Below are 57,671 nucleotides of genomic sequence, written 5' to 3'. Positions count from 1 at the left end.
TTGTTTTGAGCAACAAGATCTTCGTTAACTTGCTTTAATTTTAAATAAGAAACCCCTTCATCAATCCCTCCTGAAACCCAAGAGTTGAAAGCCGCAGTTTGACCTGCAAGCCAAGATTGCTGCATGGCGTTTTTAGAGAATATCAAAATGAGAGCAATAATTTGCAGGAAAATAAAGAATACAAAAAGAGCATTCTTAGAAAATAATCTCAGCAAAAATCCCATTCAAATAAAAAGTCGTAAAAAGTTAAAATTATTTAATTAAGAAATTGAATTTATCCATATTCTTAAGCGCAATACCCGTTCCGCGAACAACAGCTCTCAAAGGATCTTCTGCCACAAAAACCGGAAGACCTGTTTTCTTGTGTAATCTGTCTGCAAGACCTCTCAACAAAGCACCACCACCTGCAAGATAAATACCTGTTTTGTAAATATCTGCAGCCAATTCCGGCGGCGTAAGAGAAAGGGTTTCCATTACAGAATCTTCAATTCTGATAATTGATTTATCCAAAGCACGAGCAATTTCTTTATACCCAACCATAATTTCTTTTGGCTTTCCGGTAATCAAATCTCTACCCTGTACCGGGATATCATCAATATCTACATCTAAATCTTCAACTGCAGAACCTACTTCAATTTTCACTCTTTCAGCAGTTCTTTCTCCGATGTATAAATTATGATGTGTTCTTAAGAAATAAGCAATATCATTGGTGAATACGTCACCTGCAATTTTTACAGATTTATCACAAACAATACCTCCCAAAGCAACAACAGCGATTTCGGTAGTACCACCACCTATGTCGATAATCATATTACCTTCTGGTTTTTGTACATCAATACCAACTCCTATTGCAGCAGCCATTGGCTCATAAATCAAGCGTACTTCTTTTGCGTTTACTTTCTGAGCAGAATCTCTTACCGCTCTTTTTTCAACTTCTGTAATTCCTGAAGGAATACAAATCACAATTCTTAAAGCAGGCTGAATAAATCTCCCTTTGATCCCAGGAATTTTTTTGATAAATTCTTTGATCATGTGCTCTGAGGCATGAAAATCTGCAATAACTCCATCTTTCAAAGGACGGATGGTTTTTATATCTTCATGAGTTTTACCCTGCATATGTTTTGCCTGTTCCCCAACAGCAATCGGCTTTCCTGAAGAACGTTCTATTGCAACAATAGAAGGCTGATCGATAACAATTTTATTATTATGGATGATAAGCGTGTTGGCAGTTCCAAGGTCTATCGCAATTTCTTGCGTAAACATATCGAATAAACTCATAATTTTCTCCTTGATTTAAGTTTACAAAGATATAAATTATACAATAGTAACGATTACAAAGTTTTATATAATTTGGTTAAAATTTTATTAAAATTGAATTTTTTTCTTAATTAATTGTTTTTGTAAGTTTTAAGAAAAACTATAAAATGTTAGGTAATTAATTTATAGCTTTTTACGATAATTATCATACAAACAATCAGAGAATCTTTAAGTAAAATTTGCTTAAATTTGCGACTGCTTATGATACAGTATTCCAATATACATCAAACGTCAAATTTTGCCGTATTATCCATCAGTTTCGAAAAGGCCGATGTAGAAACAAGGGGCAAATTTGCTTTTTTTGATGACAATATTAAAAACTTCGTTACCCGAATTCACGATGAGAATTTAGGGGATGCATTTGTGGTTTCCACATGCAACAGAACCGAGATCTACACCACCTCACCAAACTATCTTTTGGTTGCCGAAGAATATTGCAAATCTATTGGTGTAAATTTTTCAGATTTTTTACGTTTTGCAAATATCTTTACAAAAGAAGAGGCATTGCAGCATCTATTCCGAGTATCAGCAGGACTGGAAAGTCAGATCATCGGTGATTTTGAAATTATCGGACAGATCAAAAAAGCATACGCCCGTTTTAAAAAAGAAAGACAGAATTCAAATCCTTTTTTGGAGAGGTCGATTAATTCTGCAATTCAGATTTCTAAAAGAATAAAAAACGAAACCGGAATTTCAAACGGAGCCGCTTCTGTATCATACGCGGCTGTACATTATATTTTAAACAATCAGAAAAGAATTACCGAAAAGAACATTCTTCTTCTCGGAGTTGGTGAAATCGGTCAGAATACGGTTGAAAATTTAGTAAAACATGTTTATCAGCCTAAAATAAAAATTGCCAATCGTACTCAGGAAAAAGCAGCAAAAATTTCTGAAAAATACAATATTCCCAATATTGATTATAATGATTTTGAAAAGGAATTAGAAAACACCGACATTTTAATTGTTGCAACGGGAGCAAAAAAACCGATCATCAATAAATCTCATTTAAAAAACGGAAAAGAAATTTTGATTATTGATCTTTCTATTCCTCATAATGTTGATAAAAATGTTTCGGAACTCGATAATGTTACTTTGATCGATGTTGATGAACTTTCAAAACAAATTCAGGAAACTATTCAACAAAGAGAAAAAGAGATCCCGAAAGCCGAGGTTATCATTAAAGAAATGACCAAAGATTTTCTGGAATGGGAAAAAAAGAGAAAACTTGCTCCGAATATTCATCATTTCAAAGCAGTGTTGAAAAACATGGAGCGCAACGAAATGCACAATTTTTACAGAAAAAATAAGTATATCAATATCAACGACATGGAGCTTTCTGAGAAGATGATTCAGAAAATAACCAACCGTTTTGCAAAATATATCATCGACAACCCTTTAAAAGCGGAGGAAATTAGTAAATTAATGCACGAAATTTTAGTCGAACAACCCAATAACGAATTCAATGAAAAGCATTAGAATAGGAACCCGAAATTCTGCACTTGCACTTTGGCAGGCTAGAGAAGTTGCAAGGCATTTGCAAAACCTTAATTACCTTACCGAGATTGTCCCGATTGTTTCTTCAGGCGACAAAAATCTTAATCAACCTCTTTATTCTTTAGGAATTACAGGAGTTTTTACAAGAGATTTAGACATCGCATTGCTGAATGACGAAATTGATATTGCCGTGCACTCTCTAAAAGATGTACCTACAAAATTACCCGAAAATATAGAAATTGTCGCTTATCTTGAAAGAGATCATCCGCAAGATGTTTTAATTAAAAGAAAATCGGCAATTGATAAAGAATTTCACGAACTTAAATTGGCGACAAGCAGTTTAAGAAGAAGGGCTTTTTGGTCTAAAAATTATCCTGACACAGAATTTTTTGACATCAGAGGAAATATTCAGACCAGACTTCAGAAGCTGGAAGAACAAGATTTTGATGCGACCATTTTATCTTTAGCCGGAATTAAAAGAATGAAGATGGATATCGATTACGAATTTATTCCATTCATGATTCCTGCACCTTCACAAGGCGTGGTTGCAGTTGCCGGACATTCGGACAAAAAAGAAATCAACGATATTCTGAAACAGATTAGTCATAAACAGACCCAAATCTGTGTAGAAATTGAAAGAAATTTCCTGAGCACTCTTGAAGGAGGCTGTACTGCACCTATTGGAGCTTTTGCCGAAAAAATTGAAAACCAGATCAGGTTCAAAGCCGCTCTTTGCTCTTTGGACGGGAAAAATTATATCGCCACCGACGAAAGTTTTGAATATAATGAAGAAGAAAATTTTGGTGAAAAATTTGCCAATATTGTTTTAGAAAACGGAGGTAAAGAATTGATGGCTGAAATTAAAACTCAGCTTTAAGATTTTAGGTTTTAGGTTTTAGGTTTTAGGTAAAATTAAGATTTTCTGAATCTTAACATTTCTTTATGCTTAAAGAATCTTCATGTTTAAAATTAATTTTTGAACTTTACAAAACTGTTTTTCAATTTTAATTTTAAACTGATGAAAAAGTACTTTTCAATATTTATTTTTCTGTTTTTTGTTTTTATTGCTAATGCTCAAAACCAATTTGCGCAAAAATTATCTGACGCAGCTTTAAGCTTAACGAAAGATAAAGTAACTTACGATCCGGCTTATTTTACGCTGAAATACCCCAATGGAGATGTTCCGGCTGATAAAGGAGTTTGTACAGATGTAGTGATCAGAGCGTATAGAAAATTAGGTATTGATCTTCAAAAGGAAGTACATGAAGACATGAAGAAGAATTTTTCTAAATATCCTAAAAACTGGGGTTTAAAAAGACCCGATACCAATATTGATCACCGAAGAGTTCCAAATTTGAGAGTTTTCTTTGCAAAATTTGGTAAATCAAAAGCTATAGATACAAATCCTGCTTCTTACGTTCCCGGAGATATTGTAACATGGCTTCTTCCCGGGAATTTAACACATATCGGAATTGTGGTCAACAAAAAATCGGCAGACGGAAAAAGATATTTAATTGTACATAACATCGGTGCAGGACAGGTTATTGAAGATTGCCTGTTTAAATTTACAATTACCGGACATTACCAATATTCAAAATAATATAAGATGAGAAAAGTAGTTTTCATTTTGTTTTTATTTATTTTAAATTTGAGTTCTGCACAAAATTCAAGTTTAAAAATCGTCAATAAACCGATCAGTTATTCTGCGGAAAGAATTCAATTAAGTTTAGAATATTTAAAAGAACATCACGGTTTAACTCAAAAAACGCCGACGATTGTTCCGAAAATGATTGTTTTGCATTATACAGCCGGAGGAACAGTAGAAAGTAACCACAAATACTTCAACAAAACCCACCTAGAAAGTGCAAGAAATACTTTAAAAAAACAAAGCACCTTAAATGTTTCTTCTCAGTTTATCATAGACCGCGACGGAACTATTTATCAATTGATGGAACCAACTCAATTTGCAAGACACACGATTGGTTTAAATTATTGCGCCATCGGAGTTGAAAATATCGGAAGCAAGAAACAACCGCTTACCGAAAAACAAGTTGAAGCCAACGCAGAATTGGTGAGATATTTAACCAAAAAATATAAAATAGAATATCTTATTGGCCATTCAGAATACGGAATTTTCAGAAATTCTAAATTATGGAAAGAATCTGATCCCAATTATTTCACAGGAAAAGAAGATCCAGGAAAAGACTTCATGACAAAAGTAAGAAAGCAAGTCGCAGATTTATATTTAAAAGACAAACCTTAATGAACATTTTATTTACCAAAAACATCGATCCTAAATACATTTCTGAAAAACTGAGAAATCATATTTCGGTAGATTGTATTGAGGTAATAAAAACAAGATCGATTTCGGTAGAACGTTTTGACCTGAAAGACCGATCGCTTATTTTCACAAGCTCCAACGGTGTAAAATCTTTTTTTGAAAACAGATTTCAGCCTAATGAAGATTTCACTGCAAAAAACTATAACAAAATCTATTGTGTAGGCGAAAAAACCAAAAGAGAGCTTCGTAAAAACGGTTTCGGAACCTTTAAGGTTTTAAAAAATGCTGAAACATTATCTCAGTTTATCACTGAAAACTGTGTCCACGAAAAATTCATTCATTTTTGTGGAAATTTAGCATTGGATGTTTTAGACAAAGAACTTCCACTGCAGAATATTTCGTACAAAAAAGTGACTGTTTATGAGACCGAAGCACTTAATCCTGTGATACATGAAAAATATCATGCAATAGTTTTTTTTAGCCCGAGTGGAGTTCGTAGTTTTGCGAAAAATAATTCTTTAGAAAATGTCATTCTATTTTCAATAGGAGAAACCACTTCTAAAGAGATAAGAAAACATACAAAATCTGAGATTTTTACAAGTACAGAAAATACTTTATTAAACATATTGTCGGTCATAAAAAATAGATTAGAGAAAGATTTTTTATAACCTATCAACTAAAAGCCGTCAATTATCAATTAAAATTATGATTAAAAACGACCTATATTTAAAAGCACTTCGTGGTGAAACTGTAGAAAGACCACCGGTTTGGATGATGAGACAGGCAGGACGATATTTACCTGAATTTATCGCACTTCGCGACAAGTACGACTTCTTCACAAGATGTCAGACTCCGGAACTGGCTTCTGAAATTACAGTTCAGCCGATAAGAAGATATCCTTTGGATGCTGCGATTTTATTTTCTGATATTTTGGTGGTTCCTCAAGCAATGGGGATTGATTTTAAAATGAAGGAAAATGTAGGTCCGTGGTTAGATAATCCAATCAGAACCATGGAAGATGTGCAGAATGTAATTGTTCCCGATGTGAATGATACTTTAGGATACGTTTTTGACGCCATAGAATTAACTTTACTTAAATTAGACAACGATATTCCATTGATTGGTTTTGCGGGTTCTCCGTGGACGATCCTTTGCTATTGCGTAGAAGGTAAAGGAAGCAAGGCTTTTGATATTGCTAAATCTTTCTGTTTCCAACAACCGGAAGCAGCACATTTGTTACTTCAGAAAATTACAGACACTACGATCGCTTATCTGAAAAGAAAAGTTGAAAAAGGAGTTTCTGCCGTTCAGGTTTTCGATTCTTGGGGCGGAATGCTTTCTCCGGCAGATTACCAGGAATTTTCTTGGAAATACATCAACCAGATTGTTGAAGCTTTAAGCCCATTAACACACGTTGTCGTTTTCGGAAAAGGATGCTGGTTTGCTTTGGAAGAAATGACAATGGCTCCGGTTTCAGCTTTAGGAGTTGACTGGACGATCAAACCTGAATTTGCAAGAACTTTGACCAATCACACGATGACGCTTCAGGGGAATTTTGATCCTGCAAGACTTCATTCTACACCTGAAACCATCAAGAAAATGGTGAATGAAATGATCAACCGTTTCGGAAAAGACCGATATATTGCCAATTTAGGACACGGAATTTTACCAAATATTCCTTTGGAAAATGCGGAAGCGTTTATCAGAGCTGTTGTAGATTGGAAGCCAAATAATTAAATTTTATTCCCACAGATCTTCACGGATTGACACAGATTTTCAATACGTTTCTCATTCCAGAGAAATCTAAATTGAGCTTTAAAAATTACGCAAATACATTGTCGAGATTCCTACGGAATGACAAACTTTATGTAATTTATTATAAATAAAATCCCTTTCAAAAATAACCTTGAAAGGGATTTTTCTATGAAGAAAAAAATTAGCCGTTAATTGAGTTCTGTGATGAAATCTTCTTTCGATTTTCTCACTTTGGTAAGGTTTACCAACCAGTCATTTTCAGTATCTCTGTAACCGATCGGCAAAAGAAGAACGCTTCTTAAACCTTTTTCCTTTAAATTTAAAATTTCGTCTACTGCTTCAGGTGAAAACCCTTCCATTGGCGTAGAATCTACCTCTTCGAAAGCCGCCGCTATAATCGCTGCTCCAAAAGAAATATAAGCCTGTTTTGCTGCGTGTGTGAAGTTTTCTTCAGCCGGTCTCGGGGGATACGTTGCCAAGATCTGTTGTCTGTAATTTTCCCAGCCTTCGTTTTTAAAACCTCTTACATCATTGGTGAGATCAAACATTTTGTTGATTCTTTCTTCGGTATAATTATCCCAAGCTGCAAATACCAAAAGATGCGAGCAATCTGTGATCTGTGGCTGATTCCAAGCGTGAGGTTTGATTTGCTCTTTAATTTCCTGATTGCTGATTACAATAATCTCAAAAGGCTGCAAACCGCTCGAAGTAGGCGCTAATCTTGCCGCCTCTAATATTTTATCTAGTTTTTCCTGTGGCACTTTTTGCCCGTTCATTGCTTTTGTAGCAAATCTCCAGTTTAATTTATCTAATAATTCCATACATTGAATAAAATTTTACCGGACAAAATTAGTATAAACAAACCTAAGAAAACTGATAAAAAGCTAATTTGAACAATTGTTAAAATCTATAATGTAACAAGATTCATTACAGAATGTTTTTAGAATGAGAAATTGCTGTTTTTTAAATTGAAATTAATTTAAATACTGTAAAATATTTTTCTTTTCGAGTTTGAATTCTTTTCCCGATTCGTTTTCAATTGTAATTTCAGAACTGTTATCAATCAACTTTTTAACCTCACAAAATTTTTCAGCATTGATTTTTGAAACATCAATATTATTTACCTTAATAATCTTATCCACCAAATTTAATTCTGACAACTGAGGAATTTTTAGTTTATTAACGATAACCAAATGGTTTTCTACAGGAGAAAAAGCAACTCCAAAGCTATTATATTCTGGGGTTTTGCCTGTTAGATTGAGAATGATTTTTTTGTTGATGAAATCTAAATCGATGAGAAAATTTTCCATAAATCTTGTTCCTACCAAATTTCGGGAATCTGAACTCGTGTCAACAATCTGATTCCCCAAAACTTTATTATCAACCTCAACTTCCATCATATCAAGCGGTCTATCGCCTTTACTAATGCTGATTAACGATTGTGATAAAAGTCCTTCAAAAACCAAGAAATTTTTGTCTTTTACTAATTGATAAGATTTTGAATCAATTGAAAAACCAGAACCCGCTCCTGTATCGAAAAACACATTGAAATTTTGCTTTCTTATATTGACACTGATTTTAGGAACATGAGTGAAATTTTCTTCGGAAAATGGGATTGATACCGATTCGGTAGAACTTTCCGTTACTTTATCTGAAACAATAATTGTTTTAAGTTTAAAATCGATTCGCCAAACTTTATTATTCATCATATTTGCTCCGAAAATTCCACTGATTTTCTTGCACGCACGAGAATCCATCCAACTAATATCTGCAAATGAAAAGTCTATATTTTTAAATTTCAGATCATCAATTTTCAACTCGTTGGTTGAGAAAAGATCCATCTTTGATGTAGAATTATTGGCATCTGTAGCTTCAAATACAACATTGCTCTTCTTTTCATTCAACGAACCTTTTAGTTCAGAAGAAACAATCGTTAAAGCACCGGTATCAAATATGAAGTTATGTTTCTTATTTTTAATGTCAACATTGATGATTATTTTTCCATCAATATATTCAAAAGGAATTGTTGTTGCACTAAAAAACAAAGGAAACAACAATAGTGCAAAAGCATAAAAAATCTTGTATTTCATCATACTAAAAAAATAAAGACTGCTTCAAAGAAACAGTCTGTTAAGTTATTAAGAAAGCATTCTTTTTGCTTTTTTCACACCTTCCACAAGCAAATCGATTTCATTAAATGTATTGTACACCGCAAAACTTGCTCTTACGGTTCCGGCAATATTAAAGAAATCCATGATCGGTTGCGTACAATGATGTCCGGTTCTTACTGCAACTCCCATTTTATCGAGAATCATTCCTACATCCGAAGAAATACCAATTCCTTCTAAGTTAAATGAAACAACGCCAGTTCTGTGCGCTTTTTCGCCATATACTTTTAAGTCCTCAATCTCTAAAAGTTGTTTTTGGGCATATTCCAGCAAAGCATTTTCGTGGTTTTGAATATTCTCCTGCCCTACTTTTTTAATGAAATCTATAGCCGCTCCTAAAGCAATATTTCCGCCAACATTTGGTGTTCCGGCTTCATATTTAAAAGGTAAACCTGCATACGTTGTTGCATCGAAAGAACATACTGCAATCATTTCACCTCCACCGTGGAAAGGCGGCAAATCTTCAAGAATTTCCTGTTTTCCGTACAATATTCCCGTTCCCATCGGAGCATACATTTTATGCCCTGAAAACACAAAGAAATCGCAGTCTAATTTCTGTACATCAATTGTAAAATGAGGAGCCGACTGAGCACCATCAATCACGATGTAAGCATCAGAATTGGCTCTTGTTTTAGCAATAATTTCTTCAACAGGATTTACAATTCCCAAAGCATTGGAAACCTGATTAACAGATACTACTTTTGTTTTTTCGCTTAAAAATTCGTCTAAATAATCCAATTGAAGAATTCCGTTTTCATCGATTGGGATGACGCGAAGTTTCGCCCCCGTTCTTTCGCAAAGCAATTGCCAAGGAACGATATTCGAATGATGCTCAAGATAAGAAACGATAATCTCGTCATCTTTTTTTAGCTTCTGAGTTAAAATATAAGAGATAAGATTTAAACCCTCGGTTGTTCCTTTGGTAAAAATAACTTCAAAATCATGTTTAGCATTAATAAATTTCTGGATTTTTCTTCTTGAAAGCTCCATTTCTTCGGTTGCTAATTGGCTCAATGTATGAATTCCACGATGTACATTAGCATTGAGCTCTGTATAATACTGATTCCAAACCTCAAGTACTGAGTTGGGCTTTTGAGACGTTGCTGCATTATCTAAATAAACCAATGGTTTACCGTTCACCTCCTGATTTAATATAGAAAACTGACTTCTGATTTCCTGAATGTCAAACATTTATTACAATTTTAATTAAAAAGTTCTTTATTTAGAACGCATCAAATTTACGATTTTTTATCTAAAAGTCTGCCAGATTAATAGAGTGATCGTTTTAATCTAAAAACAAAAAAACCTGCCAAAATTGACAGGTTCTTTTATATTTCGAAAAAGAAATTTCTTATTCTGCAGAAGCTTCAGCTGCTTCTGGAGCTGCAACTTCTTCAGTTGCAACTTCTTCTTCATCATCATCGTCATCCTGAGATGCACCTCCTTTAGCTGCATTTCTAGACATTTTAACAGCTACAACAACTGCATTATCTGGATGCATGAAAGAATAACCTTCAGTCTTAATAGATCCTACATAAAGTTTGTTACCAATTTTAAGCGAAGTAATATCTACAACGATCTCATCTGGAAGATTTGCAGGAATAGCTTTTACTTTCAATTTTCTGAAAGTCTGACGTAGAACACCACCAGCTACAACACCTTTAGAACGACCTGTAATTCTTACCGGAACTTCCATAATAACCGGCTTATCGTCAGATAATCTGTAGAAGTCGATGTGAATAATTTTGTCTGTAATTGGGTGGAACTGAATATCTTGAAGAACTGCAGGAATTACCTGTCCGTCAACTTCAATAGATACCGTGTGTGCTTCAGGAGTATATACCAAACCTTTGAATGCTCTCTCTTCTGCAGAGAAATTCAATGGCTCACCACCTCCGTAAACAACACAAGGAACTAATTCAGCATCACGTAAAGCTTTTGTAGACTTTTTGCCCACGCTTTCTCTTTTTGTACCTTGAATTGTAATAGATTTCATTTATAAAAATTTAAAAAAATTGTTTCGATTTAAATTGCATTCAGTTAATTATCAATTAGATAACAAACTTACTGCTAATAGATTGATGCTCGTGCACCATCTTCATAACATCTGCAAATAATGGGGCGCAAGATAGCACTTTTATTTTAGATGACAAACCATTTTTCACAGGAATTGAGTCAGTTACAATAACTTCTAATAATTGTGAGTTCTCAATATTGTCATAAGCCTTTCCTGAAAGCACTCCGTGAGTCGCCATTGCTCTTACAGATTTCGCTCCTTTTTCCATCAAGATATCAGCAGCTTTGCAAAGTGTTCCTGCAGTATCAATCATGTCATCAATAAGGATAACGTTTTTACCTTCTACATCCCCGATAAGGAACATTTCTTCTACAACGTTTGCTTTTTTTCTTTCTTTATAGGCAATTACTACATCCGCACCAAGGTGACCTGCATAGTTTTTCGCTCTTTTTGCACCACCCATATCCGGAGAGGCAATAGTAAGATTATCAAGTTCAAGATTTTTGATGTAATCTACAAAGATGGTAGAAGCATACAAATGATCCACAGGAATTTCAAAAAACCCTTGAATCTGATCTGCGTGTAAATCCATCGTCATTACTCTGGTTGCCCCTGCAGCAGTTAAAAGATTTGCCACCAATTTAGCACCAATTGGCGCTCTTGGCTTGTCTTTTCTGTCTTGTCTTGCAAGCCCAAAGTACGGAAGCACTACGGTAATACTTTTTGCAGAAGCTCTTTTTGCTGCATCAATCATTAGAAGCAATTCTAAAAGATTGTCTGCCGGCGGAAACGTAGATCCGATTAGGAAAACTCTTCCTCCTCTTACAGATTCGTCTAAAACAGGTTCAAATTCTCCGTCGCTAAACTCTTGAAAGTTGATTTTTCCTAATTCTTTCCCATAATGCTGGGCAATTTTTTCTGCAAGATCTTTACTCGTTCTTGTAGAAAATAGATAACTTAACTGATCGGCCATTTTTACTTTTTAAAAGATTTTGCAAATTTAAAAAAAAACCACAAGAATCAATCCTGTGGTTTCTATTATTTATTTTTATCTCCGATTAAGGAAATGTAACTCCTGAATATTTATTAGGATCTACCTGTGGTAAAGTCGATCTGTATTTTTTATTAATTGACTTAATAAATTCATTCGCAACCACAGCATACCCTCTTCCTGTAAGGTGAACTCCATCTAAAGAGAATGTACCTCCGGTAACAAAAGTAGCCGTATATCTCACTCCATTCCAAGAAATTCCTGATTTAGAATTTAATTCAATCATTTTAGCATTCATATCAACAAAAGCTAAACCTTTAGAATCTGCCAAAGATCTGATTGTAGTATTATACGCAGTTGTAGCAGTTAGAACTTTTGCTGCTTCAGCTTCTGTAAGAACCAATTTATCTTCCAAAGGAACAGAAGTACCTCCACCCGCTTGAGGAGTAAGCACTGCACTTGCAGTTAATAAAATATAGTCTTTTGAAGTTGTTTGTCTATATTTTGGTAAACCAGGAACGGTAGTCAAATCTTTATCGGAAATAACAGCTCCGTTAGCAACAGCTCCCGCAGTAAACTTGATCAATCTTTTCTGATATTCTGCATCATTGATTGCACCTAAAGATTTAGCCTGCGCTAAACCTGCATTATAAGTAGCATAAGCCGTATTCAACTGAGAAACCTGTGTATCTGTAAGATTGGTAAGAGGCATTGCCGGAACTCTTGTGAAAAATGGCACGCTGGTTACATTAGGAATATTCGCAACTACCCCTTTTCTTGTAGTTCCAGTAGGGAAAACTGTATTGATTAAAGCTGTATAAGTATTGGTAAATCCTACCCCCGCAGCTCCGTCAACCGGAGTAATAGGATTGGTTCCGTCACCACCTGTAGTTGCATATCCTAAAACATCATTATTTCCAATCCATAAAGAAACAAATGTAGGATTCTGAGCTAATGCATCACCAACAACAGATGCCGTCGTAGAAGAAGCAAACCTTACGAAATAAGGATTTGCAAGTCCTAAAGAAAGACCTGCCGCATTACCATAACCTGGAGCCAATAAGTGAGCAACTTTTGCACCCGGAACTCCCATATTTTGGTAAGGGCCTCCCGCTGCAACATTATCTAAAGCTGCTGCAGGAGCATTTGCAACCGGACTTAATGCGCCATTAACCATTTTAAGCTCAAGCTTACCCGGAAAACCTGGCAAATTTGTAAAACCACCAACATTATTTGGCATAAGAGGTTGTTTAAATTCTCCTCCTCCGGCAAGTTTCATTTGTCCAGCAATCATGCTTGGGAAAGATTCTGCTTGTCCGCCAGAATATAATGTACCGTCTCTGTATCCTGAAGTTAGAGAGTTTCCTAAAGAAATAAATTTAGAGAAATCTGCTTCACCTTTCGTTACAACGATGTCTTCTACGTCAGTATCAAAATCTGTATTACAGCTTACTGTAAAAAGAAGTGCCGAAACAGCTATTGTAGATATTATTATTTTTTTCATAATTTAAAATTAAAAAGCATTATAAGATAAACCTAGACCAAAATAGAATGCTTTAGCCTTTGCCTGACCATAGAAACCTAAGTAATTATTTTTCACATCTCTGCTTTGTGGCATTGCATAACCACCTGCAACATCAACACCGAATTTATTAAGTTTGAAACCTAAACCTCCTGTTAACACAAAAGAGTCAAAAGATGGTGTTTCCGGAATGAAGTTTTCATCAGAATAAGGAGATTCATCGTAATAAGCACCTAAACGACCATAAATCATATTAGTAAATGCATACTGAGTTCCCAATCTTACTGTTTTAGAATTTTTAAAGTTCTTTGGAGCAACCAATATTGTAGGATCTGCCTGATTTCCGATTGGTGCATTAGCAAAATCTAAAGTTAGCTTGCTGTATCTTTCCCAACCATGGTAGTTGAAATCTGCAGAAATTTGCCATTTTGGAGTAACTCTATACGTTAAACCAATTGTATATTCTTCTACAAGAGGCAAAGTCGCTGTAAAACTATCCTGTCCAGCTGCATTCAGCCCTAAAAGAGTATTTACAGTAGTCTGTGCAGGAGCTACGAAAGTTGCGGTTCCTTTTTTAGCTTTCATATCAACAGGCGAACGGTATGCGATACTCATATCAAATTTTGGATCTGGTCTGAAATAAAAACCAAAACCATAACCGTGACCACTTGCTTTCTCGTCATTAATATTAACTGTTCCGCCAAATTGCGTCACTGCTTTATCCCAGTTTACTGATCCTCTTGCGTAAATATAACTTGCACCGAAAGAAACCCAGTCAGCCATTTTCACGGAAACCATAGGTTGGAAATAAAAACTTTTCAGCTCAAGTTTCTGTACCATTTCTCTTCCTTCCCAATCGTATGGATATTGAATTGTACTACCAAAAGGCGTAGAAAAACTGAAACCAATCGACAATTTATCAATCGGCTTATAAGCTATCGCTGCGTAAATTGGTGTGCCCAACGGATTATCGGTCTCTGTACTTTGTAAAGTGTTTAAATTCTGAAAAGTAACTTTATTACTTGCTCCAAAACCTCCTGCAACAATACTTAGTTTAGAAGGAATAAATGACATACCTGCCGGATTAAAGAATGCAACACTCGCATCTTCAGCATGTGCACTGGTGTGTGCCATTGCCAATTGCTTTACCCCTTGCAAAGAAACTCTAAAGCCTCCCGCATAAGATAAAACTCCAGCCAATAAAGCGGTTGATATTAATATTTTTTTCATAGACTATTATTATATAACCCAAATATAAAATTATTTTGTTTACGTCTGTTAATAAATCTTAAAATTTTAAACAAACAAGTAAAAGAAAACTATGTTTAAAATAATATCTCATGCATAAATTAAAATAACACACTCAATAACATCGTATTAAATAGAATCTAGGCAAGCAAATCTTCCCCTGTTTAATATTAAACATTTTCAAAAATTAATATTTAGTACATTTGGAATTGTATAAAGATAAAAATCAATAAATTTGCAAGATTAAACAAATTATAATATGAGTTGTGGATGTAAAACATCCGGCGATTCTGCACATTCTTGCGGAACAAAATCTGCGAATGGCTGTGAAAGTGTAAATACCTGCGATAATAGTTATAAATTAAGTGTTTTCGATTGGCTGTCTAACGTACAAAACCCTGCATCAAACAGGTGTGATTTTGTAGAAGTTAGATTTAAAAATGACAGAAAATTATTTTATAAAAATGTAAATAATATTCCTTTACATATAGGTAGCGTTGTAACAGTAGAATCTAGTCCGGGACACGATGTAGGCGTTGTAAGCCTTACGGGAGAATTAGTGAAAATTCAGATGAAGAAAAAAAGATCTTCAGAAGAAAACCCGCTTAAAATATATAGACTTGCCAACCAAAAAGACATAGAAGTTTGGCAGGAAGCTAGAAAAAAAGAAGAAAATGTAAAAATAGAAGCCCGAAAAATTTCTCACAGATTAGGTCTTGAAATGAAGATTACTGATGTAGAATACCAAGGCGACTCTTCTAAAGTTACATTCTATTACACCGCCGATAACCGAGTGGATTTCAGAATGTTAATTAAAGAATTTGCAGGAGCTTTCCGTACAAAAATCGATATGAAACAGATAGGTTTCAGACAGGAAGCTGCAAAAGTTGGCGGAATAGGATCTTGCGGAAGAGAATTGTGCTGCTCAACTTGGTTAACAGACTTCAGATCGGTAAACACCAATGTGGCAAGATATCAGCAATTGAGCATCAATCCTCAAAAACTGGCAGGACAATGTGGTAAACTTAAATGTTGTCTAAACTATGAATTAGACAGTTATCTTGATGCATTAAGCCACTTCCCTTCTTCTTCAACCATGATTGATACCGAAAAAGGAAGAGCTTTTTGTATAAAAATTGATGTTTTCAAAAAGAAAATGTGGTTTGCTTACGTCGACAGCTCGATGGCGTGGTACGATTTCGACGTTGATTTGGTAAAAAAAATGATTTCGCAAAATAAAAGGGGTGAAAAAACGTTACCTCTCGAAGATTTGAAACAACCTGAAATTTCTATTAAAACAGTTGATTTAATTCAGGAAAACAGTGTAGATCGTTTTGAGAAGAAAAACAGAGGTTTCAACAAAAACAGAAACCAAGGAAATCAGAATCAAAACAAACCAAACAACAATCAAAATCAGGGACCTAGAAAACCTAGACCCGAAAATAATAACGAAAAACCTCAGGACAGAGCAGATAAAGGCGAAAGAACAGAAAGATCTGAACGTCAGCAAAGACCTGAAAAAAACACAAGACCTAATCAAAATAATCAAAGGTCTCAAAAACAGCAACAGCAGAAACCACAATCGGATAAACCGCAGTTGGAAAAAACTGAAGCAGTAAATAATGATGTTGATAAAAAACCACAGAATCAACAGCCCAAAAAGAAGTTTAAAAAGAAATTTCCTCCAAAAAAAGATAATAATGCATAAAATTTCAGGACTTTTTCTCCTTGTTTTTTTGGTAAGCTGCAACGCTTCCGGAGAAGACGTTATCATGAATAACGTTGATAATAAATGGAATAAGAAGACCGAACAAAAATTTAATCTTGAAATTTCGGATCCGCAAAATCCTAAAAATCTTATATTTGTTGTAAGAAACAACAATGATTATCCTTACAGTAACATAAGATTCATTGTTAATCTTACCAACTCGAAAACCAAGGCTAAACAAGTAGATACGCTGAATTATATTTTAGCAAAACCAAATGGAGAATGGCTTGGAACAGGATTTGGAGAAACGAAAGAAACTTTGTTTCAGTATAAATTGAATTACAAATTCCCGGAAAAAGGCAATTATGAAATTGCGGTTGCTCAGGCAATGAGAAACGATAATCTTCCGGGGATTGAAGACTTAGGTATAAAAGTAGAAACGGCTAAACCGTAATTATACATGGAAGAAAACAAACAAAATAAAGGAAACAAGGGAAAAACATTCCCGCTTCCTCCTAAAAAAAACACCAAAAACACTGCCTGGAAAAGATGGGTAAAATTCATCTGGATTGGTTTCATTGCGGTAGTTTTAGGTATTTCAGGACTTTTCTTTGCAGTTTCCCAAGGTTTTCTTGGTGAAATGCCCGATGTAAAAGAACTTGAAAATCCGGATATTTATGTGGCATCCCAAATTTATTCATCAGACGGAGTTCTTTTAGGCAAATTTGAGAAAGAGAAAACACAACCTGTAACTTATAAAGATCTACCTCCCTACCTGATCTATGCACTTCAGGCAAAAGAAGACGAACGTTTTAAAGAACATTCGGGTATCGATTTAAAATCTATTTTAAGAGCAGTAAGATACGGTGGTGACCGAGGTGGAGGTTCTACCATCACTCAACAGTTGGCAAAACTTTTATTTACAAAAGAGCCTTCAAAAAATCGTGTAAAAAGAGCCATCCAAAAGCTTAAAGAATGGGTAGTTGCGGTAAGTTTGGAAAAGAGATATACCAAAGAAGAAATCATCACTTTATATTTTAACAAGTTTGATTTTACACATAATGCCAATGGTATTGAAATGGCTTCTAAAATTTATTTCAATAAATCAGCTTCTCAGCTTACTCTTCCTGAAGCAGCTATATTTGTTTCTATGTTGGAAGCTCCAAACGCAAACAATCCGCTTAGAGACAACACTTCTAGACCAAAGGACAGGAGAGATGTTGTGCTGAAGCAGATGTTGGAAACAGGCTACATTGATAAAGAAAACTATGATAAAGCTATAGCAACTCCAATTACTACAGATTACCACCCAATTAAAGATATAAACGACGATTATTCGGCTTATTATAAATTTTACTTAAGAAAAGAGATCAATAAGTATCTTGATGATTACGAAAAAGAAACAGGTAAAAAATTAAACCTATTTAAAGACGGTTTAAAAATATATGTTACTCTTGATTCTAAAATGCAAAAATATGCTGAAGATGCTATCAAAGAACATTTAACGGATCTTCAAAGAAGATTTGATTCAGAGCAAAGAGGTAGAAAAGATTGGCCATTTTATAAGTTGAATAATAAGCAGATTGATAATATCATGATGCAGGCCGTTAAAAGAACAGGCCGTTATAAACAAATGGTAGCAGAAAACATGCCTGAAGATTCTATTATGTTAGAGTTTCATAAGCCTGTAAAAATGTCTAGATTTACATGGGCTGGTGAAGAAGAAGTAGAGATGAGTCCATGGGATTCTATAAGATGGCATAAAAAAGTTGCACAAGCAGGTTTAATGTCTATGGTTCCTGGAACAGGCGAAATTAAAGCTTGGGTTGGAGGAATCGATTGGCAACATTTCCAATATGACCACATCAAACAAGGAAAAAGACAGGTAGGATCTACTTTCAAACCATTTGTTTATGCAACTGCGATTATGAAATTAGGTTTAACACCTTGCTCAACAATATCGAACGCATCTTACAGAAAAGGCAGTTGGAATGTTGAAGGATCCGGCGGAATGTTGACTCTAAAAAATGCATTAGCTCATTCAAAAAACCCTGTTGCAGTAAGGTTAGCGGAAATGGTTGGAACGCAAAGCGTTATTCAGACTGCAAGAGATTTAGGGGTAACTGAAGAAATTTCTACAAGTTTACCAATGGCTTTAGGTTCATCAGATATTACCATTTATGAGATGTTGGGTGCTTATAGTACATTCGCAAACTACGGAAATTACAATAAACCTGAAATGATTTGGAGAATTGAAGATGTGAATGGAAGAGTAATAAAAGAAGTAGCTTCTGATCCCAAAGAAGTGATGAATCCTAATTATGCTTACACGATGATCGAATTAATGAAAGGTGTTGCTGAATTTGGTACTGCATCTGGAGAATTAGGCAGAAGGGGAATCTCAAAAGCAGTAGAAATTGCAGGTAAAACTGGAACAACCCAGAATAACTCAGACGGTTGGTTTATGGGAATTACTCCAAAATTGGCAACCGGAGCTTGGGTTGGCTGGGAAGATAGAGCAACGCACTTTGCAAGCACAGGAGAAGGTCAGGGAGCAAAAATGGCATTACCAATCTGGGCAATATTCATGAAAAAGGTATGGGCAGATAAAAGCTTAAAAATATCACCTGATGACAAATTTGTAAAACCTCTTGATTGGAAAGACGGATGCTCAAATCTTCAGGGACTTAGCGGAGGATATGGTGATGATGGAGGATTGCAAACCATCGATGACTTAAAAAATCCACGCCCGGCAGATACAGGACCGAAAAACAACTCTGGTAAAAAAGAAGAAAATGTGAATGAACATTTGAACACCAGTGAAGATATCGATTTTAATAAATAAATTTATTTATAATCATTATAAGACCTTTCAATTATTGGAAGGTCTTTTTTATTTCTTTCTTTTAATATCTTTGAACAATGAATATCGACAAGATTACCCAGCCATTTACAGAGATTTTCCCTGGAGATTTTTCAGGAAATACCATTCAGAGAAATACGCCTAGAGTTCTTTTTTCAACCGTAGAGCCAGTCGGTTTTGAAAATCCTGAACTGATTATTTTCAATGAAAAGCTTTCGGAAGAAATAGGCTTGGGAAAATTTAATGAAAACGATGTTAATTTTTTAGCAGCAAGCCATTTACCTGAAAATATAAAAACTTATGCGACAGCTTACGCAGGACATCAGTTTGGAAATTGGGCAGGTCAGCTAGGAGATGGTCGTGCAATTTTTGCAGGTGAAATCACCAATGAAGCAGGAGAAAAAAACGAAATTCAATGGAAAGGAGCCGGAGCAACCCCCTATTCCCGTCATGCTGATGGAAGAGCTGTTTTGAGATCCTCCGTTCGCGAATATTTAATGAGCGAAGCAATGCATCATTTAGGAATCCCAACAACCCGAGCTTTAAGTTTATGTTTTACAGGTGAAGAAGTTGTACGCGACATGATGTACAGCGGGAATCCTCAGAAAGAAAAAGGCGCAGTCGTTGTAAGAACCGCTGAAAGCTTCCTCCGTTTTGGTCATTTCGAATTGATTTCTGCGCAAAAAGAAATTAACACACTAATTGATTTGGTTGATTTTACAATTAAAAATTATTTTAAAAGTATAACCTCTCAAGGTGAACAGAAATACAAAGACTTTTTCAGTGAAGTTTGCACCAAAACTGCAGATTTAATGGTCGAATGGTTTAGAGTTGGCTTCGTACATGGCGTGATGAATACGGACAATATGTCAATTTTAGGTCTGACAATAGATTATGGACCCTATTCTATGATGGATGAATATGACTTAAATTTCACACCCAACACAACAGATTTACCAGGAAGAAGATATGCTTTCGGAAAACAAGGACAAGTTTCTCAATGGAATCTCTGGCAACTTGCTAATGCACTTTTCCCTTTGATAAAAGATGAGAAATTTTTAGAAGAAACATTAAACTCATACGGAAATTATTTCTGGGAAGCTCATGATAGAATGCTCTGTAGAAAGTTTGGTTTTGATGAATTCAAAAAAGAGAATGAGGAATTTTTTATCAACTGGCAAGGTTTGATGCAAGAGCTTCAATTTGATTATACTTTATTTTTTAACCTTTTAGAAAAACTCGAAAGTATTTCAGACATTAAAACAGAATTTCAAAATATATCTTATTGTTTTTTAGATGATGTTAAAGTAAAAAAACTTGAAGATTTCATCCAAAACTATTTGATCCGTTTAAAAAACAATACTATTTCAAAAGAAGACTCTTTAGATTTAATGAAAAAAGCAAATCCAAAATTTCTCCTTAGAAATTATCTTCTTTTTGAATGCATTGAAGAAATCAACAATGGCAAAACTGAAATGTTACAAAAACTGACAAAAGCGTTGGAAAATCCTTATGAAGAAATTTTTTCCGAATTTTCCATAAAAAGACCTACGGGTTATGACGATATTTCAGGGTGTTCGATGTTATCTTGCAGTTCTTAGAGTCATTTAGTGAAACATTTACATTTATATTTGATTATTTTTATTAATTTTGAAAAAAAATAATTCCATGAAAAAAATTTTACTTAGCTTAGGTATTTTATCTTGTCTTTCAATAAATGCTCAGACATTATTATCAGAAAACTTTGAAGGAGCAACATTTCCTCCAACAGGATGGACAACAACAAACACTAATGCTTCTAGACAATGGAATTTATCTACAGTAAATTTTCCAGGAACTACTGCACAAGACATCGAAATTAGAGATCACTTTACAATTACCGGAAATAATTCAGCATCTATTGACTGGATTACCCAAACCAATACCGCTAATTTATCAAGTCCCTCATTTAGTTTAGTGGGCGCCGCTAGTCCAGTACTAAAATTTAACGTAGTTGTTGGATGGTCTTACATGATTGATAGTGATGCAGGAGATCTAATTGCTCAAGTATCAACCAATGGAGGAACATCTTGGACGACTCTTTGGGATGAAGATACTGAATCTGGATTTACTGACGATGGTGATGGTGACGAAGATACAGATTTATACAATACAGTCGCTGTTCAGAAAAGTCTTAGTGCATATATAGGACAAGCTGATGTTCGTATTAGATTTCAATATGTTGGAGCTAATGCTGATGCTGTTGCAGTAGACGACGTGCAAGTTTTAGCGTCGACTCTTTCTACTAAAGAAGCTTCAAAGTCAAAAACTACTATATATCCCAATCCTACAAAAGGAGAAGTAAACATCAAAACTGATAAGAAAATAAAATCAACAACTGTTTTAGATTTATCAGGAAAAGTTCTTACAGTAGGAAGCTCTGAAACAGTAAACCTTAGCGCATTTACTAAAGGAACTTACTTAATTAAAGTGGAGTTTGCTGACGGAAGCAGCAAAACAGAAAAAATCATTAAAGATTAATTAATATCTTTTCAATATTATAAAACTCACCTTTCAGGGTGAGTTTTTTATTTTACTTTTGCAAAAATTACATTTAGTGTCATTCAAATCAAAATTTTTAAACTTTTTCAAAATTGTTTTTCCTTCTTCTTATGTAGAATTAGGATTATTTGTGTTCTTTCTTGTTACTTATGGTATATTCGGAACTTATTTAGCGCAACATTACCGCATTATTTTTGATGCAAGAATTCCTTGGGACGGCTATTTCAGTTTCGACAATAAAGCCATTGTAATGAGTGGCGGAAGCTTCGAAAGACACCCTTTATCCTATTATTTTTTCAATTGGATTAGGGAGCTTGCTTTTTATATTTCTGATGGAAAAACAGGAAGCAATTTTAGGTTAACATTAGCTTGGCTAAGCAATATTACCATCAGTTTAAGTCTGATTCAGATCTATAAATATTTAAAAAACATCACCTATCTTCCCATAGGATTAAACCTATTGATTGTTGCTTTTTTCAGTGTTTTTTCAACAAATATTTTATTATCATTTACACCGGAAACCTATACTTACACTCTATTTTTATTGGTTTTATTTAATTATTACACGGCAATAAAATTTAAAAAAAATCAAAAAATTGCCGGTTCAGCTTTGGTTTTGGCGGGAGTTACAATTGGAGGATTAACCGTAACAAATATTGTGAAAGTTTTCATCCCAATTGCATTTGAAAAAGGCCTTTTTAAAAATTGGAAAAAATTTGGGAATGCTGTTTTCAGAGTAGCACTTACCTGTACAACTTTTATCTTGCTTTACCTTTACCGAATCGATTTTAAATACAAAAATATACTATCAAAATCGGGAGAGCAGTACGAGAAATTTTCTAATGTGAAATCTACTCCGACTTGGGATATGATTTACTCTTATTTCTTCGGCGGAAGTATTCTTTTTCCAAGTTTTTTTATTCGTGAAAAGCACAATATGAAAGGTTTTTATTACAAAGCACTTTTTATGGATGTTTACACTTCAGTTATCCCCTATTTATTCATCGGATTACTTTTAGGGCTTGTTTTATGGAGTTATTTTAGAAATTTCAAGAATAAATTGGTGCAAATTATCATGCTCTCTTTACTGGTTGACATTTTAATTCATTGTGTTTTCAGATTCGGACTTCATACTTCTTACATTTATGGAGGACATTTTGTTTTTGCATTTCCGATCATGTTAGGATGGCTCTTTTTTTCTTATAGAAAATCGCCAAAAATGATGTCATTCTTCACATCAGTCATTGGAATAATGTTGGTGTATTTACTGCTTAACAATTACATGAGAATGTGGGAATTTTATGATTTTGTCAATCAATTTTACAGATAAAAAAAGGGTGAGAAAAATTTCTCACCCTTTTAATTTTTTATTCAATTAAACTTTTATTTTGCTTCCGCACAAAAAACTCTGTACTGAATTGGCAATGCTGATTTAAAATACTCTTTCACTCTCGCCAAATCGCCTGCTGCACTTTGTTTTGTAAAATAACTTCCTGCCAAAATTTTATAATTTGGTCTTAAAGAAGCATCCGTTTCAACCTTTAAATTTGGAAATCTTTTTCTGAAATAAGCTTTAATTTCATTTGCTTCATCGTTGCTTTTTACAACAGCAATCTGAATTTTAAACCCTAATATTCTAGGATTTTTTCTACAGATCTCAGCATTTGTCAATTCTCTGCTTGGAACAAATATTTTCGTTGGTTTTGCAGGAGCATCATCATCAATTCCGGAAGAAACTTTTGTTGCTGTTGTCTTTGCACAACGATCTTCAATCGCCGATAAAGCTTCACTTATACGAGAATCCATAGTAATAGTCAGCTCAGTTCCGGAAAGCGTATCTTTCTTTACAACCTGCTGTGCTTCAAGAGTATAAAAACTCATTAAAGAGAGTAGCGAAAATATTTTGATGAAATTTTTCATTTAAACTTATTTCCGCAAAGTTATAATAATTTAAAAAATACAGCAAACGCAGTTATTTAGAATAGTTACAAATTAAACGATTATGACATTTTACCTTTTGTTAAAGCCGTTAAATTCTTCTTAAAAATATTATTTTTGCGGGATTGATTACACATTCAATATTTACTAACATAAGACAATTTAAATGATTAGTTGGAGAAAGCATTATAAAAAAGGGCTGATTGCGATAGGTTTATTGCTATCAACGAGTGCTTCAATTTACGGGCAAGACGGCGATCCTAAAAATGGCGAGAAACTTTTTAAGGCAAACTGTACGGCATGTCACGCTTTAGACAAACAAGTTGTAGGACCTGCACTGAAAGGTGTGGTAGAAAGACTTAAAACTGAGCAGGGACTTGACACAGACTGGCTTCACAAGTGGATTAAAGACAATGTTGCACTGAGAGCTTCAGGCGACAAGTATGCAAATGAGGTTTTTGAGAAACACAACAAAACCGTAATGCAGCAGTTTCCTAATCTTAGTGATAAGGACATTGATGATATTTTAGCATATACAACTAATCCTCCGGAGCCTGTTAAAGAAGAAGCAACACCTCCTGCAGGAGAAACAACTACTGCTGCACCAGCAAACAATACAACTTCAAGTATTGTAATCATTTCACTTATTGCGATCGCTGGGTTATTGGTTTGGATCTTAATCAAACTAAGACAACTAGTAAAATTAGGTCAGTCTGAAGAACTTACAGGACTTAATGAAACTAGAGTAAAATCTTTCAGCGAAATCTACGAAAAGTACCACTTTATCGGTAAAGGTCTATTGGCTGTATTAGCTATTTTAGCAACATACGGTATCTGGAACTGGATCATGTGGATTGGTGTTTACAAAGGATATAAGCCTGAACAACCTATCTACTTCTCTCACAAAATTCACGCTGGAGAAAACAAAATTGACTGTCAACTATGTCACTCAAGTGCTAAATACGGTAAAGTATCTGAAATACCTTCTATGAACGTTTGTATGAACTGTCACAGATCTATTTCTGAGTACAACGGTAAATATATTGAGCCAGGAAAAGACAAAGCATTCTACGACGGAGAAATCCAGAAGATTTATGCTGCAACAGGTTGGGATCCTGCAAAACAGCAATACACAGGTAAAACAACTCCTGTAGAATGGACAAGAATCCACAACATGCCAGATTTCGTTTACTTCAACCACTCTCAACACGTAGTAGCAGGTGAGCAAGCGATTATCAATTCATTCAACAAGAAAAATCCAGACAACAAAATCGACGTAGTTTGTAAAGCTTGTCACGGAAAAATCGATACAATGAACGTTGTACAAATGGCAAACGACTTCACTATGGGATGGTGTATCGAATGTCACAGAACAACCGAAATTGATATGAACAACGGTTATAATAAAGAATACTTCAAAAATCTACACGAAAAGCTTAAAAAGCAATACCCGAAAGATGGTGGTAAAATCACTGTAGATGCAATTGGAGGTCTTGAGTGTGGTAAATGTCATTATTAATAACTAAAAAATTAGAAGTATAAAATGGCTTCAAACAAAATACAATTTAGAAGTATTCACGAACTTAAAGACCCTGCCTTAACAGGTAAGCTGGCTCTTAAAGAGTTCCAAGAAGAAATTCCGGTAGAAGATTTTCTAGAAAGTGCCGAAAAAACTGACGGTACTTCTAGAAGAGATTTCCTAAAATTATTAGGATTCTCTACAGCAGCAGTAACTTTGGCTGCCTGTGAAGCTCCGGTAATCAAAACGATTCCTTATGTAGTGAAACCACACGAAATTATTCCTGGGGTTCCAAATTTCTACGCTTCAACATATTTTGATGGTTTCGACTTCGCAAGTGTTTTAGTAAAAACAAGAGAAGGTAGACCTATCAAAATCGATCCGAACCCGGCAGCTGGAGACTTAGGTAAAACTAACGCAAGAGCTCAAGCAAGTGTACTTTCACTTTATGATAACGATAAAGTAAAGCAACCTAAACTTGACGGTAAAGACGAAACTTTCGATAAAGTAGATGATTTCGTTTTGAAAGGATTAAACGAGGCTCAGTCTGCAGGTAAAAAGATTGTTCTTTTATCTCAGTCTTTCGCTTCACCTACATTCAAAAAATTGTTTGCTGAATTTAAAGCAAAATATCCTACGGCTGAATTAGTAACTTATGATGCTTTCCCTCACTCTGCAGCTTTAGATGCAGCTCAGGAAGTTTTTGGACAAAGAGCATTGCCTGTTTACGATCTTAAAGGATCTGAATTGGTGGTTGCTTTTCAGGCTGATTTCTTAGGAGATTATAATGCAGCTAGCTTAGAAACTTCTTACGCGGCAGCAAGAGTTCCGGGACCAAACATGTTGAGACACATTCAGGTTGAATCTAATATGTCTTTAACCGGTGCAAACTCAGACTCTAGATACAGAGTAAAACCAAGTGATGTAAACAAAGCTTTAATTGAAGTTTACAACGCTATCGTTACAGGATCTGCACCAACAACTAAAGTTGCTACAGAAATTGTAAAAGAATTGCAGGCTAAAGGAAGCAAAGCGGTTGTTTTAGCTGATGGTTCTAAAGCGGCGCAGGTTTTAGCACACTTAATTAACCAAAAATTAGGTTCAGTTGCTTTCACAGGTAAAGCAAACTTCTTAAAAGAATTTGATAAAGCAAGATATCAGGAATTTTTGGGTTGGGTAAATGCAGGACAGGTTGGTGTATTGATTACAAACAACGTTGACCCAATTTATTCTAACAATAAAGGTCAGGATTTCAAAAAATCTTTGGCAAAAGTTCCTTACGTAATTGCTGTTACAGATAAGAAAAACGAAATGTATAAAGCGGCGAAAGCTGTAATTCCGGTAGCTAACTGGCTAGAATCTTGGGGTGATATGGAACCTCAGACTGGAGTTTATACATTGATGCAGCCGACTATCCAAAAAATCTACAAATCAAGACAGATCGAAGAATCTTTATTGGTTTGGAAAAACGGAAAAAACAATGCTGCAAATAACTATTACGATTACCTAAAAGCTAATGCGACTTCTATTTTAGGAGGAACTTCTTTCAACAAAGCTTTATACAACGGTATTGTAGCTTCTGCTAATGCAACTACTTTATCTTATGCTGGTGGAAACGGTGCTCAAGCTGTAGCAGAATTAGGTAATTTTAAAGCTTCAGATTTAGAATTAGTACTTTATACAAAGACTTCTATCGGAGACGGAACTCAGGCAAACAACCCTTGGTTGCAAGAATTACCAGATCCTATTACAAGAATGTCTTGGGATAACTACTTAACAATCTCTACTAAAGATGCTGAAAGATTAGGAATTGAAAACAGTCTGAATGCAAGAATGCAGTTGGATGGTTCTCTTGTAAATCTTACAGTAAACGGAGTAAAAATAGAAAACGTACCAGTATTCATTCAGCCGGGTCAAGCAGACGGATCAGTTGGTCTTGCTTTAGGATATGGTAAAAAAGATTCTGGAACTACTGCAGATACTGGGGTAAATGCTTATCCTTTATTTGATGGTTCAAACTTAGTTATTTCAAACGTTTCAATTGAGAAAACGGGTGAAGAGCACGAATTTGCAGGAGTACAGCTTCAGAATACATTAATGGGACGTTACGAAATTGCAAAAGAAGTACCTTTAGCAGAATTTATTAATGTACCTTTCGATGACGAACATAAAGGATGGAACAAGCCTTTGGAATATCACACCATCAGTGGAGCTCTTCCGGCAGGTAAAATTGACCTTTGGGATGCTTTTGATGATACAGATGGTCCTCACTTCAACTTATCAGTAGACTTAAACTCTTGTACAGGTTGTGGAGCTTGTATTATTGCTTGTCAGGCAGAAAACAACGTTCCTGTAGTTGGTAAAGAAGAGATCAGAATGTCGAGAGATATGTTCTGGTTGAGAATTGACCGTTACTATTCTTCTGAGAAAAAATTGACTGTTTATGATGGTCTTAAAGAAGGAATGGCTGTGCCTGAGCTTTACGGAAGTAGTATACTTGGTATTGAAGGAGCATTAGAAAACCCAGCAGAAAATCCAGATGTGATCTTCCAGCCGGTAATGTGTCAACACTGTAACCACGCTCCATGTGAAACTGTTTGTCCGGTAGCGGCAACTTCTCACAGTAAGCAAGGACAAAACCACATGGCTTACAACAGATGTATCGGTACAAGATATTGTGCAAACAACTGTCCGTACAAAGTAAGACGTTTCAACTGGTTTACTTATAACTTGAATGACAAGTTCGATTTCAACATGAATAACGATCTTGGAAGAATGGTTCTTAACCCTGATGTTGTTGTAAGAACAAGAGGGGTAATGGAGAAATGTTCTTTATGTATTCAAGAAACTCAGGCAACAATTTTGACTGCTAAGAGAGAAAACAGAAAAGTAACAGACGCAGAGTTCCAAAACTCTTGTGCTTGTGCAGCAGCATGTTCTACCGGAGCAATGCAGTTTGGAGATATGAATGACAAAGAATCTTCAGTTAGAAAACTATATTCTAGCAACAGAAGATATCATTTACTTGAAGAGATCGGAACCAAACCAAATGTGTTCTATCACGCTAAAGTAAGAAATAGAGTAGAAAAATAAAGTTTAAATAATAAATAGGTAAAAAATGTCAGGACATTACGAAGCTCCGATAAGGGAACCTCTGATTATTGGTCACAAAACTTATCACGATATCACAGAAGATATTGCACGACCTATCGAAGAAAGAGCAGGTAAACTATGGTGGATCTCACTATACGCAGCCTTAGTTCTTTTCATCTACGGATTCGGCTGTATCGCTTATACTATCGGAACAGGTATTGGAGCATGGGGGCTTAACAGAACTATTAACTGGGGTTGGGATATTACCAACTTCGTATGGTGGGTAGGTATCGGTCACGCCGGAACCCTAATCTCAGCAGTATTATTATTATTTAGACAACGTTGGAGAATGTCTGTAAACCGTTCTGCGGAAGCAATGACAATCTTCGCAGTTGTACAGGCAGCAATCTTCCCGCTTATTCACATGGGTAGAGTTTGGGTAGGATATTGGGTATTTCCTCTTCCTAACCAATTTGGTTCACTTTGGACTAACTTCAACTCTCCTCTACTTTGGGACGTATTTGCAATCTGTACGTATTTCTCTGTATCAACAGTATTCTGGTTTATCGGGTTGATTCCTGACTTTGCTATGATCAGAGACAGAGCTAAAACTCCTTGGACTAAGAAAATCTATACGCTACTATCTTTCGGATGGGGTGGAAAAGCAAAACACTGGCAGAGATTTGAAGAAGTATCTTTGGTATTGGCAGGTTTGGCAACTCCACTTGTATTCTCAGTACACACTACGGTATCTTTTGACTTCGCAACTTCAGTTATTAAAGGATGGCACTCTACGATCTATCCTCCTTACTTCGTTGCTGGAGCAATCTTCTCAGGATTTGCAATGGTACAAACACTATTGTTAATTGCTAGAAAAGTTTGTCACTTGGAAGATTACATCACTATGTATCATATCGAAATTATGAACATCGTAATCGTTCTTACAGGTGGTATGGTAACTGTAGCTTATGCTACTGAATATTTTATCGGATGGTATTCTGGTTCAAGATATGAAGACTTTACATACCTTTCTCCAGGTGCTGCAGTAGGACCTTATTGGTGGGCATTCTGGGCATTGATTATCTGTAACCTTGTTATTCCGGCTTTGTTCTGGTTTAAGAGAATCAGAACTAATATTATTGCAACATTTATCATTGCATTAATTATCAACATCGGTATGTGGTTTGAGCGTTTCGACATCATCGTAATTAACCTTTCAAGAGATTACTTGCCTGGTTCTTGGACAATGTTTAAACCAACCATTATTGACGTAGGTGTATATTTAGGTACAATCGGATTCTTCTCTGTATTATTCTTATTATACGCAAGAACATTCCCTGTAATTGCACAGGCAGAATTAAAATCGATCTTGAAAATCTCAGGTGAAACTTATAAAGTAAAAGAAGGAGATGAGCACCACTAAAATTGTATACGGACTTTATGCTGACGACGACGATTTAATGAACGGCGTTAAAGCATTCAACGATAAAGGAATTGCAATAAACGAAGTTTATACCCCATTTCCTGTTCACGGGCTAGATAAAGCTTTAGGTTTAAGAAAAACAAGAATTTCTGATGCTGCATTTATCTATGCATTATATGGTGTGAGTATTGGTATTACAGTTACTTGGTATATCATGAATCATGACTGGGCTCAAAATATTGGTGGTAAACCATCTTACAGCTGGGTAGACAACTTCCCTGCTTTTATTGACCCAATGTTTGAATTGATGGTATTCTGTGCGGCTCACATGATGTCTCTTACTTTCTTTGTAAGAAATAAAATGTATCCAGGAGCTCCTGCACAAAACCCAGATCCAAGGACTACAGATGATAAATTTCTTATGGAATTTGTAACTGAAGATGTAGAATCTGTAAAGCAGTTGCTTATTGAAACAGGAGTAGAAGAAATAACTGTTAAAGATGCTTAAAATGAAAAAGAATGTATTAAAAATTACAGCAATTTTAGGTTTAACTACAGTTTTACTTAATTCTTGCGGACCGAATGAAAATGCACCTTTAGTATATTTCCCGGATATGTATTTCCCAGTGGCATACGATCCGTTGATGAAAGCTCAGGATGCTTATTCAGATCATGAAAATGAAATTCCTGCATTTGTAAGAAACAACGGTGCAACTGGCCTTGCTCCTGTAGAAGGTTCAGTAGCTCAAAATAAAGACGGAGTATTTGAAGAAGGTAAACTTCCTAAAACTCCGGACGAATATAACGCAGGTTATGATGCTTCAAAAGCAATAAGCGCTTCTCCTCTTAATCCTGCTAATGCAGCTAAAGATATAGAAAGAGGTAAAATGCTTTTTGATCGTACTTGTTCAGCTTGTCACGGAACTGGTGGTGACGGACAAGGACCAATCGTACAAAGCGGAGCATATTCTGGTGTACCAAATTATGCAGACAGAGAAATCACTGTAGGATCTGTACATTATGTATTAACAAATGGTAGAAACGCAATGGGTTCTTATGCAGGACAGCTAAACCCTGGAGACAGATGGAGAGTGGCAATGTATGTAATGAGTGCTTTCAAAAAAAGCGCAGCTCCGGCTCCCGCAGCAACAGCAGCGACAGCAACAACTGAGACTACCGAAACTAAAAAATAAGAAAAGAAATGTATAGTTTTTCACCAAAATTAAAATCAACTTCTATTATCCTTCTTGTTGTAGGTTTAGTTTTATTTGCTGCAGGTTTCTTTTTAAATAAAGGAATTACTACAGAAAAAATAGAACACATGATGGAGGCAGTTCATTCTGCTGGTCATGATGCTCCTACACATTCAAGCGAAATGGTAGGACCTCAAGATCATGCTGCTCATTTAGAGCACGCAGAAATGCAGGTTCACAATCAGCCATTAGCTTCAATTCATTTTGTAGCAGTATTTTTCTTCGGAGTAAGCTGTTGTGTATTGTTCTTTTACTGTATTCAGCATGCTGCTCACGCAGGTTGGCCAATTATTATCACGAGAGTGATGGAAGCTATTGCTTCTTACATTCCTTGGGGTGGTGCTATTTTAATTATCTTAATGATTCTTAATATCACGCACAACGGTCACCTTTTCCACTGGATGGATCCTGAAGTAACAAAAGAAGGTTCTGCACACTTTGATGTTATCTTATTTGAAAAGAAAATATTCTTAAATATTCCTTTCTACGCAGTAAGAACAATTATTTATACATTTGGAGCTTCTTTCTTCGCATGGAAACTAAAAGCTCAGTCTAAAAAAGTAGACGATACAAAATCTTTGGTTGAGTATCAGTTCCTTTACAGATGGGCAGTAGGATATATCGCATTCTTCGGTTTTGCTTCTGCAGCTTGGGCTTGGGATTGGTTGATGTCTATTGACCCTCACTGGTATTCTACAATGTATATTTGGTATTCAATGGTTAGCTGCCTTTCAAGTGGTATTGCGGTAATCATTTTATTAAGTGTATATCTTAAGAAAAATGGTTTCTTACCTCAGTTCAACGACAATCACTTGCACGATTTAGGAGTTTTCCTTTTCGCTACAAGCATGCTTTGGACGTACACTTGGTTTGCACAGTTCATGTTGTATTGGTATGCAAACATTCCGGAAGAAGTAAATTATTTCTTCGGAAGATTTGAGCACTACTCTCCTACTTTCTTACCAATGCTTGTTGTAAACTTCTTATTGCCTTTATTGGTATTAGTAAGTAGCAGCATCAAGAGAAATTACAAAGTAGTAACAACAATGGCTGTAGTAGTAATCTTGGGTCACCTTTTAGATTATTTCAACATGGTAATGCCAGGAACAGTAGGACCTTACTGGAATACTCCGGAAGTTTTCTTATTAGTATTGGGTGCTATTTTATTCATCGCAGGATTGTTTATGTTTACAGTGCTTTCAGCATTAGCTAAATTGAAACTGATTCCTACAGGAAACCCTTACTTACACGAATCTGAAATTTATGAGTATCCTTTCTAAGGACTTGTAACAAGATAAACTTTAAAAAGACTGATTTTAATAATCAGTCTTTTTTTTTTGCCATAATTATTAGACCCTTAAAATACAAGGCAACCATTTCAAAAATATTTCGTCTTATGAATAGACTTTATGCTTATCTTTTAAATTAAAAACTATGAAAAAAACTTTTCTTTTAAACTTTCTGTTGATCATTCTATTCAATGTACTCAATGCACAAAGCATTACTTTCCTTTCAGAAAAAACAGATGCACCACTTCCTAAAGTTTCGGTATTTGGAAAAAACGGAAATATTCTGGCAACATCAGACATTGATGGGAAAATTGAGAAATCAGCACTTTCCCCCGAACAGGAAAAATTTCAGTTGGTCTATGATAACATTTCTATTGCCACTTTATCATTTAACGAAATCAATAAAGATGTTGTAAAGCTAAATGACAGAGTAAAAGATATCGAAATGGTTGTCATTAAAAATAATAAACCAGCGAAATATGTTTTGGTAAAAGGAAATTTTAATGCTTATCTCACCGTAAATGGTAAACTAAACTGTTACTTAGATGGAATAGCTACTTATGTTTTTGATAACAAAACAAAAAAATTGAAAAGCACAAACGTACAGCAATATAGAGTTTTCAGATTAGAAAATCCGTCAAACGACAGAAAACAAACCGGACTTCTAGATTACAATGCATTTTTAGACCTTCCTAAATTACCAAATGTTGGAAATATTGAAGAATACAAAAACAAAAAAGCCGTAATCAAAGAATTGAAAGGAAAAACAAAAGACGAAATAGAAATCAGCGGAAGTGCTTTACAGGAAAAAGAAATGGCTCTTTTTGGATACAGACTTTACGATATAAAAGCATTAGTTAATCATTCTTATGAAAAAGACTCCAAAAAAGATTTGAGAGATTTCTTAGAATCAAACGAGATCGGTTATATTAAATTTAAACATAAAAGCGAACCCGATTACAACCAACTTATTTCTTATAAAAACTTTTATCCTACAGAATTAGATTTCAGTGATGATAGTGATGTTGAAGGAAAAGTGAAACTAAACAAAAACAACAGCAACTATTCATCAAATTATTGGCAGGATGCGTCTTTTCCAAATATGCAGGCAATTTTCAGCTCATTCTTTAAAGATGATTTAAAAGAAAAAGAAAACAAAAAATAAAAAATAAGTTTTAATAAAGGTTTTAGTAAATTTGCCATAAACCATAATTAAAATGAAAAAGTTTTCTTTTCTACTCATCTTCAGCTTGTTGCTTTTTACAGCATGCAAAAAAGATCATGTAGATGCGACTACGACGCAGACTTTACAGTCGAGTATCAATGATATGGCGTCTGGTCTTACCACCATTAAGCAGATAAAATTTAATGAAGCGCTTTATATTCTTAAAACTTTCGGTGTAGAAGCGGAAGGTGATGTAAACGAGTTGAAAGCACTTGGTCAATTGATTAACGGCAAAAAAGTGCCTGAAATTTTGGCTTTGGCAGATCAGGTAGCGCAACAAAACGGTATCGAATGGGCAAGTACGGCTCCGCCTTCATTAGGAGAAATGAATATCTTCGGCGATGAAACTGCTAAAGAAAGCGATCCGAATGATGTAAGAGCAAGCTCATTAAGCATTCTTACCCAACTTTCAGGAGACACTGGAAATGGACCAACTATGATGCAAATCGTTCCAAGATTGGTTGACAATGCAGGAAATCCTATTGCGTTTACAGGTGCCGGTTTAGAAACAACTTTAGAAGTTTTCAGCAACGGTGTAAAGCTTTCAACAGCTAAAAACCTAATGCAGGATAATAACTTCAAAGGTTTTAGTCTTAAATTTTCATCTTTATTGGCTTCAAAAATTGTTGATAATAAAATTGATATTACCGTTTCTGTAAAAACCACAGCGAAGACTTTCAAAATGTCGAAAATTGGTTTAGATGTAAATCCTTCAGCTTTAAAAGTGCCTGAAGTACCAAAAACTGACTCTACAATGATTGACCAAGATCCAAGTGCGGTAATTGACCCAAATAATCCGACAACGCCGCCAACAACAGGAACGGATCCTACGACAACAACTCCAACTCAGCCGAAACAACCGACTGCAGACCCTAAAAATACGGTAAGCAAGTTTTTAAATAATGTAAGTTCACAAAACTTAAAAGCAGCCTTCGATTCTTCAAGCAACCCAAGTTGGGGATCTTATGAATCTTTTTCAAACCCTACTTCAGGTTTTGGAGCTGTAAAAAATGTAAGTGTTAAAAATATTACAACAAACGGAACCAGTACAAACGCATCAAGTGTTAATGCAACATACGATGTGACCGATAAAAACGGAAAAACAACCTCTTTAAAGGTGACTTTCGGTCTTAAAAATGTAAACGGAGAATGGAAAATCTCAAGTTATAAGATCAATCCTTAAAATATGGCATCTCAGGAACTCATCAAAAAGCTGGAAGCAACCATAGAAAATATTCCTGATTTTCCGATTCCGGGAATTCAGTTTAAAGATATTTCACCTATTTTTCTTAATCCAAAATTGTATGAAGAAGTAATCGAAGATCTGGTAAAATTCAGCAGAGGAAAAGTAGATGCTGTTTGCGGAATTGAAAGCCGCGGCTATCTTTTCGGGATTGCGATTGCAGTAGCTTTGGAAGTTCCATTTATTTTGATCAGAAAAAAAGGAAAACTTCCACCACCGATTATTTCAGAAAAATATGATCTGGAATATGGAAGCGCAGAAATAGAAACCAGAGAAGGACAAATAAAAAAAGGACAACGAATTTTAATTCATGATGATCTTTTAGCAACGGGAGGAACAACCGAAGCAGCAGCAAAATTGGTAGAAAAACAAGGCGCAGAAGTCGTTCAGTTCAGTTTTTTAATCGGTTTGAAAGATTTAAAAGGTGACGAAAAACTTAAGAAGTTTAATGCTGAAATCTATCATACTTTAGAATATTAAATTTAAAACAGAGAGTTTGAATTAAATCAAAAAATAACAATTCTCTAATAACAATTCACAATATTTACAAGTCTTTCATTCTCTTTTATTAATAATACAGATAAAGATTTTGTAAATCACTCAGAAACAATTAAATTTGCAATTCAATTTTTTAAGAATTTATGGCAAAATTGGGAAAAAATGCTCCAAATGAGCAAGAAGGTAAAGAAACAGTGGAATTCTTTAAAGACCTTGACAGAGAGGCTTTAAACACAGAAAGATTCCTGGAAAAATATCAGAAACCATTAAGCATTGCTTTTGGGGCTGTTGTTTTGGGAGTTTTAGGCTTTTTCGGATACCAGCAATTTGTGGTAGCTCCAAAGAATGCTGAAGCTGTAAAAACTTATTTAGCTGCACAAAAAAACCTTACAGAAGGTAAAGATAAAGAAGCTCTAGGTGGAAAATCTGCAGCTAACCCTGGATTTTTAGGAACTTATAACGAATATTCTTCTACGAAAGTGGGTAAACTTTCTGCTTACAACGCAGGTTTATTAAAACTAAAAGAAGGAAAGTTTCAGGAAGCTCACGATCTTTTAGACAAATTTTCTTCTGATAACAAAACATTAATGGCAATGAAGTTTGGCGCAATGGCAGATGCTAAATCTGGTCTTAATAAAAATGACGAAGCTTTAGCATTATTAGACAAAGCTGCTTCAGCTTCTGATGATCCTTATACTTCTTATTATTTCACAAGAAAAGCAGGGATTGTAGCTTTAGGAATGAAGAAAAATGCAGAAGCTAAAAAATACTTTGCAACCATCGACGAAAAATATCAGGACTACGACAACGGAATGTCTGATTCTTATATCGAAATGACTAAATATTTAAATTAAAACATGGCAACAGTTAATCTTTCAGATTACAAGCCACTTAATATAACCAATGCCGAAGATTTTTCTATCGGCATTGTTTTTTCTGAGTGGAATGACTTTGTAACTTACAATCTACGCGATGCAGCTTTAGAGATCCTTGAAAAAGAAGGAGTAAAAGCTGAAAATATAAAACAGTTTTCGGTTCCGGGAGCTTTTGAATTAAATTACGCAAGCATGCAGCTTTGCAAAGAACGAAAGTTTGATGCGGTAATTGCAATCGGATGCGTCATCAGAGGAGAAACTCCTCATTTTGATTTCGTTTGTGATGCAGTGGCACAAGGAATTAAAGACTGTAATATTCTAACCGACACTCCAACTATTTTCTGTGTTTTGACAGATGATACAAAAGAGCAATCAATCGCAAGAAGCGGTGGTGATCTAGGAAATAAAGGTGTTGAAGCAGCAGTAACCGCTTTAAGCATGATCAATTTTAAAAGAAACCTTTCTGATAAAAAAGGAAACATTGGTTTCGGAAATTAAGATCTGAATCTATTGAAATAAAAAAGGAGCTTTTTACAGCTCCTTTTCTTGTATGTAAGTTTTGTTTGAATCTATCAAATGAGGAATAAACCTGCTTTGGTTGTTGGTAATCAAATGCACGCTTTCTCTGATGCCAATTCCGGCAGATTCTTGCCCGATCACCCAACTTCCGATGACAGGATAATTTCCATCAAAATTGGGGAGTTCAAATAATTGCTGATAAATAAAACCTTCTTTGCCATAATCGCCTTGATTCTCTTCTATCGCCACATTATTTTTAAATAAACTTACGTTGGCTCCTTCTCTTGAATAAATCGGCTTTTTAACGAAATCTTTCAAATGTTTCGGTTCAAAATAACATTCCATCAAATACGGATGATTAGGAAATAATTCCCAAAGAATCGGCAAAATAGCTTTTGAGGAAAGAAGTATTTTCCAGGCAGGTTCCATCCACTGAGATCTGAAATTATTACGGATCAATTTCTCACCAAAACCATCTTCCAGAATCCATTCGTAAGGGTATAATTTAAAAATATATTCCATAATGGTTTTGTCTCCGGCAATGAATTCTTCAATATCTTCTGCCCAACCAATATCTTGGATAGGAATAAATTCTGTTTCGAAACCTGCTTGTGTAGCACAATCCCGTAAATATTCCACATTGGTCACGTCTTCAATATTCGTTAATGAAGCAAAATAAATGTAATGTGGATTCATGTATTTTTTAAGATACTTCCAATAATCAACCAGCTTTTCATGAATAGAATTGAACTGATCTTTGTATGGAAACATTTCCTGCAACCAATACCATTGAATGACCGAAGCTTCGTATAAAGAGGTCGGCGTGTCTGCATTAAACTCGAGAAGCTTCAAATTTTCACCATCAAAACCAAAATCAAACCTCCCGTAAATCGAAGGATGATCTTCTTCCCAGCTTGTAATAATATAATTTCTAAACGATTCCGGAATATTAAATTTGTCCCAAAGATTTTTTTCAATAATATAATCTACAGCTTGAAGACACATCTGCCACAGTTCGGTCGTTGCATTTTCTATTTTGTTGATTTCATCAGATGAAAATCCGTAATAATGACTTTCATCCCAGTAAAGCCCTTCCAAAGAATGATAGCCAAAGCCGAGGTTTTCAAGTTTATGTTCCCAATTTTTTCGGAATTGTGATTGTATTCTTTTCATAATATCTAAGATGATGCTCTGAAACCACTTCTCCCTAATCCTCCTCTCACTACATTCCCTTTATAAGAACTTCTTCCTATATTAGATTTTGCGCTGATTGCATCGCTGTAATATCCCGCTTTTTGATAAGCACCATTGCTGTATGCTCCATAAGGTCGGAATGCATGATACAACAAAAAACCAGTCATAAAACCATGCGATCTGGAATAAGATGCAGTAGTATCTGATCTCATGTAAACCTTTTTCTCTTTATCCCATTGATTTTTTGGCTTTTCCTGCGAACAGGCAGCAAGAATTCCCGTGACGAAAAGTAATTTTATAGAACTAGACTTTTTCATTACTGAACGGTTATATAAAATTCGTAGTCCTTTTTCACTTTAGCATTATGCTCATTTCCGGCTTCATCTTCCACAGTCTGCAATGTATCTCCCAAACTCGGAATAGTATCTCTTTTTATAATTTCTTTAAAGAGTTTATTGTTTTTCCAGATCTTATGTTTTGTTACTAAAACATCTGCCGTATCGATGTGCTGCACAGAAAGTTCGGTTTCGATTGACGATTTCTTATCAATATCTTTTACTTCATCTTCCTTATATTCACTATCGCTACAAGCTGTAATACTCATTAGACTAAAAAACAAAAGAGTAATTTGAATTTTTCTCACTTTAATTGTAATTTTTGACAAAAATATTATTTAAAATTTTAAATTTACATATAAAAATAACAAACAATGAAATGGACAGACGATAGAAGTACAAATGTAGACGACAGGCGTGCTTCAGGCGGTAGCGGAGGTGCAATTGTTGGTGGCGGATTAGGCACAATAATTATCGCTGCTATTGTATTTTTCTTGGGTGGTGATCCTTCTGCAATTCTTTCTTCAGGAGCTTCAAATACCGGAGCGCAGACTGAGCAAAGAGAGCTTACAGAAACTGACAAAAAAATTGGTGAGATGATCAAAATGATTACCGCCGAAAACGAAGAAACCTGGACTAAAGTTTTCACTGAAAACGGTCTTCAATATCGACCGGCAAGAGTCGTTTTATTCAGAAGCAACACAGATTCGGGATGTGGATTGGCACAATCTGCAATGGGTCCGTTTTATTGTCCGACAGATCAGTCTGTTTATATGGATATGAGTTTCTTTAATGAATTGCAAGAAAAATTTGGTGCAAAAGTAACCGAATTTACAGTAGCTTATGTAATGGCTCACGAAATGGGACACCACATACAAAACCTTATGGGAACTTTAAATGAAACCGATAAAGCAAGACGTAGCGGAAGATATTCTGAAGCACAGCTTAATCAGATCTCTGTAGCAACAGAACTTCAGGCAGATTTTTATGCCGGACTTTGGTCTAGAATTACGGGTGACAGAGAAAAATCATTTATAGAGCCTGGAGATTTAGAGTCAGCAATCAATGCAGCAGAAGCTGTTGGTGACGATAATATCCAGAAAAGATCACAAGGTTATGTAAATCAGGAAAGTTTTACTCATGGCTCATCGGCACAGCGTAAAGAATGGTTTATGAAAGGATATAATTCCGGAGACATCAAACAAGGCGACACTTTTAGTCAACTTTTAAGATAAAAAAAGGTCTGAAGAAATTTCTTCAGACCTTTTTGTTTTATTTTAGTTCGATAGGATTGCTGTTTCGTTTTGCCTCTTCTTTTGCTCTTTCTTCCATTCGCTTTCTCATATCTGCCGGATTTTGATTTCCACCGCCGCCAATTCTCATTGGAGCAGAAATTCCTCCGCCTCCACGTTGGCTACTCATAAAAGAAGCAGGATCGGTTTTATATTTTTCCTGTTGTTTTACATAATCCGTTCTTTTTACTTTCATAACGTTTCCAAATGTAACCATTTCCGGAAAGTCAGAAATTTTATAGTTTTTCATTAAATCGAAAGAATAATCTCCGGTAGAATCTTCCGCCTTTACAACCAAACCGGGAAGCCCGCTGAATTTATAAGGTCCATCCTGATAAGGAAGATCTGTGGTAAACCAAGCAGTCCATTTTCTTCCGCCAAAATCCGTTTCCGCTTTTTGTACTTTATAATCACCAATTTTTGTGGTTTCAGATAAAATTTTCCAGTTCAGAGGTCGATCTTCTTCGTAAGAATATTGATCTCTACCCAAACGGTCTTTGTAGATTATCTTTTGATTTTTCTTATCTTTTTCGATAGAATAATTAATATTCGTTCTCAAACCCTCCATTTGTTCTCTGTTAAAACCTCTCGCTCCTCCACTTTGAAAGTTGGCTTTCATTACAGAATCTCTTTTAATTCTATTTTCAGAATAGAACATTGATTTTTCTGCCGAAATGTCTAAATAAGCATTTTCAGTTTTAATATCACTTTTATTATTGATATCCGGTTTTGAGGTTACCTGATAAACAAATCTGTTGGTTTGTGCGAAAGTAGCCTGCGCAAGTAAGGCTACAGCAAGGATGCCCAATTTTTTCATTATTTTCCTGATTTATAGTTTTGATTTTAAATACACATCAAAGTTAAAGCATCGATGATAAAAATTGATAAAATAAAAACGTCGATTTTTATTTACTGATTATTGTTTGTATTTTTGCAAGATTAAATCATTCTAAATTAATACAATGATAAAGGTTTCAGATCAGGCAAAGGTAAAAGCAATTCAACTGATGACAGAAGATGGCTTTAACCCTGCTGAAGATTATATAAGAGTTGGGGTAAAAAGCGGTGGATGTTCAGGACTGGAGTATATATTAGGTTTCGACAATAAGCAAAACGAAACAGATCAGATTTTTGAAGACAACGGAATTAAAATCGTAGTCGAGAAAAAATCTATACTTTACTTGGCAGGTACCACTTTAGAATATTCCGGAGGTTTAAATGGAAAAGGATTTATTTTCAATAATCCTAATGCATCCAGAACGTGTGGTTGTGGAGAGAGTTTTAGCTTATAATTAGATACTAGATGCTAGACACTAGATTAAAGACTTTGAAAGTCTGAGATCTAATTTCTAAAATCTAATTTCTAAAAACTATTAAAATGAGTAAATATACTGAAGACGATTTAAGAGTCGACTTAGAAAATAAAAAATATGAATTTGGTTGGGAAACCAAAATCGATTACGAAGATTTCCCTACAGGTTTAAATGAAGACATTGTCCGTGCAATTTCTGCTAAAAAAGAAGAGCCGGAATGGATGACAGAATGGCGTTTGGAATCTTTCAGAATTTGGTTAAAAATGACTGAACCTACTTGGGCGAATATCAAATACGAAAAACCAGATTTTCAAGCAATAAAATATTATGCTGCGCCAAAAGCAAAGCCTGAATTGGAAAGCTTAGATCAGGTTGACCCGGAATTATTGGCAACTTTTGCAAAATTAGGAATCAATATCGAAGAACAGAAAAGACTTTCGGGTGTGGCAGTTGACATTGTTATCGATTCTGTTTCTGTAAAGACAACATTTCAGGATACGCTAGCTGAAAAAGGAATTATCTTCTGCTCAATTTCTGAGGCGATCAAAAATCACCCGGATTTGGTAAGAAAATATCTTGGAAAAGTAGTTCCGAGAGGAGATAACTTCTACGCAGCATTGAATTCTGCAGTATTTTCAGACGGAAGTTTCTGCTACATTCCAAAAGGGGTAAGATGTCCGATGGAACTTTCAACTTATTTCAGAATTAATCAGGCAGGAACAGGTCAGTTTGAAAGAACGCTTGTTATTGCAGACGAAGGAAGTTACGTTTCTTATCTGGAAGGTTGTACCGCTCCATCAAGAGACGAAAATCAGCTTCACGCGGCCGTTGTAGAATTAATTGCTTTAGATAATGCTGAAATTAAATATTCTACCGTTCAAAACTGGTATCCAGGAAATGAAGAAGGAAAAGGTGGAGTTTTCAACTTTGTAACCAAAAGAGGACTTTGCGAGTATAAAGCAAAAATTTCTTGGACGCAAGTTGAAACAGGTTCTGCTGTAACTTGGAAATATCCTTCTTGTATCTTAAAAGGTGATGGTTCAATCGGTGAGTTCTACTCTATCGCTGTAACCAACAATCATCAGTATGCCGATACTGGTACAAAGATGATCCACATTGGAAAGAATACAAAATCAACGATTATCTCTAAAGGAATTTCTGCAGGAAAATCCCAAAACTCATACAGAGGACAAGTAAAAGTAATGCCTTCTGCAAAAGGAGCGAGAAACTTCTCACAGTGTGATTCATTATTGATGGGTAACGAATGTGGAGCGCATACTTTCCCTTACATCGAGATTAAAGATCCAACTGCACAGTTAGAGCACGAAGCTACAACTTCAAAAATCGGGGAAGATCAGATTTTCTACTGTAACCAGAGAGGTATCGATACGGAAAGAGCGATTGCTTTAATTGTAAATGGTTTCAGTAAAGAAGTTTTAAATAAACTCCCAATGGAATTTGCCATTGAAGCTCAGAAATTATTAGAGATTTCTTTGGAGGGTTCTGTAGGATAATTTGATTTCTCGCAAAGTAAAACAAAGATTTTTAAAAGGCAAAACGCTTACTTTAAAGATAGACTAAGCCGCTATCGCTTAGGAAAGAAATACAATTGAAATTAATTTTTCAACTTGTATCTTTGCGAAAAACAAACAAATGACTGAAAATGAAATTTCAAAGATTGTATTTGAAAGTGGATTAAAAATTCATAGAAAATTAGGTGTCGGTTTATTTGAAACCATATATGAAGAGTGCTTATTTTATGAATTGCAGAAAACAGGATTAGTGGTCGAAAGGCAAAAATTTCTGAATATCCAATATGAAGATTGTTATTGGAAAGAGCTTTTAAAATGGATTTGCTGATTGAAAACAAAGTTGTTTTAGAAATTAAATCAGTAGAAAGTTTAAATAATTATCATGCTTTACAGCTAAAGAATTATTTAAGAATCGGAAATTTTAAATTAGGAATGCTTTTAAATTTTAATTCTCAACTTTTTAAAAACGGGGTTAAAAGAATAGCAAACAATCTTGATGAAATATAAATAATAAATTTAAAATAGTATTTCCTCGTTAAGCGTTAGCGCCTTTGTTTATCTTAAATGATTACAGAGAAGATGAATAAATCTTTGTTTAGCCTTGCGAAAAAATTATAGAAACAATATGTTAAATATCAAAAACTTACACGCTAGAATTGAAGATGGCGCACAGATATTAAAAGGTATCAATCTTGAAATAAAACCGGGTGAAGTTCATGCGATCATGGGACCAAACGGAGCCGGAAAATCTACTCTTTCTTCTGTAATTGCAGGAAAAGAAGATTATGAAGTTACTGAAGGTGAAATTTTATTTGGTGGTGAAAACATCATCGAAGATGCTCCTGAAGAAAGAGCTCACAAAGGTATTTTCCTTTCTTTTCAGTATCCTGTAGAAATTCCTGGAGTTTCTGTAACCAATTTCATCAAAGCAGCAATGAACGAAAACAGAAAAGCAAACGGATTAGAAGAAATGCCTGCAAAAGAAATGTTGGCGATGATTCGTGAGAAGTCTGAAAAATTGGGAATTAAAAAAGATTTCCTTTCAAGATCATTAAATGAAGGTTTTTCGGGAGGTGAGAAAAAAAGAAACGAAATTTTTCAAATGATGATGCTGAATCCTAAATTAGCTATTTTGGATGAAACCGATTCAGGATTGGATATTGACGCTTTGAGAATCGTTGCAGACGGTGTAAACACTTTCAAAAACGAAGGAAATGCAGTTCTTTTAATTACGCATTATCAAAGATTGCTTAATTATATTCAGCCTGATTTTGTACACGTTTTAGCGAACGGAAAAATCATCAAAACAGGCGACAAATCTTTAGCATTAGAATTAGAAGCAAAAGGTTACGACTGGCTTTTAAATTAATTCTAAAATAAATTACCGACACGGCATAAAAATAAGATGGCAAAAGAAATTAAAGTTGAAACAATCATCAAGGCAAGTCCCGAAAAAATCTGGACTATTTTGACTAATTTTGAAAGCTATCCAAATTGGAATCCGTTTGGAAAATATCTCAAGGGAAATTTTGAAGTCGGTAATAAAATAGAAGTAAAAATTGCTCCACCAGATGCAAAAACGATGGTTTTTAAGCCCACTGTTACTTCATTTGAAGAAAACAAAAAGCTGAGTTGGTTGGGTGTTTTGTTGTTCAGAGGTGTTTTTGACGGTGAACATAAGTTTGAGCTCATTGATAACAAAAACGGAACGACTACTTTAATTCAGAGCGAATATTTTGTAGGTATTTTGGTTCCGCTTTTTGCTAAGCAACTCGATATAAATACCAAGAACGGTTTCATTGCAATGAACCAAAAAATAAAAGAATTGGCGGAAGCATAAATCTTCCACAAAAAACAAATAAAATGGTGCAAACCACAGATATACCAGTAATGGCATTAAGAGAACAGATTATAGAAAATCACAGCGAATTTCTGAGCACACTTCGCCACCGTTTTTTGGATGAAAACAGAATTGAAGCTTTAGCAAAATTTGCTGCATTAGGTTTTCCTACAAAAAAAGACGAAGAATATAAATATACCAACATTAAGGAAATCATCGAGAAAGATTATAATTTTTTCCCGAAAGAGAGCCACAATATCACCAAAGAACAGCTTGATGAGTTGCATTTGGGTGAAGAAAATTTTGACTGGATTGTTTTTGTAAACGGCCAGCTTCACAAAGAGCTTTCTAAGATTTCTATTGAAAACGCAGAGTTTTTATCATTCAATTACGCTTTGAATGACGAAAATCACAAAGACGTTTTCGAGACCTATTTCAATACAATTGCGGCAAAAGATTTAGCTTTTACCAATTTAAATCAAGCTTACTGTAAATACGGATTTTTCCTAAAAGTGCCTAAAAACGTTGTGATTGAAAAGCCAATTCACGTTTTTTATCTTTCACAAAATCAGGAAGAAAACACTTTTTACAATACAAGAAATTTATTGATTGTAGAAGAAGGTGCAAAGGTTGAAGTGATTGAAAGCCACCACAATTTTGATGAAACGTATGTTTTCACCAATTCTGTGACAGAAATTTTCACATCACCGAACGCAAAAGCAGATTGGCATAAATTACAGAATGACAACGATACTTCTTATTTGGTAGATCATACGTTTGCAAAACAGGAAAGAGATAGTTTAACGACAGTAAATACTTTTTCTTTTGGCGGAAAAATCGTTAGAAACAATTTAGATTTCATTCAAAACGGATCGAATATCAATTCGTTTATGAACGGAATCACGATTATTGGTAAAGATCAGTTGGTAGATCACCACACTGCAGTTCACCATAATCAGCCAAACTGTGAAAGTTACCAGAATTATAAAGGTATTTTTAAAGATAAATCTCACGGAGTTTTCAACGGAAAAGTTTTTGTAGATAAAATTGCGCAGAAAACCAATGCTTATCAGCAAAATAACAACGTTCTTTTAAGTGAAGGCGCTACAATTGATACAAAACCTCAGTTGGAGATTTTTGCAGACGATGTGAAATGTTCTCACGGTTGTACCGTTGGACAGCTTAACGAAGATGCTTTATTCTATCTTAGAGCGAGAGGTATTTCTAAAAAAGAAGCTCAGGCTTTATTGTTATTTGCTTTCGCAAACGATGCAATGCAGAATATTGATATTGAACCTTTAAAGGAAAAAATTTCAAAGCTTTTGACAGAAAAACTGGAAGTTAGTATTGAGTTTTAATACACAAAAAGCATATATAAAAAGGGAGCACTTCGATTTGAAGTGCTCCCTTTTTTATTTTTTTTAAAATTATTTTATTGTAGCTGCAACCTTTTCGATTTTTTGCATCTTGTAAGAAAAAATAATCATGAGAATTTTACTTTTTTCTTCCATCCTTTTCCTTTTTTCTTGCAGTGGAAACGATGAGCTAACAGAAAACCAACCTAAAGAAGAGCTTCAGCCCGGATCTGCAATGAAGGGAGTATATGTAGCAGGATCTGAAAACAAACAGGCATGCTACTGGAAAGATAACGAAAAAGTTATTTTAAATGATGGCAATAATATGTTAGCTACTAAAATCTTTGTAAGTGATCATCATAGTTATGTGATTGGAAGCAGTTCGGGAGACGGAGCGGCTTACATTTGGCAGGATAATATTAAAAAGAAGCTTAGTGATTATTATAATCTTCCCGCTTCAAATAAAGTATATTTTCAGGGTGCTCATTTATACAACAACGATTTTTATCTTTTAGGAATGATACATAATCCGGATGAGCCAACTGCCAATAAATATGAAGTCTGCTACTGGAAAAACGGAATTAAAACATCGTTAATAAAACTTGACAGTCCACAAAAAATCATGCCCAGAAATATTACGGTTCGCAATAATGATGTGTATGTAGCAGTAAGCATGACACAACAATATACCTGGAATATATTAGATAACGGGTATTTTAAAAACGGTCAATATACTTCTTTAAACAAGCCTGGTTATTATCTATCCGGTGTTTACGGAGACGATAATAATCTGAAGTTAATGTATAGAAATGACGTAGCCTGTACCATAAATACGATTGATTTACTAAATAACTCAAGCTTCATTCAGGGAATATCAAATCCTTTTAAGATGTTTTTTAACAACGGAAACTCATATGTTCAGGGATTAAGCGATGTATGGAAAAACAATACTAAAATTCATGCTTCATATGACGGTGGCTATTATTATAATATTATGGATTTTGAATTAAATAAAGCCGGAACCGACAGTTACATCATCAAAGGATATGCAACTGCAAACCCATCATACACCGCAATATTCAAAAATAATGTTGAGCTAAAAAGAATGACCTACACTATTGATGTTGGTGATATGTTTGATATCTTCGTTAAAGACTAAGCAAAAAAAACACTTCCGAGGAAGTGTTTTTTTTTGATAAAGTTGAGATTATTTCTTCAGCCAAGATTGGTTATCTTTTCTTTCAGATCTTTTCACGCCGTTATCAATATTATAGGCAAAACCAACTCCCAAAGTTTGTTTCAGCTGAGTTTTCTGGATTTGATTGTGATCATACAAAACATCAACGGTAATATTGGTTGAAATAAATCTGTTGATTTTCATATTTAAAACAGCACCGTAAGACAGCACCAATCTCTCTGGATGATCGATATAATTTGAAAATACCGATCCAGTATTAATCAAACTAATATTTTCCATTAATTGCATTTTATAAATAGCCGTTCCCAAGAAACCAAACTGGAACAGCATAGAATCACCATCGTTTTTCAACCCATAAGTTCCGGCTTTTTGTAGTTCTTCATCGAGAACGAAAGTCATTCTTGCGTTGGCTGGTCTTAAAGTCATTGTGAAATTATCATTAGGTCTGTAAGTAACTCCAACACCAATATTTACAAAACCAGGAGCCATAAAATTTGAAATTTTTGCAGCTTCAGGATTATTTCCGTCTTCATAACCTGCTGCAAACTGAGATTGTAAACTCGCACCTGCAGAAAGATACCAGTTTTTCGCAAACTCTTTTCCAAAATTGGTTGATAGATTGATCACATCCTGAGTTTTTCGCGTTCCGACTCCTTTAGTATTATTTTGTCCATATCCCAAAACAATAATGTTTTCCCAAAGATATTTGCCTTTTTCGTAAGTAAGATTATAATTTACTCCGGCAAGCCATCCTACATTGTTGGCACCGCCACCTACCCAATTTGAAAAGGCAGCCTGATTGAGCATTAATGTGTTTTGAGCCTGAATAGACCACGCTTTTAAAGTATCTGTCGCAGGCGAATCTGTGTTCGCTTCCTGAGCAGAAGCATATATTCCCAGAAATATGGAAATTGGAAATAAAATTTTTCTCATGATTAATTTATTTTAAAAATGGTTTATTTTCATTTAAATAAAAAAATACATACTATTTCATACAAATCAGTATCATTTATGTTTATCTAAGGTATTAAAAATATAACTTATCTTAAACAAGATTTAAAAAAATTAAAAAAATCACAATTTTAAGCATAAAAAAAAGTAACTCAAATCTGAATTACTTTCCTGATATTTATTGTTAAATTATTTCTTTAACCACCATTGATTATCTTTTCTGGCCGAACGTTTTACCCCATTATCAATATTATACGCAAACCCGATCCCCAATGTTTGTTTCAGCTGCGTTTTTTGTATCTGATTATGATCATACATTACGTCTACCGTAACGATGGAAGAGATAAACCTATTGATTTTCATATTTAAAAGCATATTGTACGAAAGCACCATATGATCCGGTTTATCAAGATAATTTGAGAATATTGAGGCAGTATTGGTCATTTCTATATTTTCCATCAGCTTCACTTTATAGATTGCAGAACCAAGAAAACCGAGCTGCATCAGGAAAAAATCGCCATCCGACTTTAAACCATAATTTCCGGCAAGCTGAAGTTCTTTATCAAGGACAAATGTAAATCTTCCGTTGGCAGGTCTTAAAGTTACAGTAAGATTTTCGTCTGGTCTGTAAGTTATCCCTAAACCGGCATTCACATAACCCGGAGCCATAAAATTTGATATTTTTTTTGCTTCCGGATTGTTTCCGTCTTCAAAACCTCCTGAAAACTGAGAAAGCAAACTCGCTCCCGTAGAAACATACCAGCTTTTTGAAAACTGTCTACCGTAGTTTGTAGAAAAATTAAGAACATCTTGTGTTTTTCTGGTACCTATTCCTTTTGTAGTATTTTGTCCGTAGTTTAAAATAACAATATTTTCCCAAAGATGGCGGCCTTTTTCATAGGTAAGATTATAATTTGCACTTGCAAGCCAACCCACATTATTGGCTCCACCACCAACCCAGTTAGAAAAAGCTGCCTGATTAAACATTACACTATTTTTGGCAACAATAGACCAATGTCTTGGTTTTTTAATAGTATCAACTGCTGCAGAATCACTGATAATTACCTGTGCAAAAGAACTTACACTCAGATAAATAAAAAATAGCATGAAAATCTTTCTCATAAATCCAAAATTTTTACGCCACAAAAATAAGTAAAATTATTTTCAGGACATTTTTAGAAAACCCAATGCACAAATATCTTATCTGTAAATATTTCATTTTAAAATCATTACTTTTTGTCTTAAATCAATCACAATATCCAAAATCATCGCCAAAATTTCCGAAATTTATACTTGGCTTTTGATTTGACATCTTACCTGCATGATTAAAAATATAATTCACAAAAAAGCATTTACCGCTCCCTTATTAATGCTTGCTGCAATGTGGTTTGGATACCTCTTGCAGACAATGGGATTTTTCTCGAGCTGTTTCGGGGCAATTATTCCGCTTTTGCCTGAAGGTTTATTGGGAATCATAACCTCTCCCCTTTTACACGGAAGTATCGATCATATTATAGGAAACTCTATTCCGATTGCTGTGCTTATGTTTTTACTGTATCAGTTTTATTCTGAAGTCGCCACAAAAGTTTTTGTGATGGGCTGGATAAGTACCGGTCTTCTTCTTTGGCTATTGCCTCCGATTGATATTATGACAGGAGAATATAGTTACACATGCACCATTGGAGCGAGCGGTGTTGTTTATGTTTTGGCATTTTTCCTCTTTTTCAGCGGTGTTTTTAGATGGAATATGAAACTTTTAACCATCTCGCTTTTGGTTGTCTTATATTATGGAAGTCTAATCTGGGGAATATTTCCCGAAGAGCTTTTTAATAATCTTAACGAACCAAGTAAAATTTCCTGGCAGGCACATTTATCTGGCGCATTAATGGGAAGTGCTATGGCTTTTATTTTTAAAGGATCCGGAGAAAAGAAAAAAAAATATATTTGGGAATTTCCCAATTACTACAGCGAAAAAGACGATAAACTTTGGCAGGAATACAAAGAAAACCATCCCGATGATTTCCTGGAATTGCCTTATAAAAAAAATGAAGATGTTTGGGATTATTTGGAAGAATTAAGGCGAAAATAAATTGTAATTCCCTAAATTTGAATAAAATAACACAAATGTATTCTGAAGAACATCTCTATTCCATCGCTCTCCGAGAGTGTAATTTTATTGGTGATATTAATTTTTCCAAGCTTGTCCGTCGTTTTGGAACAGCAGAAAATGTTTGGAAAACTTCTAAAAAGGAACTCAGCAAAACCGACGGAATTGGTACAAAAATTATTTCAGACATTGGAAATCCTGAACATCTTAAATTTGCCGAAAAAGAACTTTCATTTTGCGAAAACAATTCCATTAAAATTAATTTGCGTCATCAGAATGATCTTCCGTTTTTATTGAATGAATGCGATGACGCTCCTGCAATACTTTATCAGAAAGGAAGTTTTGAAACCAAATTAAAAACTATAAGTTTAGTCGGAACCAGAAATATAACGTCTTACGGCAAAAAATTCATTGAAGATTTTTTTGAAGAAACAAAATCCCATCGTTTCATTTCTATTAGCGGTTTAGCTTTGGGTGTTGACAAAGAAGTTCATGAGCAATCTTTAAAGCACCAAATTCCTACCATCGGAGTTTTAGCGCATGGTTTTCATACCTTCTATCCTTCCAAAAACAAAAAACTTTCAGAAAAAATTATTGAAGAAAACGGTGGATTGTTGACCGAATTTAATTCGTCAAGAAAGCCAGATCGAGAAAATTTCATCCAAAGAAACAGGATTGTTGCCGGAATTTCTCCTGCTACGATTGTTGTAGAAACAGCATTCGGAGGCGGATCTATCAGTACTGCTACTTTTGCAAACACTTATAACAGAGATGTTTTTGCCCTTCCGGGAAGAATCGGTGACAAATATAGTCAAGGGTGCAATCATTTAATTTTTCAAAATAAAGCGACCGCAATTTCTACCATTAAAGACTTACTCGATCTGCTTGGATTTAATGATCCTAAAGAAAAAATAGAAGAGCTTTTCCCACACAGCAAAATAACCATTCAATTATCTGAAAATCAAGAATTAATATATAAAAACATTTTAAAAAACCCACACATCTCTTTAGACGATTTAGCAGAGAAAATATCGGTGTCTTCACACAAATTATTGCCTGTAATTTTAGAATTAGAGCTTTTAGGAAAAGTAAAATCGTTTTCCGGGAGACAATTTATAGCAATGTAAGAATTAACGATTTCTTAATATTTCATTATTTCATATATAACATTTAATTTTTAATAAAATTTGGTTTAAAATTATCAATTTAATAATATTTTGATTCATTATTATTCAATTTTCAGCAATTATCAAATATGCTATTGTGAATCTTGAAAAAAAAATTAAATTTGTTGGCATAATATTCAACCCTACCTAATATGGAACAATATAATATTGACCAGAAAATTCAGGAGTTTATTGCTAAAATTGAGGCAAAAAATCCTAACGAACCGGAATTTTTACAGGCAGTAAAAGAAGTTGCTGTAACTGTGATTCCGTTTATCTTGACAAGAAAAGAATATACCGGAATGAAGCTCCTAGAGAGAATGGCTGAAGCGGAAAGAATTATTATTTTCAGAGTTCCATGGGTTGATGACAAAGGTGAAATTCAGGTAAACAGAGGTTTCAGAATTCAGATGAACTCTGCAATCGGACCTTACAAAGGAGGAATTCGTTTCCACCCTACTGTAAACCTTTCTGTACTTAAATTCTTAGCTTTCGAGCAAGTTTTCAAAAACTCTTTAACGACTCTTCCAATGGGAGGTGGAAAAGGTGGTTCAGACTTCGATCCTCAAGGAAAATCTGATATGGAAGTGATGCGTTTTTGCCAAGCTTTCATGACAGAATTGTGCAAACATATTGGTCCTGAAACTGACGTTCCTGCGGGAGACATCGGTGTTGGAGCAAGAGAAATCGGATATTTATTCGGTCAGTACAAGAAAGTAAGAAACGAGTTTACAGGAGTTCTTACCGGAAAAGGTCTTGCTTACGGTGGTTCATTAATCCGTCCTGAAGCGACTGGTTACGGTGTTGTTTACTTCGCTGAACAAATGCTGAAAACTATCGGACAAACTTTTAAAGATAAAACAGTAACTGTTTCAGGTTTCGGAAACGTAGCTTGGGGAGTTATCAAAAAAGTAAATGAATTGGGTGGTAAAGTGGTTACACTTTCAGGACCGGATGGTTATATTTACGATAAAGACGGTATCGACGGAGAAAAAATAGATTATTTATTAGAGCTTAGAGCTTCAGGGAATAACAGAGCTGAAGATTACGCTAAAAAATATCCTTCTGCAGTATTCCACGCTGGAAAACGTCCTTGGGAAGTTAAATGTGACGTGGCAATTCCTTCTGCAACTCAGAACGAATTACACCTTGAAGACGCTAAAATGTTGGTTGAAAACGGTTGCGTTTGTGTAACTGAAGCTGCTAATATGCCTTCAACTTTAGATGCTATTAATTATTTCCTTGAAAACAAAGTATTGTTCTCTCCAGGAAAAGCTTCTAACGCTGGTGGTGTAGCTACTTCAGGATTAGAAATGACTCAAAACTCTATCAGACTAAACTGGACTTCTGAAGAAGTTGACGCAAGATTGAAAGAGATCATGATCGGAATCCACAAAGCTTGTAGAGACTACGGTAAAGAGGAAGATGGCTATGTAAACTACGTAAAAGGCGCAAACATCGCCGGATTCGTAAAGGTAGCTGAAGCAATGCTTGCTCAAGGTGTAGTATAAAAATATAAAGGTTGGGAAGTTTTCCCGACCTTTTTTCATAAAACCTGTCCCGGGATTATAAATGGGAAAAAGTAATAGTGAAAGGGGAAAGCGTTGAATATATTCAACGCTTTTTTTATTTTTAATAAAAATTTAAAGATGAAAAACACCTTCAAAACTATCGATGAATATTTTCTTTTATTTCCGGAAGAAACTCAGCTAAAAATGGAGATTCTCAGAAAACTAATCCATTCACAAAATACTGATTTAGAAGAATATATTGGTTATCAAATGCCTGCTTTTAAATATAAAGATAAACCTTTGGTATATTTTGCAGCTTATAAAAATCACATTGGTTTTTATCCGCTTCCCAAAGCAATTGTCCATTTTGAAAATGACTTTATTGAAAGAAAATATAAGTTTTCGAAAGGTGCTGTACAGTTTCCTCTGAAAGAAGATTTACCGTTGAAATTAATCGAAAAAATGGTGGAATTTAGGATAATGGAAATAAACAAAACCTGAAACATTAAATTTCAGGTTTTATACAAATACTTTTTACAATTTTAAAAACTCGAAAAAGGGACAAGCTACGCCTTGTAAAAAATGAAACAGTACAAATATTATTTTTTACATTGAAGAGAATAGTCTGCAAGAATCTGCATCAACCCTTCTTTTGTTTTGGTATCATATTTAGAAAAATCTAAGGCTGAACATTTCATATATTCATCAAAAACCGCTTTAATCTTTTCAATTTTTCTTTTCCCAAAAGCACCTTTTTCACCTAGATAAACTGCTTTTGGCTGATGAGATAATTTGATAAAAAAATCTTCTGGAGTTTTGATATCATTTAACACAAAGTTTCCGTCATTTTCTGAAACGATTTCACAAAATACACTTCCTCCTAAGGAGCTAGTTCCAGACACACCTAAAAAGCATTTTTCTCCAGCACAAAATTTTACATCGTCTTTAGCTTTATAAAATTCGCTTTTACCATTTACATTTAATGTGACTGTATTACCATAATTTGTTAAGTCACCCATACCTTTTTGCCTTCCTAACTTTGCATCAATAGATTCAAACTCAATAGTTATAGCCCCTTCTTTTTTTTCACCTTCTTTATTAATGACATATCCTGCAATATTGTAAATATTTTTAGAATCTGCTTTCGCTTTATTCTCTGCATTCTCAGATTTTTGGGTTACATTATCTCTAACAGCCTTCGCGGAAGCTTCAAAAACTGGTTTCATATCTCCTAAAGTATAGCCATTTGCATACAGTTTTTTTACCATTCGGTTTGCAATTTTATCTACTGCAATTGGAATCTTAAATTCGAGACCATTTTTAGCAGTCATCGGGATTTCTTTGTTATCATAGGTATAAATTACTAACCCTGTGCTTTCATTCGTCATATCACTATCAGAACAAGGAAGCTTTGCGACAAGAATTTTATTGATATCAAAAACTCGATATTCAAAAAACTTATCCATCATTGATGAGCTTTTGAATTTTGATTGCGAAGCATCGATATTTAGTCTTGATATTGTTCCGATTAGCTTTCCTACTTTATCTTTTATATTTCCATCATAATCGATTGAAACTCCTGTAGCATCCTCATTTGTTGCTTCCACTTTTTGAGCAGAGACACCATTTTTCCTAGCTTCGGAAAGCGAACGGTCTTCGGCAACAAAAAATTCACTTACTTTTGCTTCGTCAATCCCTTCTTTTGTAATAAGACCGTTAGCCAAAGCATTCTGAACAATAAGTTTTCCCATACTGAGAGTAAACCCACCTTCAGTGTGTTTGGACTCTTTTACAATATTGTTTGTACTTGTGTATTCTACCCAACCATTGTCAGACTGTGTCCCAACTGTTCTTCCGTTGATAATAGTCGCAGTAAATTGCAGTTTATCATTAAGATTGCTGAATTTGTATATCCTGCCCTTATCATCAACTTTTGCTACTGCTTTTTCATCTAGAAAAAGTTCTCCTTTTTTGATTTTTATTTCCTGTGCGAACAAGGAAATGCTTGCAAACATCGTTGCAATGAGTACTAATTTAGTTTTCATCATTTATTTAATTAAAATTTTTGCGTTTTTGAAGTACCAAATATAAAGAAAAAACCTTGAAGTTTATTCAAGGCTTGTTTATTTATCATTTTCTAAACCGCAACTATTTGTTCAAATTCTTCATCATACTTTCTACAAACTCAAAAGCAGCCGGACAAATCACTGTATTTTTTATCATTAAATGATTAATCTGGTAAATCTTTTTTCGGTCTGTATGCGGATATTCTCGACATGCTTTTGGACGAACTTCATAAATAGAACAGGTATTATCATCATTCAAAAAATAACACGGAAGATTTTGTAAGACTTTGTCATTATCTTCATCTACACGCAGAAATTTAGCTTCAAAATCTGCCTGTTTCATGCGTAAATGCTTTGAAATTCTTTCTATATCTTTTTCAGTATAAAGTGGACCAGTTGTTTTACAGCAATTGGCACATTGAAGACAGTCTACTTTCTCAAAAACTTCTTCGTGAGTTTCTTGAACAACATAATCTAGGTTTTTGGGCGGTTTTTTCTTTAAACCATCCAAGAATTTCTTATGCTCTTTCTGCTTTTGTAAAGCCTGTTTTTTGTATGATTCTAAATTCATTATGATCTTTGTATATCAAAAACCGGAAGTTCCACTTTCTGATATTCATTAATTTTATCAAGATCCAAAACGGTTGAATCTTTCTCTTTATCAGGATAATACATCGCGACAAATTTTGCTCCGTAAATTATTTCATTAGAAACATACGATGACCTCTGAACAACTGTATTTGAAAAAACTTCATCAAATGCTCTTACATGAACGATAATTTCAATATTTGTATTTTTAAAATCATCTGCAGAAAACCCTAAAAAAGGAGAATTTTCATCAATCTTATGAACTACCGTCCAGTTCAAAGCCAAAGTATTAATTTTACTTAATTGAGTTTCTAATCGGTAAAAATTACTTTTCACAACTCCTTCTTCATTAATTTCTATTGCTGTTGAAAGAGTAACATCCGCATCTGTCAACGCATTGTTTTTGTAAGGCGCCAATCTGAACATCAATGCCGTAGCATCCTGAAAAGGAGCAATCACAGCAATATCTGAAAATCTGAGATAAGCTCTCGGTCTTGAAAATCTACCATAAAATAAACCCGTTGCAATGGCAAAGGTAAGCAATCCTAAAAATGCTTCAAAAGTAGCCACCAAACTTGCCATAAAACCTACAGGAGCAATTCTTCCGTATCCCACCGTCGTAAATGTTTGTGAGCTGAAGAAAAATACATCAATAAACTCATCCAAAGAATTACTTTTATCAATTCCAGTAAGATGTTCTACCCCGATTAAATAATAAATACATGCAAAAACCAAATTGATGAGAATATACATCACCACTAAATAAGTAATAAATCGAAATGAAGATAAATTCAGCATCGTATGATACCAACTCAATCTGTTGAGAACATTCACTCCCCTTCTTCTTACATTGGGAAGACCATCTTTATTGATGAATCTTCCAGAAGCACGACTTCCAAAACCACTGTTTTCAGTGTTTTCCTGGCGAATTTTTTTTCTGAAACCTTTTGCCATATTTTAGAAATTCATTTGTGTGTTTTTATATTTTAGTTTAAAAAAGATAAAATAATCTACAAAGATAAAATATTGTTTTTATGAATTTTATCAATTCAATGAGCTTCTTTAAGATTTAGAATTAAACTAAATTTGATAAGGTAAATTCATTACAATGAAAAATTTAGAATCAAGAGAAGATATAGAATTATTGGTTAATTCATTTTACGACAAAGTAGTAAAAGATGAAACGATCGGTTTCTTCTTTAAAGACATCATAAAAGTAGATTGGGATAAGCATTTACCAAAGATGTATTCGTTTTGGGAAACAATTTTATTCGGGCAAATGAGCTATAAAGGAAACCCGATGGCAGTGCATTTTCCCATCAACCAATTGGAAGCAATGGAAAAAAGACATTTTGAAAGATGGCTTGAGTTATGGAAACAAACGATTGAAGAGAATTTCACAGGTCAAAACGCTTCTATGGCCATTACAAAATCTGAAAACATTGCCAATCTGATGGCTTACAAAATGGAAATGGCGAGAAAGCTTTAAAAATTTAGGGTTTCGAGTTTCGAGTTTAAAGCTACGGAACGATTACGGTAAAAATATAAGCTGCTAAATTCACCAGCAAAACGGTTCCGTACAAAACATTGGTTTTTCCTCGGCTTAAAGACAACATCACAATAAATACAGACAAAGTAAGAAGTATAATATCTTTTTTATCAAGACCCAAAACCAAAGGAATATCATACATAATACTCACTGCAGAAATTGCAGGAATACTCAATCCAATACTCGCTAAAGCCGATCCTAAAGCTAAATTTAAGCTCGACTGAAACTGATTATTTCTCGCTGCACGAATTGCCGCCAAACCTTCCGGAAGAAGCACAACACCTGCAATAATAACACCCACTAAAGATTTGGGAGCACCCATACTTTGCACCATATCTTCGATTGTTTTAGAAAGTCCTTTTGCCATTAAAACAACAATAATCAGACATACCACCAACAAGAAAAAGCTTACAATTGCTTGCGTTTTATTAGGTATAAAATGTTCTTCTGCATTTCCGTCTGCAGGTACAAAATAGCTTCTGTGTCTCACCGTTTGCACCATTAAAAACACACCATAAATGACAAGACAAGCAATAGAAACAAAAATTAATTGAGCATTATTATAGTAAGGTCCATTGACACTGGAAGTATAATTGGGAAGCACCAAAGTGATCACCAAAATAGAAACAATACTTACGAGATACGTTGTGGCAGAAGTTCGGGCAAAAAACTGTTCAAAATATTTTACACCACCCACCAATACACAAATACCAATAATTCCGTTGAGGATAATCATTACAGCTGCAAAAACTGTATCTCTGGCTAAAGTAATGGCCTGTTCTCCACCTGCAACCATTAACGAAACAATAAGCGCAACTTCAATAATTGTGATACAGAGCGCCAAAATGATCGTTCCGTAAGGTTCGCCAACTTTATGAGCGACTACTTCTGCAT

55 protein-coding genes and 1 pseudogene (2 of these 56 cut by a window edge) are annotated in these 57,671 nt (G+C 34.7%); 36 read left to right on the top strand and 20 right to left on the bottom strand.

Translation table 11 applies throughout. The features are described from left to right. Positions 1-224, bottom strand: partial view of a rod shape-determining protein MreC gene (gene mreC / locus OEW74_RS01940; RefSeq protein ID WP_265426880.1) — the start only. 631 nt of this gene lie to the left of the window's left edge; 224 of the gene's 855 nt are visible here — the first part of the coding sequence; its start codon is at positions 222-224; its stop codon lies off the left edge, out of view. 28 nt (positions 225-252) lie between these two features. Beyond that, on the bottom strand, positions 253-1,278 hold the full coding sequence (locus OEW74_RS01935) for a rod shape-determining protein (protein WP_265426879.1): 1,026 nt from the start codon (positions 1,276-1,278) through the stop codon (positions 253-255). A gap of 240 nt (positions 1,279-1,518) precedes the next feature. Between OEW74_RS01935 and hemA the strand changes: the two genes are divergently transcribed. The 6 genes from hemA (at position 1,519) to hemE (ending at position 6,829) form a co-directional block, all read left to right on the top strand. Further along, positions 1,519-2,793, top strand: coding sequence for a glutamyl-tRNA reductase (gene hemA, locus OEW74_RS01930; RefSeq protein ID WP_265426878.1), 1,275 nt, complete (start codon positions 1,519-1,521; stop codon positions 2,791-2,793). After that, complete coding sequence (hemC, locus tag OEW74_RS01925) at positions 2,780-3,688, top strand: hydroxymethylbilane synthase (protein WP_265426877.1); 909 nt, start codon at positions 2,780-2,782, stop codon at positions 3,686-3,688. Before hemA ends, hemC begins: the two co-directional genes overlap by 14 nt. 141 nt (positions 3,689-3,829) lie before the next feature. Then, the gene (locus OEW74_RS01920; RefSeq protein ID WP_265426876.1) at positions 3,830-4,411 is read left to right on the top strand and encodes a DUF1287 domain-containing protein; all 582 of its coding nucleotides are present in this window, start codon (positions 3,830-3,832) and stop codon (positions 4,409-4,411) included. 6 nt (positions 4,412-4,417) lie between these two features. After that, positions 4,418-5,074, top strand: a complete 657-nt coding sequence (locus OEW74_RS01915; protein ID WP_265426875.1) for an N-acetylmuramoyl-L-alanine amidase — start codon at positions 4,418-4,420, stop codon at positions 5,072-5,074. Next, positions 5,074-5,760 carry a uroporphyrinogen-III synthase gene (locus OEW74_RS01910; RefSeq protein WP_265426874.1) on the top strand — a complete coding sequence of 229 codons (687 nt, stop codon included), beginning with the start codon at positions 5,074-5,076 and terminating at the stop codon, positions 5,758-5,760. Before OEW74_RS01915 ends, OEW74_RS01910 begins: the two co-directional genes overlap by 1 nt. Positions 5,761-5,797: 37 nt before the next feature. Further along, positions 5,798-6,829, top strand: a complete 1,032-nt coding sequence (gene hemE / locus OEW74_RS01905; protein WP_265426873.1) for a uroporphyrinogen decarboxylase — start codon at positions 5,798-5,800, stop codon at positions 6,827-6,829. Positions 6,830-7,035: 206 nt separating this feature from the next. On the opposite strand, the gene OEW74_RS01900 is transcribed toward hemE, so the two are convergent. The 7 genes from OEW74_RS01900 to OEW74_RS01870 form a co-directional block, all read right to left on the bottom strand. Next, positions 7,036-7,668, bottom strand: coding sequence for an NAD(P)H-dependent oxidoreductase (locus tag OEW74_RS01900; protein WP_265426872.1), 633 nt, complete (start codon positions 7,666-7,668; stop codon positions 7,036-7,038). A gap of 153 nt (positions 7,669-7,821) precedes the next feature. Continuing rightward, on the bottom strand, positions 7,822-8,940 hold the full coding sequence (locus OEW74_RS01895; RefSeq protein WP_265426871.1) for an aspartyl protease family protein: 1,119 nt from the start codon (positions 8,938-8,940) through the stop codon (positions 7,822-7,824). 45 nt (positions 8,941-8,985) lie between these two features. Beyond that, complete coding sequence (locus tag OEW74_RS01890) at positions 8,986-10,206, bottom strand: aminotransferase class V-fold PLP-dependent enzyme (RefSeq protein WP_265426870.1); 1,221 nt, start codon at positions 10,204-10,206, stop codon at positions 8,986-8,988. 160 nt (positions 10,207-10,366) lie between these two features. Next, on the bottom strand, positions 10,367-11,011 hold the full coding sequence (locus OEW74_RS01885) for a 50S ribosomal protein L25/general stress protein Ctc (RefSeq protein ID WP_265426869.1): 645 nt from the start codon (positions 11,009-11,011) through the stop codon (positions 10,367-10,369). Between the two features lie 55 nt (positions 11,012-11,066). Continuing rightward, on the bottom strand, positions 11,067-12,005 hold the full coding sequence (locus OEW74_RS01880; protein ID WP_265426868.1) for a ribose-phosphate pyrophosphokinase: 939 nt from the start codon (positions 12,003-12,005) through the stop codon (positions 11,067-11,069). 85 nt (positions 12,006-12,090) lie between these two features. After that, positions 12,091-13,527 (bottom strand): G-D-S-L family lipolytic protein, encoded by a 1,437-nt coding sequence (locus OEW74_RS01875; RefSeq protein WP_265426867.1) that lies wholly within the window; start codon positions 13,525-13,527, stop codon positions 12,091-12,093. A 9-nt stretch (positions 13,528-13,536) separates the two neighbouring features. Continuing rightward, on the bottom strand, positions 13,537-14,775 hold the full coding sequence (locus OEW74_RS01870; protein WP_265426866.1) for an OmpP1/FadL family transporter: 1,239 nt from the start codon (positions 14,773-14,775) through the stop codon (positions 13,537-13,539). Positions 14,776-15,052: 277 nt separating this feature from the next. Here OEW74_RS01870 and OEW74_RS01865 point away from each other — a divergent pair, with 277 nt between their 5' ends. The 6 genes from OEW74_RS01865 to OEW74_RS01840 all read left to right on the top strand — a co-directional run bounded on the left by OEW74_RS01865 (position 15,053) and on the right by OEW74_RS01840 (position 23,235). Beyond that, positions 15,053-16,501: a PSP1 domain-containing protein gene (locus OEW74_RS01865; protein ID WP_265426865.1), complete on the top strand. Its 1,449-nt coding sequence runs from the start codon at positions 15,053-15,055 to the stop codon at positions 16,499-16,501. Beyond that, positions 16,494-16,955 carry a gliding motility lipoprotein GldH gene (locus OEW74_RS01860; protein WP_265426864.1) on the top strand — a complete coding sequence of 154 codons (462 nt, stop codon included), beginning with the start codon at positions 16,494-16,496 and terminating at the stop codon, positions 16,953-16,955. Before OEW74_RS01865 ends, OEW74_RS01860 begins: the two co-directional genes overlap by 8 nt. A gap of 6 nt (positions 16,956-16,961) precedes the next feature. Continuing rightward, entirely contained in the window at positions 16,962-19,346 is a 2,385-nt protein-coding gene (locus tag OEW74_RS01855) for a penicillin-binding protein 1A (protein WP_265426863.1), read from the top strand. A gap of 77 nt (positions 19,347-19,423) precedes the next feature. Continuing rightward, complete coding sequence (locus tag OEW74_RS01850) at positions 19,424-20,965, top strand: protein adenylyltransferase SelO (RefSeq protein WP_265426862.1); 1,542 nt, start codon at positions 19,424-19,426, stop codon at positions 20,963-20,965. Between the two features lie 67 nt (positions 20,966-21,032). Next, complete coding sequence (locus tag OEW74_RS01845) at positions 21,033-21,884, top strand: T9SS type A sorting domain-containing protein (protein WP_265426861.1); 852 nt, start codon at positions 21,033-21,035, stop codon at positions 21,882-21,884. Between the two features lie 76 nt (positions 21,885-21,960). Beyond that, positions 21,961-23,235, top strand: a complete 1,275-nt coding sequence (locus OEW74_RS01840; protein ID WP_265426860.1) for a DUF6080 domain-containing protein — start codon at positions 21,961-21,963, stop codon at positions 23,233-23,235. Positions 23,236-23,288: 53 nt separating this feature from the next. Here OEW74_RS01840 and OEW74_RS01835 read toward each other — a convergent pair whose 3' ends face one another. Then, positions 23,289-23,825, bottom strand: a complete 537-nt coding sequence (locus tag OEW74_RS01835) for an SPOR domain-containing protein (protein WP_265426859.1) — start codon at positions 23,823-23,825, stop codon at positions 23,289-23,291. A 184-nt stretch (positions 23,826-24,009) separates the two neighbouring features. On the opposite strand from OEW74_RS01835, the gene OEW74_RS01830 reads away from it, so the two are divergent. From OEW74_RS01830 to ribH, 11 genes are all read left to right on the top strand, one after another. After that, complete coding sequence (locus OEW74_RS01830) at positions 24,010-25,362, top strand: c-type cytochrome (RefSeq protein WP_265426858.1); 1,353 nt, start codon at positions 24,010-24,012, stop codon at positions 25,360-25,362. A 24-nt stretch (positions 25,363-25,386) separates the two neighbouring features. Continuing rightward, entirely contained in the window at positions 25,387-28,455 is a 3,069-nt protein-coding gene (locus tag OEW74_RS01825; protein WP_265426857.1) for a TAT-variant-translocated molybdopterin oxidoreductase, read from the top strand. A gap of 25 nt (positions 28,456-28,480) precedes the next feature. After that, positions 28,481-29,878, top strand: coding sequence for an NrfD/PsrC family molybdoenzyme membrane anchor subunit (nrfD, locus tag OEW74_RS01820; protein WP_074230687.1), 1,398 nt, complete (start codon positions 28,481-28,483; stop codon positions 29,876-29,878). Continuing rightward, positions 29,865-30,386, top strand: a complete 522-nt coding sequence (locus OEW74_RS01815; RefSeq protein WP_210148558.1) for a DUF3341 domain-containing protein — start codon at positions 29,865-29,867, stop codon at positions 30,384-30,386. Before nrfD ends, OEW74_RS01815 begins: the two co-directional genes overlap by 14 nt. After that, positions 30,379-31,071: a c-type cytochrome gene (locus OEW74_RS01810; protein ID WP_265426856.1), complete on the top strand. Its 693-nt coding sequence runs from the start codon at positions 30,379-30,381 to the stop codon at positions 31,069-31,071. The genes OEW74_RS01815 and OEW74_RS01810 overlap by 8 nt, the downstream gene beginning before the upstream one ends. 8 nt (positions 31,072-31,079) lie before the next feature. Next, complete coding sequence (locus tag OEW74_RS01805) at positions 31,080-32,411, top strand: quinol:cytochrome C oxidoreductase (protein WP_265426855.1); 1,332 nt, start codon at positions 31,080-31,082, stop codon at positions 32,409-32,411. A 154-nt stretch (positions 32,412-32,565) separates the two neighbouring features. Next, the gene (locus OEW74_RS01800) at positions 32,566-33,585 is read left to right on the top strand and encodes a hypothetical protein (protein ID WP_265426854.1); all 1,020 of its coding nucleotides are present in this window, start codon (positions 32,566-32,568) and stop codon (positions 33,583-33,585) included. 52 nt (positions 33,586-33,637) lie between these two features. Further along, a complete protein-coding gene (locus OEW74_RS01795; protein ID WP_265426853.1) occupies positions 33,638-34,828 on the top strand; it encodes a hypothetical protein in 1,191 nt (396 codons plus the stop codon). Between the two features lie 3 nt (positions 34,829-34,831). Beyond that, positions 34,832-35,368, top strand: coding sequence for an adenine phosphoribosyltransferase (locus tag OEW74_RS01790; protein ID WP_265426852.1), 537 nt, complete (start codon positions 34,832-34,834; stop codon positions 35,366-35,368). Between the two features lie 161 nt (positions 35,369-35,529). Next, a complete protein-coding gene (locus OEW74_RS01785; protein WP_265426851.1) occupies positions 35,530-36,240 on the top strand; it encodes a tetratricopeptide repeat protein in 711 nt (236 codons plus the stop codon). A 3-nt stretch (positions 36,241-36,243) separates the two neighbouring features. Next, positions 36,244-36,759 carry a 6,7-dimethyl-8-ribityllumazine synthase gene (gene ribH / locus OEW74_RS01780; RefSeq protein ID WP_074230679.1) on the top strand — a complete coding sequence of 172 codons (516 nt, stop codon included), beginning with the start codon at positions 36,244-36,246 and terminating at the stop codon, positions 36,757-36,759. Between the two features lie 33 nt (positions 36,760-36,792). On the opposite strand, the gene OEW74_RS01775 is transcribed toward ribH, so the two are convergent. From OEW74_RS01775 to OEW74_RS01765, 3 genes are read right to left on the bottom strand one after another with little or no spacing between them, the layout of a single operon-like run. Next, positions 36,793-37,953 carry a glutathionylspermidine synthase family protein gene (locus OEW74_RS01775; RefSeq protein ID WP_265426850.1) on the bottom strand — a complete coding sequence of 387 codons (1,161 nt, stop codon included), beginning with the start codon at positions 37,951-37,953 and terminating at the stop codon, positions 36,793-36,795. A gap of 5 nt (positions 37,954-37,958) precedes the next feature. Next, positions 37,959-38,291: a hypothetical protein gene (locus OEW74_RS01770; RefSeq protein ID WP_265426849.1), complete on the bottom strand. Its 333-nt coding sequence runs from the start codon at positions 38,289-38,291 to the stop codon at positions 37,959-37,961. Further along, the gene (locus OEW74_RS01765; RefSeq protein ID WP_265426848.1) at positions 38,291-38,617 is read right to left on the bottom strand and encodes a hypothetical protein; all 327 of its coding nucleotides are present in this window, start codon (positions 38,615-38,617) and stop codon (positions 38,291-38,293) included. The genes OEW74_RS01770 and OEW74_RS01765 overlap by 1 nt, the downstream gene beginning before the upstream one ends. 66 nt (positions 38,618-38,683) lie before the next feature. On the opposite strand from OEW74_RS01765, the gene OEW74_RS01760 reads away from it, so the two are divergent. After that, positions 38,684-39,544 carry a neutral zinc metallopeptidase gene (locus OEW74_RS01760; protein ID WP_265426847.1) on the top strand — a complete coding sequence of 287 codons (861 nt, stop codon included), beginning with the start codon at positions 38,684-38,686 and terminating at the stop codon, positions 39,542-39,544. Between the two features lie 37 nt (positions 39,545-39,581). Here OEW74_RS01760 and OEW74_RS01755 read toward each other — a convergent pair whose 3' ends face one another. Then, positions 39,582-40,418, bottom strand: a complete 837-nt coding sequence (locus OEW74_RS01755) for a GLPGLI family protein (RefSeq protein ID WP_265426846.1) — start codon at positions 40,416-40,418, stop codon at positions 39,582-39,584. Positions 40,419-40,563: 145 nt separating this feature from the next. On the opposite strand from OEW74_RS01755, the gene OEW74_RS01750 reads away from it, so the two are divergent. From OEW74_RS01750 to OEW74_RS01720, 7 genes and pseudogenes are all read left to right on the top strand, one after another. Further along, positions 40,564-40,893 carry a HesB/IscA family protein gene (locus OEW74_RS01750; RefSeq protein WP_265426845.1) on the top strand — a complete coding sequence of 110 codons (330 nt, stop codon included), beginning with the start codon at positions 40,564-40,566 and terminating at the stop codon, positions 40,891-40,893. 86 nt (positions 40,894-40,979) lie between these two features. Further along, positions 40,980-42,428 carry a Fe-S cluster assembly protein SufB gene (gene sufB, locus OEW74_RS01745; RefSeq protein ID WP_265426844.1) on the top strand — a complete coding sequence of 483 codons (1,449 nt, stop codon included), beginning with the start codon at positions 40,980-40,982 and terminating at the stop codon, positions 42,426-42,428. Between the two features lie 139 nt (positions 42,429-42,567). After that, positions 42,568-42,953: pseudogene (locus OEW74_RS19665) on the top strand (GxxExxY protein). 118 nt (positions 42,954-43,071) lie between these two features. Continuing rightward, positions 43,072-43,815 carry a Fe-S cluster assembly ATPase SufC gene (gene sufC / locus OEW74_RS01735; protein WP_265426843.1) on the top strand — a complete coding sequence of 248 codons (744 nt, stop codon included), beginning with the start codon at positions 43,072-43,074 and terminating at the stop codon, positions 43,813-43,815. 36 nt (positions 43,816-43,851) lie between these two features. After that, a complete protein-coding gene (locus OEW74_RS01730; RefSeq protein ID WP_265426842.1) occupies positions 43,852-44,286 on the top strand; it encodes an SRPBCC domain-containing protein in 435 nt (144 codons plus the stop codon). 50 nt (positions 44,287-44,336) lie between these two features. Next, positions 44,337-45,644, top strand: a complete 1,308-nt coding sequence (gene sufD, locus OEW74_RS01725; RefSeq protein ID WP_265426894.1) for a Fe-S cluster assembly protein SufD — start codon at positions 44,337-44,339, stop codon at positions 45,642-45,644. A gap of 127 nt (positions 45,645-45,771) precedes the next feature. Further along, on the top strand, positions 45,772-46,800 hold the full coding sequence (locus OEW74_RS01720; RefSeq protein ID WP_265426841.1) for a hypothetical protein: 1,029 nt from the start codon (positions 45,772-45,774) through the stop codon (positions 46,798-46,800). 48 nt (positions 46,801-46,848) lie between these two features. On the opposite strand, the gene OEW74_RS01715 is transcribed toward OEW74_RS01720, so the two are convergent. Both OEW74_RS01715 and OEW74_RS01710 read right to left on the bottom strand, forming a co-directional pair. Further along, positions 46,849-47,772, bottom strand: a complete 924-nt coding sequence (locus tag OEW74_RS01715) for a DUF3078 domain-containing protein (protein WP_265426840.1) — start codon at positions 47,770-47,772, stop codon at positions 46,849-46,851. Between the two features lie 207 nt (positions 47,773-47,979). Next, entirely contained in the window at positions 47,980-48,912 is a 933-nt protein-coding gene (locus OEW74_RS01710) for a DUF3078 domain-containing protein (protein WP_265426839.1), read from the bottom strand. 199 nt (positions 48,913-49,111) lie between these two features. On the opposite strand from OEW74_RS01710, the gene OEW74_RS01705 reads away from it, so the two are divergent. The 4 genes from OEW74_RS01705 (at position 49,112) to OEW74_RS01690 (ending at position 53,075) form a co-directional block, all read left to right on the top strand. Continuing rightward, a complete protein-coding gene (locus OEW74_RS01705) occupies positions 49,112-49,879 on the top strand; it encodes a rhomboid family intramembrane serine protease (RefSeq protein ID WP_265426838.1) in 768 nt (255 codons plus the stop codon). Positions 49,880-49,914: 35 nt separating this feature from the next. Next, a complete protein-coding gene (gene dprA, locus OEW74_RS01700; RefSeq protein ID WP_265426893.1) occupies positions 49,915-51,024 on the top strand; it encodes a DNA-processing protein DprA in 1,110 nt (369 codons plus the stop codon). Between the two features lie 191 nt (positions 51,025-51,215). Continuing rightward, positions 51,216-52,574: an NADP-specific glutamate dehydrogenase gene (gdhA, locus tag OEW74_RS01695; protein WP_265426837.1), complete on the top strand. Its 1,359-nt coding sequence runs from the start codon at positions 51,216-51,218 to the stop codon at positions 52,572-52,574. Between the two features lie 138 nt (positions 52,575-52,712). Continuing rightward, entirely contained in the window at positions 52,713-53,075 is a 363-nt protein-coding gene (locus OEW74_RS01690) for an iron chaperone (RefSeq protein WP_265426836.1), read from the top strand. 98 nt (positions 53,076-53,173) lie between these two features. On the opposite strand, the gene OEW74_RS01685 is transcribed toward OEW74_RS01690, so the two are convergent. From OEW74_RS01685 to OEW74_RS01675, 3 genes are all read right to left on the bottom strand, one after another. Further along, positions 53,174-54,619 carry a hypothetical protein gene (locus tag OEW74_RS01685; protein ID WP_265426835.1) on the bottom strand — a complete coding sequence of 482 codons (1,446 nt, stop codon included), beginning with the start codon at positions 54,617-54,619 and terminating at the stop codon, positions 53,174-53,176. Between the two features lie 103 nt (positions 54,620-54,722). Next, positions 54,723-55,211 (bottom strand): YkgJ family cysteine cluster protein, encoded by a 489-nt coding sequence (locus OEW74_RS01680; RefSeq protein WP_265426834.1) that lies wholly within the window; start codon positions 55,209-55,211, stop codon positions 54,723-54,725. Next, positions 55,211-56,182: an ion channel gene (locus OEW74_RS01675; protein WP_265426833.1), complete on the bottom strand. Its 972-nt coding sequence runs from the start codon at positions 56,180-56,182 to the stop codon at positions 55,211-55,213. Before OEW74_RS01675 ends, OEW74_RS01680 begins: the two co-directional genes overlap by 1 nt. 154 nt (positions 56,183-56,336) lie before the next feature. Between OEW74_RS01675 and OEW74_RS01670 the strand changes: the two genes are divergently transcribed. Continuing rightward, on the top strand, positions 56,337-56,717 hold the full coding sequence (locus tag OEW74_RS01670) for a group III truncated hemoglobin (protein ID WP_265426832.1): 381 nt from the start codon (positions 56,337-56,339) through the stop codon (positions 56,715-56,717). 31 nt (positions 56,718-56,748) lie between these two features. Here the strand turns inward: OEW74_RS01670 and OEW74_RS01665 are convergent, their stop codons facing one another. Next, on the bottom strand, positions 56,749-57,671 hold the 3' portion of the coding sequence (locus OEW74_RS01665; RefSeq protein ID WP_265426831.1) for a calcium:proton antiporter. It continues 148 nt past the right edge of the window; the window shows 923 of its 1,071 coding nt (coding positions 149-1,071); its start codon lies beyond the right edge, outside the window; it ends in the stop codon at positions 56,749-56,751.

The sequence above is a fragment of the Chryseobacterium sp. YIM B08800 genome (assembly GCF_026163565.1).
Taxonomy (GTDB): domain Bacteria; phylum Bacteroidota; class Bacteroidia; order Flavobacteriales; family Weeksellaceae; genus Chryseobacterium.
The sequence above is the reverse complement of the archived record's forward strand: the minus strand, read 5'-3'. Positions and strand labels throughout refer to the sequence as shown.

What these genes read in the sequence shown, in the direction of transcription:
- OEW74_RS01935 (WP_265426879.1), bottom strand. Translation starts at nt 1,278, where the DNA reads ATGAGTTTATTCGATATGTTTACGCAAGAAATTGCGATAGACCTTGGA.
- hemA (WP_265426878.1), top strand. Translation starts at nt 1,519, where the DNA reads ATGATACAGTATTCCAATATACATCAAACGTCAAATTTTGCCGTATTA.
- hemC (WP_265426877.1), top strand. Translation starts at nt 2,780, where the DNA reads ATGAAAAGCATTAGAATAGGAACCCGAAATTCTGCACTTGCACTTTGG.
- OEW74_RS01920 (WP_265426876.1), top strand. Translation starts at nt 3,830, where the DNA reads ATGAAAAAGTACTTTTCAATATTTATTTTTCTGTTTTTTGTTTTTATT.
- OEW74_RS01915 (WP_265426875.1), top strand. Translation starts at nt 4,418, where the DNA reads ATGAGAAAAGTAGTTTTCATTTTGTTTTTATTTATTTTAAATTTGAGT.
- OEW74_RS01910 (WP_265426874.1), top strand. Translation starts at nt 5,074, where the DNA reads ATGAACATTTTATTTACCAAAAACATCGATCCTAAATACATTTCTGAA.
- hemE (WP_265426873.1), top strand. Translation starts at nt 5,798, where the DNA reads ATGATTAAAAACGACCTATATTTAAAAGCACTTCGTGGTGAAACTGTA.
- OEW74_RS01900 (WP_265426872.1), bottom strand. Translation starts at nt 7,668, where the DNA reads ATGGAATTATTAGATAAATTAAACTGGAGATTTGCTACAAAAGCAATG.
- OEW74_RS01895 (WP_265426871.1), bottom strand. Translation starts at nt 8,940, where the DNA reads ATGATGAAATACAAGATTTTTTATGCTTTTGCACTATTGTTGTTTCCT.
- OEW74_RS01890 (WP_265426870.1), bottom strand. Translation starts at nt 10,206, where the DNA reads ATGTTTGACATTCAGGAAATCAGAAGTCAGTTTTCTATATTAAATCAG.
- OEW74_RS01885 (WP_265426869.1), bottom strand. Translation starts at nt 11,011, where the DNA reads ATGAAATCTATTACAATTCAAGGTACAAAAAGAGAAAGCGTGGGCAAA.
- OEW74_RS01880 (WP_265426868.1), bottom strand. Translation starts at nt 12,005, where the DNA reads ATGGCCGATCAGTTAAGTTATCTATTTTCTACAAGAACGAGTAAAGAT.
- OEW74_RS01875 (WP_265426867.1), bottom strand. Translation starts at nt 13,527, where the DNA reads ATGAAAAAAATAATAATATCTACAATAGCTGTTTCGGCACTTCTTTTT.
- OEW74_RS01870 (WP_265426866.1), bottom strand. Translation starts at nt 14,775, where the DNA reads ATGAAAAAAATATTAATATCAACCGCTTTATTGGCTGGAGTTTTATCT.
- OEW74_RS01865 (WP_265426865.1), top strand. Translation starts at nt 15,053, where the DNA reads ATGAGTTGTGGATGTAAAACATCCGGCGATTCTGCACATTCTTGCGGA.
- OEW74_RS01860 (WP_265426864.1), top strand. Translation starts at nt 16,494, where the DNA reads ATGCATAAAATTTCAGGACTTTTTCTCCTTGTTTTTTTGGTAAGCTGC.
- OEW74_RS01855 (WP_265426863.1), top strand. Translation starts at nt 16,962, where the DNA reads ATGGAAGAAAACAAACAAAATAAAGGAAACAAGGGAAAAACATTCCCG.
- OEW74_RS01850 (WP_265426862.1), top strand. Translation starts at nt 19,424, where the DNA reads ATGAATATCGACAAGATTACCCAGCCATTTACAGAGATTTTCCCTGGA.
- OEW74_RS01845 (WP_265426861.1), top strand. Translation starts at nt 21,033, where the DNA reads ATGAAAAAAATTTTACTTAGCTTAGGTATTTTATCTTGTCTTTCAATA.
- OEW74_RS01835 (WP_265426859.1), bottom strand. Translation starts at nt 23,825, where the DNA reads ATGAAAAATTTCATCAAAATATTTTCGCTACTCTCTTTAATGAGTTTT.
- OEW74_RS01830 (WP_265426858.1), top strand. Translation starts at nt 24,010, where the DNA reads ATGATTAGTTGGAGAAAGCATTATAAAAAAGGGCTGATTGCGATAGGT.
- OEW74_RS01825 (WP_265426857.1), top strand. Translation starts at nt 25,387, where the DNA reads ATGGCTTCAAACAAAATACAATTTAGAAGTATTCACGAACTTAAAGAC.
- nrfD (WP_074230687.1), top strand. Translation starts at nt 28,481, where the DNA reads ATGTCAGGACATTACGAAGCTCCGATAAGGGAACCTCTGATTATTGGT.
- OEW74_RS01815 (WP_210148558.1), top strand. Translation starts at nt 29,865, where the DNA reads ATGAGCACCACTAAAATTGTATACGGACTTTATGCTGACGACGACGAT.
- OEW74_RS01810 (WP_265426856.1), top strand. Translation starts at nt 30,379, where the DNA reads ATGCTTAAAATGAAAAAGAATGTATTAAAAATTACAGCAATTTTAGGT.
- OEW74_RS01805 (WP_265426855.1), top strand. Translation starts at nt 31,080, where the DNA reads ATGTATAGTTTTTCACCAAAATTAAAATCAACTTCTATTATCCTTCTT.
- OEW74_RS01800 (WP_265426854.1), top strand. Translation starts at nt 32,566, where the DNA reads ATGAAAAAAACTTTTCTTTTAAACTTTCTGTTGATCATTCTATTCAAT.
- OEW74_RS01795 (WP_265426853.1), top strand. Translation starts at nt 33,638, where the DNA reads ATGAAAAAGTTTTCTTTTCTACTCATCTTCAGCTTGTTGCTTTTTACA.
- OEW74_RS01790 (WP_265426852.1), top strand. Translation starts at nt 34,832, where the DNA reads ATGGCATCTCAGGAACTCATCAAAAAGCTGGAAGCAACCATAGAAAAT.
- OEW74_RS01785 (WP_265426851.1), top strand. Translation starts at nt 35,530, where the DNA reads ATGGCAAAATTGGGAAAAAATGCTCCAAATGAGCAAGAAGGTAAAGAA.
- ribH (WP_074230679.1), top strand. Translation starts at nt 36,244, where the DNA reads ATGGCAACAGTTAATCTTTCAGATTACAAGCCACTTAATATAACCAAT.
- OEW74_RS01775 (WP_265426850.1), bottom strand. Translation starts at nt 37,953, where the DNA reads ATGAAAAGAATACAATCACAATTCCGAAAAAATTGGGAACATAAACTT.
- OEW74_RS01770 (WP_265426849.1), bottom strand. Translation starts at nt 38,291, where the DNA reads ATGAAAAAGTCTAGTTCTATAAAATTACTTTTCGTCACGGGAATTCTT.
- OEW74_RS01760 (WP_265426847.1), top strand. Translation starts at nt 38,684, where the DNA reads ATGAAATGGACAGACGATAGAAGTACAAATGTAGACGACAGGCGTGCT.
- OEW74_RS01755 (WP_265426846.1), bottom strand. Translation starts at nt 40,418, where the DNA reads ATGAAAAAATTGGGCATCCTTGCTGTAGCCTTACTTGCGCAGGCTACT.
- OEW74_RS01750 (WP_265426845.1), top strand. Translation starts at nt 40,564, where the DNA reads ATGATAAAGGTTTCAGATCAGGCAAAGGTAAAAGCAATTCAACTGATG.
- sufB (WP_265426844.1), top strand. Translation starts at nt 40,980, where the DNA reads ATGAGTAAATATACTGAAGACGATTTAAGAGTCGACTTAGAAAATAAA.
- sufC (WP_265426843.1), top strand. Translation starts at nt 43,072, where the DNA reads ATGTTAAATATCAAAAACTTACACGCTAGAATTGAAGATGGCGCACAG.
- OEW74_RS01730 (WP_265426842.1), top strand. Translation starts at nt 43,852, where the DNA reads ATGGCAAAAGAAATTAAAGTTGAAACAATCATCAAGGCAAGTCCCGAA.
- sufD (WP_265426894.1), top strand. Translation starts at nt 44,337, where the DNA reads ATGGCATTAAGAGAACAGATTATAGAAAATCACAGCGAATTTCTGAGC.
- OEW74_RS01720 (WP_265426841.1), top strand. Translation starts at nt 45,772, where the DNA reads ATGAGAATTTTACTTTTTTCTTCCATCCTTTTCCTTTTTTCTTGCAGT.
- OEW74_RS01715 (WP_265426840.1), bottom strand. Translation starts at nt 47,772, where the DNA reads ATGAGAAAAATTTTATTTCCAATTTCCATATTTCTGGGAATATATGCT.
- OEW74_RS01710 (WP_265426839.1), bottom strand. Translation starts at nt 48,912, where the DNA reads ATGAGAAAGATTTTCATGCTATTTTTTATTTATCTGAGTGTAAGTTCT.
- OEW74_RS01705 (WP_265426838.1), top strand. Translation starts at nt 49,112, where the DNA reads ATGATTAAAAATATAATTCACAAAAAAGCATTTACCGCTCCCTTATTA.
- dprA (WP_265426893.1), top strand. Translation starts at nt 49,915, where the DNA reads ATGTATTCTGAAGAACATCTCTATTCCATCGCTCTCCGAGAGTGTAAT.
- gdhA (WP_265426837.1), top strand. Translation starts at nt 51,216, where the DNA reads ATGGAACAATATAATATTGACCAGAAAATTCAGGAGTTTATTGCTAAA.
- OEW74_RS01690 (WP_265426836.1), top strand. Translation starts at nt 52,713, where the DNA reads ATGAAAAACACCTTCAAAACTATCGATGAATATTTTCTTTTATTTCCG.
- OEW74_RS01685 (WP_265426835.1), bottom strand. Translation starts at nt 54,619, where the DNA reads ATGAAAACTAAATTAGTACTCATTGCAACGATGTTTGCAAGCATTTCC.
- OEW74_RS01680 (WP_265426834.1), bottom strand. Translation starts at nt 55,211, where the DNA reads ATGAATTTAGAATCATACAAAAAACAGGCTTTACAAAAGCAGAAAGAG.
- OEW74_RS01675 (WP_265426833.1), bottom strand. Translation starts at nt 56,182, where the DNA reads ATGGCAAAAGGTTTCAGAAAAAAAATTCGCCAGGAAAACACTGAAAAC.
- OEW74_RS01670 (WP_265426832.1), top strand. Translation starts at nt 56,337, where the DNA reads ATGAAAAATTTAGAATCAAGAGAAGATATAGAATTATTGGTTAATTCA.